The organism is Microvirgula curvata (assembly GCF_054781615.1).
Map to the genome: position 1 here is coordinate 334924 of NZ_BAAGUB010000004.1, position 57671 is coordinate 392594.

The following is a 57671-nucleotide window of genomic DNA, read 5'->3' on the forward strand; positions in this document are numbered from 1 at the left end:
AGACCAGGCCCGGACGGCCGGACAGGTCGATGACCACGCGCGACAGTGCCTCGTCGAGCGGCACGTAGGCGTGACCGTAGCGGCGGATGCCGCGCTTGTCGCCGATCGCCTGCGCGAAGGCCTGGCCCAGCGTGATGCCGATATCCTCGACCGTGTGGTGCGCGTCGATATGCAGGTCGCCGGCCGCCTCGATATCGAGGTCGATCAGCCCGTGGCGCGTGATCTGGTCGAGCATGTGATCGAGGAAGGGCACGCCGGTCCGGAAGCGGCCGACCCCGGTGCCGTCGAGGTCGATCGACACCGTGATCTGGGTTTCAAGGGTATTGCGGGTAACGGTAGCTTGGCGCATGTCAGGCAAACAGTGCATTGAGGACCGCCAGCATGGCGGCATTGTCTTGTGGCGTGCCCACGGTCAGCCGCAGGCAGTTGTCGAGCATCGGGTGGGCGCCGTGCAGATTCTTGATCAGGATGCCGGCTTCCTTCAGCGCTGCATAGGTCGCCGGGGCATCCGGTACGCGGATGGTGATGAAATTCGCCTCGCTCGGATAGACGGTCAGCGCCGGCAGGCGGGCCAGCGCGTCGGACAGCCGGCGGCGTTCGGCGCGCAGCTGCGTTGCCTGCCGGTCCAGCACGTCGAGGTGTTCGAGCGCGAACAGCGCGGCAGTCTGGGTCAGCACGTTGACGTTGTACGGCAGCCGCACCTTGTCGAATTCGGTCAGCCACGCCGGACTGCCGGCCAGGAAGCCCAGTCGCAGCCCGGCCAGGCCGAGCTTGGACAGCGTGCGCATCACCACCACATTGTCGAATTCGCCCAGTCGCGGCAGGAACGAGTCGTCGGCAAAGGCGTGATAGGCCTCGTCGATCACCACCAGGCCCGGGCTGGCCGCGCGGATCACGTCCTCGACCGTGGCACGGTCGAAGCGCGGCCCGGTCGGGTTGTTCGGATAGGACAGGAAGGTCAGCGCCGGACGATGCTCGCGCACGGCGGCCAGTGTGGCGTCCAGGTCGATCTGGAAATCGTCGCGCAGCGGGACGCCGACATATGCCAGCCCGCAGAAGGTGGCGATCATCCGGTACATGACGAAACTCGGCTCGACCGCCAGCAATGTGGCCCCCGGTCTGGCCAGCGTCATCGCCACCAGCTGGATGATTTCGTCCGAGCCGTTGCCCAGCAGCAGATCCATGCCGGCCGGCACGCCGAAGCCGGCGGCGATCCTGGCCTTCAGGCCGGCCGGGGACGGGTCCGGATAGCGATTGATCAGTGCGTCGGCCAGTCTGGTCCCCATCTCGGCACGCAGCGCGTCCGGCAACCGGTACGGATTTTCCATCGCGTCGAGCTTCAGATAGCCCGAGGCATCGTGTACGTGGTAGGCCGCAAGTGCGGCAATTTCAGGGCGAATCAGTGGGGAGGTCATCTCTCAACTCGGGCACGACAACAATTTCGGCAGGCCGGGCAGTCGCCCGGACCTTCATTATGACGCCATCACGGGAAATACCCAGCACTGGATTGCCCGCTGCCGGGCAGCCCCGGCCATCAGTCGTGCAGGCGCATCTCGGCACTGCGTGCGTGGGCGATCAGCCCTTCTCCATGCGCCAGCGGACTGGCGATACGGCCCAGGGTCTGTGCCCCGGCCTCGCTGACGCGGATCAGGCTGGAACGCTTCTGGAAGTCGTACACCCCCAGCGGCGACGCAAACCGCGCGGTGCGCGACGTCGGCAGCACGTGGTTCGGTCCGGCACAGTAGTCACCCAGCGATTCGGACGTGAAACGCCCCATGAAGATCGCGCCGGCATGACGCAGCTGCGGCAGCCACGCTTCCGGATCGGCGACCGACAGTTCCAGGTGCTCGGGCGCGATGCGGTTGGAGATGTCGCACGCCTCGGCCAGGTCGGCGACCTGGATCAGCGCGCCACGGTTGGCCAGGCTGGCGGCAATGATGTCGCGGCGCGGCATGGTCGGCAGCAGGCGCTCGATGCTGGCGCGGACTTCGTCGATAAAGGCCGCGTCCGGACAGAGCAGGATGGCCTGGGCGATCTCGTCGTGCTCGGCCTGGCTGAACAGGTCCATCGCGATCCAGTCGGCCGGCGTGCTGCCGTCACAGATGACCAGGATTTCCGACGGACCGGCCACCATGTCGATGCCGACCACGCCGAACACGCGACGCTTGGCGGCGGCAACATAGGCATTGCCGGGGCCGGTGATCTTGTCGACGGCGGGAATGGTTTCGGTGCCGTGGGCCAGCGCGGCGACAGCCTGGGCCCCGCCGACGGTGAACGCACGGTCGACGCCGGCCAGATAGGCGGCGGCCAGTACCAGGTCGTTGCGTTCGCCACCCGGCGTCGGCACCACCATGATGATTTCGCCGACACCGGCCACCTTGGCCGGCATGGCATTCATCAGCACCGAGCTCGGATAGGCGGCCTTGCCGCCCGGCACGTAGATGCCGACCCGGTCGAGCGCCGTGACCTGCTGGCCGAGCAGCGTGCCGTCGTCCTCGACGTAGCTCCACGAGCTGCTCAACTGGTGCTGGTGGTAGCGTCGTACCCGGTCGGCGGCCTGTTCCAGCGCGATGCGCGTCGCATCGGGGATGCGCCGGAACGCGGTTTCCAGTTCGGTGCGGGTCAGTTCCAGCGCCGTGGCGGACGCCGGGGTGAAACGATCGAAGCGGGCGGTATATTCGACCAGCGCGGCATCGCCACGCACCTTGACGTCTTCGACGATCGCGGCAACGGCGGTGTCGACCGCCGGATCCTGCGCGCTTTCGAAGGCGAGCAACTCGGACAGCGCGGCGTCGAAGCCGGCCTCGGCGGTATTCAGAATGCGGACAGACATGGACTCACACCAACACTAAAGTTCGTTACGGACCGGCGCGCCGGTCCCGGCGGGAACGCTCAGGACAGCGCGACCTTGATGCCCAGCGCCACCAGCACGCCGCCCAGCACGCGGTCGATGCCGCGTTGCAGGCGCGACATCACCCGGATCACGGCCGGATGCTGGATCGCCAGCACCAGCAGTGGCCAGTAAACCACGCCCAGCGCGAAAATGACAAAGCCGATCAGCGCTTTTTCGCCCAGTCCGGTATCCGGGCGGATCAGCTGGGTGAACACGCTGAAGAAGAACAGCGTGGCCTTCGGGTTCAGCAGATTGCACAGGAAGCCCTGCATGAAGGCAGCGCGCAGGCCGATCTGCTCGCGCGGCGCCGTGCCGACACTGGCCAGCCCGGGACCGCCGCGCGAACGCAGCGCCTGGATGCCGATCCAGATCAGGTAGGCTGCGCCGGCGTACTTGAGCAGGTTGAACAGCCACGGCGTGGTGGCAATCACCAGCGCCAGCCCGGCAATACAGTAGCTCATGTGAACCAGGATGCCGACATTGACGCCGGCGACGGTCGCCATGGCCGCCGCACGCGGATAGCGGGCGGCATTCTTCACCACCAGGAAGAAGTCCGGACCCGGACTCATCATCGCCAGCGTGGCGATGACAGTGATGGCCAGCAGGGTTTCCCACATGGTGCCGGCTCCTAGACCGCGACGCTGGACGCGAACGTGTCGAGCAGCGGGCGGATGATGTCGTGTTTGAGCTTCAGCGCGGCCATGTTGACCACCAGCCGCGAGCTGATGTCGACGATCGGTTCCACCGCGACCAGATCATTGGCCTTCAGCGTGTTGCCGGTCGACACCAGGTCGACGATGGCGTCGGCCAGCCCGACCAGCGGCGCCAGCTCCATCGAGCCGTACAGCTTGATGATGTCGACGTGAACGCCCTTCTTGGCGAAGTGGTCGCGGGCGATGCCCGGATACTTGCTGGCGATGCGCAGCCGCGCGCCCTGGCGCACGGCGGCCTCGTAGTCGAAGCCCTTGCGGACCGCGACCATCATCCGGCACTTGGCGATTTCCAGGTCCAGCGGCTGGTACAGGCCGGCGCCGCCGTGTTCGATCAGCACGTCGCGGCCGGCGATGCCGAGATCGGCCGCACCATGCTGGACATAGGTCGGCACGTCGGACGCGCGGACAATGATCAGCCGCACGTCCGGCTGGTTGGTGCCGATGATCAGTTTGCGCGAGGACTCCGGGTCCTCGGACGGAACGATGCCCGCCGCCGCCAGCAGCGGCAGGGTTTCATCGAAAATGCGGCCCTTGGAGAGCGCAATGGTAAGCATGAAGACGACTTTCTGAAGCGGTTCAGTCCAGCAGCGCGCGGCGTTCGCGCTCCAGCTGGGCGATATAGCGTTGCAACTGGTTCTGCAGCGGGTGGTTGAGATGGATGAACATGCAGCCGATACGATGCTGCTCGGCGCCGTTCTTCTGCTGCATGATCAGCCGGTTGCGGATTTCGAGTTCGACCGGCAGCGAGCCCTGCTGACGCAGATCGAGCGAGCAGTCGGAGAACACGGTGCCGATCTCGAAGCCGGGCGCATCGCCCGGCAGCACCAGCGACAGGCCGCCGAGACTGACATCGTAGATCGGCAGCGAGATGCCGCGTTCGCCATCCGGGTTCACGTAGTCGTGCAGGCGGCACAGCAGCGGGCTGGCCAGCGGGGTCTGGATGCGGAAATACTCGCGGCGCTGCAGCTTGATCACTTCGAGCGGCAGGTCGACGACAAAGGCCGGGCGATCTTCCCAGCTGATCAGCCGGGCCGGGCCGGTCACGAACTGGGTCTTGATGCCTTCCGGCGAGCAGACGAACACATTGCGGTCCGACGAGGCAATCTGGCGATTGACGTCATCGCCGGAGCCGATGTCGAACACCAGTTTGCCGGCCTTGGCATCCACCGCCAGCAGCCGGGTCAGCATGAAGGTCTTGCCTCGATTGGAGAACACCGTCACCAGGTTCGACGCGGCAATGACCCGGCGAATGTGATGGACGATCTCCAGCGGCGTGCTCATGGCGAATTTCGCCAGTTCGTCGCTGGGACGAAGCGGTTTGTGGAGCCCGTTGGTATCGCTGGGCTCGGCGGCTGGGGATTCGGCGGAATCGGTCACGTGTTTCTAATCCTGTGTGAATCTTGGGGTCAGGCCTGAAGGATGACGCCTAGCGGTCAGGGCCGATCAGCGCACCGATATCGTGGGCAAACACGTCGGCGCCGCTGCCGTACGGCACATAGACCCGCAGGCGACCGTCCGGATCGTACAAATACGTGCCGGCGCTATGATCGATGGTGTACTCGGCGGCATGATCGCCGGCGACCTTGCGGTAAACCACTTTGAAATCGCCCGCCACCCTGGCGATCGCCTCTGGCGTACCGGTCAGCGCCCGGAAGCGCGGATCGAATGCTCCAGCATAGGCGGCCAGCACATCCGGCGTATCGCGTTCCGGGTCGACGGAAACGAACAGCACCTGGACCTTATCGGCCCGGGCGCCGAGTTTCTTCATCGCATTGGCCAGTTCGGCCATGGTGGTCGGACAGGCATCGGGGCAGTGGGTGTAGCCGAAGAACACGGCGACGACCTTGCCGCGATAGTCCGACAGCCGGACCGGCTTGCCGCTGGTGTTGACCAGGGAGAAGTCGCGCGCATAGTCGATCCCGGTGACATCGGTCGCCGAGAAAGCAGGCGCCGCCGGCTCGGGCGAACAGGCGGCGAGACAGGCAACGAGCATAAGCGCCAGGGCGCGGATCAGGTATTTCATAGCGTCCACGCCAGTGCCCTCCCCGCAACGGGGATCAGGACATTGGCCAAGGCAGGTAGTGGTCCACAAGCAAGGCCGCGAACAAGCCGGAAAGATACCAGATCGAAAAGACAAACGCGCGGCGGGCAGTCGCGTGAGCATAACGACGATGCATGCCAAATGCAATCTGCAGGAAGCGGCCGTTCAGTGCCAGCGCAGCCAGCAGATACAGCCCGCCGGCCATGCCGGTCGCCACCGGCAGCAGTGTCACCGCCGACAGCAGCAGGGTGTACAGCAGCACGGCCAGGGTGGTGAAGCGCTCGCCGTGCGTGACCGGCAGCATCGGCAGGCCGGCACGGGCGTAGTCGTCGCGCCGGTACAGCGCCAGCGCCCAGAAATGCGGCGGCGTCCACACAAAGATGATGGCGAACAGCAGCAGCGCATCCCCGCTGATCTGTCCGGTGGCCGCGACCCAGCCGAGCAGCGGCGGCATCGCTCCGCTGGCGCCGCCGATAACAATATTCTGCGGCGTGGCCGGCTTCAGCCACAGCGTATAGACGATGGCGTAACCGACGAAGGTTGCCAGCGTCAGCCACATGGTCAGCGCATTCACCCGAATCCACAGTATGCCGAGCCCGGTCACCGCCAGCAGCACGGCGAACACCAGCGCCTCGACCGGCGCCAGCCGGCCGCTGGCCAGCGGCCGGCGCTCGGTGCGGCGCATGCGCGCATCGACCGTCCGTTCGACCAGACAGTTGATCGCCGCCGCGCCGGCCGCCGCCAGGGTGATGCCGACCCCGGTGGCGACGAAGGTCACCGCATCCGGCCAGCCCGGCACCGCCAGCAGAAAACCGATCAGTGCGCAGAAAGTGATCAGTTGCACCACGCGCGGCTTGGTCAGCGACAGCAGCGCCGCCGCCTTGTCACGCCACAGCCCGGCAGGACTCAGTACCGATTCACGCATGATGGACTCCAGGCAGCAGATGGGTCGGAAACGGTCTGTGCCGCCGGCTGCCAGACCCGCCAGCCGAGCAGCACCACACCGGCCAGCAGCCAGGCACCGACTGCGTTGTGCGCGACGGCCAGCGGCAGCGGCAATTGCAGCAGGACATTGGCCATGCCGAGCAGCAATTGGGTCAGCAGCAGGACACCGAGCGCCAGCAGGTGCCGGCGCAGGCGGTGTTGCGGCCACAGCCGGACCAGCAGCAGGCCCAGTGACAGCGTCACCACGCCGGCACCGGCGCGGTGCAGCCAGTGGATGGCAGTCAGGTGATCGCTGGACAGCAGCGCGCCGGAGGCGGTTTCGCCCAGCGCGCGCCAGACATGAAAACTGTCGCGGAACAGCATGCCGTCCGGCAGCCATTCGCCGCGGCAGGCCGGAAACTGCACGCCGCAGGCCAGCGCCGCGTAGTTGCTGCTGACCCAGCCGCCAAGCAGCACCTGGCCAACTACCGCCACCAGAACCAGCCCGACCCCCCAGCGCGCCCGCGCCGCCAGCCGGACCGGCGCCAGTCCGCGCTCGCGGGCCAGCAACACGGTCAGCAGCGCCAGCGTGCTCATGCCGCCGATCAGATGCAGCGTCACCACGGCGGGTTTCAGCAGCAGCGTGACCGTCCACATGCCAAGCAGGGCCTGCAGCACCAGCACGGCCGCCAGCGTGGTTTCCAGTGCCGGTGGCGGCAGGCCGGCCCGACGCGCGCGGCGCCAGCCGGCGACCGTCAGCGCCAGAATCGTCAGCCCGAGCAGACCGGCCGCATAGCGGTGGGTCATCTCCTTCCAGGCCTTGCCGGCATCCAGCGGCTGGTCGGGAAAGCGGCTTGCGGCATGATCCAGCTCATGGGCGGCAGCCGGCACCGACAGATGGCCATAGCAGCCGGGCCAGTCCGGGCAGCCAAGCCCGGCGTCGGACAGCCGCACATAGGCGCCGAGCGGCACCACCACCAGCGTCAGCCACCAGGCGATCCACACCAGTTTGCGCATCAGCCCATCCCCCGGTTGACCTTCATCACCTTGCCGATTTCGACCAGGGCGCGGCGTGGCTCGAATCCGGCCGGGTAGCGCAAGACCAGATTGCCGTGCGGGTCGATCAGGTACAGGTCGTCGAGCGGGTGCATCCCGGGCGCCAGCGCGACCAGCACCCCGGCATCCAGCGCCACGGCATGCACATCGTCGGCGTCGACACTGACCGTTGCCCCGGGCGGGTACAGCCAGACCACGTCGAGCCGCGAGGCCGCCTCGCCCTGCGCCACCCGCAAGCGGCGGGCATTGTCCAGCCGCTGACCGCAGTCGGCATCGCACGGCGCCGGCGCCCAGCTGGCCAGCACCCAGTGCCCCGGCGCGATCGCCACCGGCAGCGGCTGCACGATCAGCTGGCCATAGCTGGCGCCGCCGCGCGGCGGCCACCAGTAATAGGCCGCGGTGGCCAGCAGGATCGGCGCGGCGGTCAACAGCAGCAGCAGGATCAGGATGCGACGGGCGCGGCGGCCTCCGGCAGCGGGCGGGCTCATGGGCGTGTCCTTTCCGGGTGACGGACCAGCGCCGCGCAGACCGCCAGTGCGGCAATGGCCAGCAGCGCCCATTGCAGCGCATAGGCGTAATGCCGGTCGGGGGTCATGCCCCGCCCGGCCATCGTATCGAGCGGCTGCAACGGTGGATCGGTCCGGTCGGCGATCAGGCTGAGCGGCGCCAGCCTGACCCGATAGGCCGCCGCCAGCGCGGCCGGCGGCAGCGCCTGCCACACATCGCCGGCGTGATCCGGCCCGTCAAGCACGCGACGCACGCCCGGCCATGCTGCCAGCCGGCCGTCGACCCGGCCCGCGCCGGCCGGCAGTGCATCACGGGCGGCCCGATCGGCAAAACCGCGCACCACCAGTACGCTGCGGCCGTCGGCCAGTTCCAGCAACTCATGCACCCGCCAGCCCGGCTGGCCGTTGCGGGTCACGTTGTCGAGCAGGATCGGCGGCGAGACCACCCGGCCGACCAGGGTCACCCGCCGGCCGATCCAGGCACCGGTATCGGCCGGCAATTCATCCAGCATGACCGGTGCGTGGACCGCGCGCGCCGCCAGCTGCATGTCCGCTGCGGCCTGGCGCTGCCCGCGCTGCCACTGCCAGCCGGCCAGTGCCAGGCAGGCGGCGGCCACCATCATGGCAGCCAGCCACGGCATGGCCCGTCCGCGCCGTCTAGACTGGGAGGCACCGTCCTTCGAATCCGTCGCCATGAGATATGTCGCCATTGCCTTGCTCATCCTCATTGTCCTGAGCCTGGGCCACGCGCTGCGCCGCGTGCTGCGCCAGCCCCCGGGCTCCCGGGGCGCGGTGCGTGCGCTGACGGCACGCATCGCGCTGTCGCTGCTGCTGTTCGGTCTGCTGTGGCTCGGTGCGGCGCTCGGCTGGTGGGCACCGCACGGCCCGGGCCGGTAAAGGGCACGGTCACAGCCAGTAGACGAAGACGAACAGCATCAGCCACACCACATCGACGAAGTGCCAGTACCAGGCCGCCGCCTCGAAGGCGAAATGGTGGTCGGCATCGAAGTGCCCGCGCAGCACCCGCAGCCAGACCACCAGCAGCATGACCGAGCCCAGCAGCACGTGCAGACCGTGAAAGCCGGTCAGCATGTAGAACGTCATGCCGTAGGCGCCGGAGCCGAGGGTCAGGTTCAGGCTGCTGAAGGCGTGGTGGTATTCCCAGGCCTGCAGGCACAGAAAGGTCAGGCCAAGGGCAACCGTCGCGCCGAGCGCCAGCACCAGCCGGCGCCGCTGGCCGGCCAGCATGGCCCAGTGCGCGACGGTCACGGTCGCCCCCGACGACAGCAGGATCAGCGTATTCAGTGCCGGCAGCCCCCATGCTTCCATCGGCGTGTAGTCGCTTGCGGTCAGCGGGCCGGTGCTGGCCGGCCATGCGGCGCGGAAATCCGGCCACAGCCACTGGCCGGTCACCTGGCCGGACAGGTCGGGCAGCGCAATGGCGCGGACATAGAACAGCGCGCCGAAGAAGGCGCCGAAGAACATCACTTCGGAAAAGATGAACCAGCTCATGCCCCAGCGGAACGACTGGTCCACCTGGCCGGAGTAGCGTCCGCCGACCGACTCGCGGATCACGTCGCCAAACCAGCCGACCAGCATCCACACCAGCACCGCCGCACCGGCTGCCAGCAGCCACATCCCGGGGGCGATGCGGTTGACCGCCAGCGCCGCGCCCAGCCCGAGCAGGAACAGCGCCACGGCGCCGACCATCGGCCAGCGACTGGGGGCCGGGACGAAGTAGTCGCCGCTGTCGGGGGTATGTGCCTGCATGTCGTTCTCCTTATCCCGCAATCCATCTGACCGCCAGCACCAGCAGGACGATCAGGCACAGCACCAGCAGCAGCGCGGTCAGGATGATGTCGCGCGGCGAAATCTGCCGGTCGCGCTCGGCCGAGCGGCGGCCACGCACCCCGAAGAAGGCCGCCAGCACGGTGCGCAGCGTCTGCAGCACGGTCATGACCCGCCCTTCCCCGCCACTTCGATCACCCGGTACGACAGCGCCAGTGCGCCGACGCTGTCCGGCACCTGGCGATCGATCACGAACACCACCGGCAGCGTGCGCGACTCGCCGGGCTCCAGCACCATTTCGCGAAAGCAGAAACATTCCAGCTTGTGGAAGTACTGCGCCGCGCTGACCGGCGAATAGGCCGGCAGCGCTTGCGCCCAGATCCGGCGCTGGCTCTGGTTGACGATGCGGTATTCGACATGGGCGAATTCGCCCGGATGCACGTTCAGACTGGGCCGCAGCGGCACCAGCGACAACGGCGACCCCGGCTGCGGATTGGCGTCCAGCGCCACACTGAGGCTGCGGCTCAGGTCGACCTGGGTATTGGCCGGCGCCGCATCCGCCCGCGTCAGCTCATTGAGCCCGAGTGCGGCGCAGATCTCGCGATAGAACGGAATCAGCGCAAAGGCGAAGCCGAACATCAGCACGGCAATCACCAGCAGTTTGTACAGCAGCACGCGGTTGCCGGCCGCACGATCCACCGTCGGGGCCGTCATCCGCCCAGCCCTCCGCTGATGGCCTGGCGCAGCATGACGCCGACAAAGCACGCCAGCGCGAACGCGGCGGCCAGCCAGGCGGTACGGGTCGCCGGTTTCATCGCCGCACCACCCGGCCGTTGAGGTCGAATTCGGCATGGGCGACCTCGGCCGGGTCCGAGAACGAGTGGTACGGCGCCGGGCTCGGCTCGGTCCATTCCAGCGTATCGGCACCCTCCCACGGCCGAGCCGGTGCCGGCGGCCCGTGCCGGATTGTCCACAGCACGTTGTACAGGAAGATCAGCTGGCCGAAGCCGAACAGGAAAGCACCGATGCTGGCGACCTCGTTGAAGCCGGAAAACTGCAGGGCGTAGTCGGGAATCCGCCGTGGCATGCCGGCCAGGCCAAGGAAGTGCATCGGGAAGAAGGTGACGTTGAACCAGACCAGCGACCACCAGAAGTGGAAGCGGCCCATGCGCTCGTTGTACATCCGCCCGCTCCACTTCGGCAGCCAGTAGTAGGTGGCCGAGAACAGGCTGAACAGCGCGCCGGCGACCAGTACGTAATGGAAGTGGGCGACCACGTAGTAGGTATCCTGCAGTTGCACGTCGACCGCCGCCACCGACAGCACCACGCCGGACAGCCCGCCCATGGTGAACAGGCAGACGAAGCCGATGGCGAACAGCATCGGCGTCTCGAAGCTCATCGCGCCCTGCCACATGGTGGCGACCCAGTTGAATACCTTCACCCCGGTCGGCACCGCGATCAGCATGGTCGAGTACATGAAGAACAGTTGCGCGGTCGCCGGCATGCCGGTAGTGAACATGTGGTGCGCCCAGACCATGAACGACAGGATGGCAATGCTGGATGTTGCGTACACCATCGAGTGATAGCCGAACAGCGGCTTGCGGCTGAAGGCCGGAATCACCTGGCTGACGACGCCGAAGGCCGGCAGCGCCATGATGTAGACCTCAGGATGGCCGAAGAACCAGAAAATGTGCTGGTACAGCACCGGATCGCCGCCGCCGGCGGCATTGAAGAAGTGGGTGCCGAAATGGCGGTCGGTCAGCACCATGGTCACCGCGCCGGCCAGCACCGGCATCACCGCGATCAGCAGGTAGGCGGTGATCAGCGAGGTCCAGACGAACATCGGCATTTTCATCAGTGTCATGCCCGGCGCGCGCATGTTCAGGATGGTGGTGATGATGTTGATCGAGCCCATGATCGAGCTGATGCCCATGATGTGGATGGCGAAGATGGTCATGTCCATGCCGACGCCCATCTGCGTCGACAGCGGCGCGTACAGCGTCCAGCCCGCTGCCGCGGCGCCACCCGGCACGGCGAACGACAGCATCAGCAGCAGGGCGGCCGGCGGCAGCAGCCAGAAGCTCCAGTTGTTCATCCGCGCGAAGGCCATGTCCGGGGCGCCGATCAGCAGCGGGATCATCCAGTTCATCAGCCCGGTAAAGGCCGGCATGATGGCGCCGAACACCATGATCAGCCCGTGCAGCGTGGTGAACTGGTTGAACAGCTCCGGCTGCCAGAACTGCAGGCCGGGCCGGAACAGTTCGGCGCGGATCGCCAGCGCCAGCACCCCGCCGGACAGGAACATGATGAAGGCGAAGGTCAGGTACAGCGTGCCGATGTCCTTGTGATTGGTCGCGTACAGCCAGCGCCGCCAGCCCTGCGGATGACCGTGATGGGGGGCGGCGTGCTCATCGTGGGCCAGGCCCGGTTCGACAACCGTCGTCATGTGAAGCCTCCTCAGGCGGTCTTGCCGCCGCGCGCGGCGACGATGTCCTTCGGCTGCACCACGTCACCGGTGTGGTTGCCGAAGGCATTGCGTTCGAAGGTGATGACCGCGGCGAGATCGGTATCGCCGAGCTGCTTGCCCCAGGCCGCCATGGCCGGGTTCTTCCGGCTGCCGTTGAGCACGATATCGATATGGGCGGCCGGCGCGCCGGTGGCGATGGCCGAGCCGGCGATGGACGGGAAGTTGCCGGGGATGCCGTGCCCGTCGGCCTGGTGACAGACGACACAGTTGGCCTGGTAGACCTTCTCGCCGCGCGCTTTCAGGTCGGCCAGCGTCCACACCTTGTCCGGGTCGTCACGCTGCGCGGCCGCCTGTTTCTTCTGCGCGTCCAGCCACACCTGGTAGTCGGCCGGGCTGCGCGCATCGACCACGATCGGCATGAAGCCATGCTCCTTGCCGCACAGCTCGGCGCACTGGCCGCGATAGACGCCGGGACGGTCGATCTTGAACCAGGCATCGCGGACAAACCCCGGGATCGCATCCTGCTTGACCCCGAGAGCCGGTACCCACCACGAATGGATGACGTCATTGGCGGTGATGATCAGCCGGACCTTGCGTCCGACCGGCACCACCATCGGCTGGTCGACTTCGAGCAGGTATTCGGCGTTCCGGGGCACGTTGCGCTCGATCTGCGCGCGCGGCGTCGACAGGTTGCTGACGAAACTCAGCCCGTCATCGACATAGTCGTAACCCCATTTCCACTGGTAGCCGGTCACCTTGACCGTCATGTCGGCGCCGCTGGCGTCTTTCTGGGCAAGGATGGTGCGCGTGGCCGGCAGTGCCATGACGACCAGGATCACGAACGGGATCACGGTCCAGATCACCTCGACCGTGGTGTTTTCGTGAAAGTGCCGCGCCTGATGACCGGCCGCCTTGCGGTGGCGGAAGATCGAATAGAACATCACGGCGAACACCACGACGAAGATCGTCACGCACACCAGCAGCAGCATGGTGTGCAGATCGAAAATGTCGCGGGCAATCCGGGTGACGGGTGCCTGGAGATTCAGCGCCCAGTCCGCGCGCGCCGTCGGCGCGACAACGGCACAGGCCGTTGCGACGGTACGAATCATGGTTTCCCCCCGCAGAAATGGCGGACGGCGTCTTGTCACTCGCTGCGCCGTATCACCTCGGTATATGTAGCAACGATGGCGATGGGCAAGAAAGAAATTCCATTCGCAACAGTATGTTGCGATGCAGCGGGCGCAATAGCCCACCGTATCCGGGTGCGTCGCGCTACACTCGTCCGTCCGATCCTCACGGACATTCATCCATGGCCCAGGGCTATTTCCTTACCGGTACCGACACCGATGTCGGCAAGACCCATGTCGCCGTACAGCTGATCGAACGCTGGCGGCGCGACGGCCGGCGTGTGCTGGCGATGAAACCGGTGGCGTCCGGCTGCGAGCGTGCGGCCGACGGCACGCTGGTCAATGGCGATGTGGAGCGGCTGGTGGCGGCGACCGGCCAGCGCGACCGCGAGCTGATGAATCCCTATCGTTTCGAGCCGGCGATCTCGCCGCATTTCGCCGCCCGCGACGCCGGGGTCGAAATCAGCCTGGCGCGGCTGGTCGAGCATTACCAGTCGCTGGCCCGGCAGGCCGACATCGTGCTGGTGGAAGGGGCCGGCGGCTGGCTGGCGCCGCTGTCCGACCGGCTGGACATCGCCGACCTGGCGGTGGCACTGGATCTGCCGGTCATGCTGGTGGTCGGCATGCGCCTCGGCTGCATCAATCATGCGCGTCTCAGCGCGCAGGCCATTGTCGACCGTGGTCTGCCGCTGGCCGGCTGGATCGCCAACCGCATCGACCCCGACTTGGCGCGCCATGAAGACAATCTGGCCACGCTGAAGGCGAAGATCGCCGCCCCGCTGTTGCTGGAAGTCCCGTACACCGGTCAGTGACGCCGATGAGGCGAACGCTGCTGTCGGGCCTGCTGGCGCTGCCGCTCGGCTATGGCGCCGCCAGCGTGCTGCTCGGCGACTGGCTGTCGTCGCCCGGTCGCCCGCTGGCGAACGGCGCCACAGTACCGGTCTACGCCTGCAGCAATGGGGTGCATGTCGATCTGGTCCTGCCGGTGCGGGACGCCGGCGGCACCGGACCCGATCTGTCCCGGTGGTTCCCGCCGTCCCACTTCCGCGCGGATGTCCGCGCGCTGGGCTGGCTGGGCTTTGGCTGGGGCAGCCGGCGCTTCTATCTCGAAACCCGCGACTGGTCGGACCTGCGCCCCGGCATTGCCCTGTCGGCTGCGCTGGGGCTGGACCGCAGCCTGATGCATGTCGGCTACCGGTCCGATCCGGCCGGGCAGCGCGACTGCCGCGCCGTGCCGCTGTCCCCGGCCGACTACCGTGCGCTGCAGCAGCGCATCCTCGCCCGCTTCGCCGCCCCGCTCACGCCGCTGGCCGGCATGGCCTATGGCGACCACGATGCGTTCTACCCGGCCAATGGCCGCTACAGCCTGCTGCAGACCTGCAATGTGTGGAGCGGCAGCCTGCTGCGCGACGCAGGGGTGAAGATGGGATGGTGGACGCCATTCGCCGGCAACGTACTCGGTCACCTGCGCTGAACGGCGTCCTTGCCGCTCAGGCGGTCAGTTCCAGCAGGGCACGGTAGGCGTTGTCGAACAGCGCCAGTCCCTGCTGCTGCAACGTGTCGCCGACCTGGTCGAGGTCGATGCCGGCAGCGACCAGCGCGGCCAGTTGCGCATCGACCGCATCCAGTCCGGCCGTCAGCGTCGGCGCGGCTTCGCCATGGTCGCGGAAAGCGGCCAGCGTGGCGTCCGGCACGGTATTCACCGTGTCCTTGCCAATCAGGCCTTCCACGTACATCACGTCGGAGTAGGCCGGGTCCTTGGTGCCGGTGCTGGCCCACAGCAGGTATTGCGGGCAGGCGCCATGGGCGCGCAGCGGCGCGAACTCGCTGCCGTGAAACCGTTCCAGATAGCGCTGATAGGCGCTCTTCGCCAGCGCCAGCGCGCTCTTGCCGCGCAGGGCCTCCGGCAGTTGCGGATCGAGCAGACTGTCGACGCGGGACAGGAAGAAGCTGGCGACCGCCTTGACGTGATGCAGCGGCAGGTCGTCGTCCATGCGCGCATTCAGGCCGGCGATATAGGCGTCCCACACCGCCTCGACCTGGCGCAGCGAGAACAGCAGCGTGATGTTGACGTTGATCCCTTCGCGGATCAGCGTGCGGAAGGCGGCGATGCCGGCCGGCGTCGCCGGGATCTTGATCATGGCGTTGGGACGCGCAATCGCACGCCACAGCCGGCGGGCGGCCGCCAGCGTGCCGACCTCGTCATCGGCGAGCAGCGGCGACACTTCCAGGCTCACATAGCCGTCTTCGCCATGGCTGCCGACATAGGCATCACGCAACTGGTCGCACGCCAGCTGGATGTCGGGGATGACCAGGGCTTCGTAACGCTCTTCGGCCGACAGTTTCGGCACCGCCTTCAGGCGGCCGAGATCGGTCTGGTAACGCGGATCGTGGCGAATGGCTTTTTCGAAGATGGCGGGGTTCGAGGTGACGCCGGCAATGCCGTCATCCCGGACCAGGCATTCCAGCGCGCCGGTCTGCAGCAGTTCGCGTGACAGGTTGTCGAGCCAGATGCGCTGGCCCAGCGGGCGTATGGCGGAGAGTCGCTTCATGAGGCTTGTCCGTTCTTGTTCTACAGGATTCAGACAAACATCCTAGCGCGACGGTTCCTTTGCCGCCACGTCCGCGCGCAATCCGCGCGCTATGGCGTGACCGCGTCCGGTTCGGCGACCCGCTCGCGCGGGAACGACACGCTGAAAGTACTGCCTTTTTCCAGCTCGCTGCTGACTTCCAGCCGCGCATGGTGGCGCGCCAGCACATGCTTGACGATGGCCAGGCCAAGACCGGTGCCGCCCGAGTTGCGCGAACGTCCCCGGTCCACCCGGTAGAAGCGTTCGGTCAGTCGCGGCAGGTGTTCGCGGGCGATGCCGATGCCGGAATCGGTCACGCTGAACACGGCGCGGTTGCCGTCGAACTGCCAGCGCAGGGTCACGGCGCCGCCGGCCGGCGTGTAGCGGATGGCATTGGACACCAGGTTGCCGAATGCGCTGTGCAGTTCGTTGACCGAGCCCCACAGCCAGCGGTCGCTCTGCTGCTCCAGCACCACCTCATGCCGGCCCTGCGACAGCCCCTGCGCCTCAACCAGCAGCACGCGCAGCAATTCATCCATGTCGACGCGGTCGGTCTGGGTGCCGCCGCCGTTCTCCAGCCGCGACAGCGTCAGCAGGTCCTCGACCAGGCTCTGCATGCGCCGCGCCTGCTCCATCATCAGCGGCAGGAACTGGCGCAGCACTTCGGGGCTGGGCGACTCCATGTCGACCAGCGTCTCGACAAAGCCGCCAATCACCGTCAGCGGCGTGCGCAGCTCATGCGACACATTGGCGACGAAATCACGGTGCACGGTCTGCACCCGTTCCAGCTGGGTGATGTCGCGCGACAGGATCAGCTTGCGGGTCGAGTCGAACGGCACCAGCTGCACCGACAGCACCCGCTCGGTCGGCTGCGACTGGCGCAGGATCAGCGGCTGGCTGTAGTTCTGTTCGGTCAGGTAGCGATGAAAGCCGGGCTGACGCACCAGGTTGGCGATCTGGTTGCCGACGTCGCCCTTGCGGTCGAGGGCGAAGTGCTCGACCGCCATCGGGTTCAGCCATTCGATACGGTCGTGCTCGTCGAGCACCACCACGCCGTCCGGCATGGCTTCGCCGGCATTGATGAAGCGTTCGAGCACATTCGACAGCTTCTTCTGGTTCATGCTCTGCTGGCGCGCCTGGCGGTACAGCGCGGAGAAGATCTGCTGCCAGCTTCCCAGCCCCTCGGGAATGCGCTCCGGACGCGGATGGCGCATCCACTGGATCAGCAGCGCAACGTGGTACAGATGGAAGACCAGCCACGCCGCCAGACCGACCGCCAGCACGGCGAACAGCGCAGCGGCACCGGCGGTGAACCACGCAGCCAGTGCGAACAGGCACAGGACGCCGGCCCAGGCGGCACTGCGGGTCAGGAATGCCTTCATGCCTGGGCCGAGAAGCGGTAGCCCGTGCCTCGCACGGTCTGCACCAGCGAATCATGGCCGCTGCCTTCCAGCGCGCTGCGCAGGCGGCGGATATGAACGTCGACGGTACGCTCCTCGACGAACACATGGTCGCCCCAGACCTGGTCGAGCAGCTGGGCACGGCTGTGCACGCGTTCCGGGTGGGTCATGAAGAAGTGCAGCAGGCGGAACTCGGTCGGGCCGAGATCGAGCGGCTGGTCGCCGGCATAGACCCGGTGCGTGCCCGGATCGAGCTTGAGCCCGCGCACCTCGACCGCATCGTCGGTCATCTGCGGCGCGCGGCGACGCAGCACGGCCTTGATCCGTGCCTGCAGCTCGCGCGGCGAGAACGGCTTGGTGATGTAATCGTCGGCGCCGGTTTCCAGCCCGGTGATCTTGTCCTGCTCGTCGGAGCGAGCGGTCAGCATGATGATCGGCACGGCGCGGGTCCGCTCGTCGGCGCGCAGTTTCTTCGCAAACTCGATCCCGCTCTGGCCTGGCAGCATCCAGTCGAGCAGCACCAGATCCGGCAGGGCGTTCTTGACCAGTGTCATTGCGGCTTCCGCGCTGGCGGCGCGCAGCACGTGGTGCCCGGACTGGTTCAGATTGAAGGCGATCAGTTCCTGGATCGCCGGCTCGTCTTCGACAAGCAGAATGTTGGCGGGCATGGGGGAAGTCGGGTCCTGGCTGCAAGAATTGTGGCAAGCATAGAAACGGCCTGTTACCGAAACATGACAAGTCACCTACAAAATGCAAATAGCGGAGAGCCGGGCCGCTCAGCCTGCCAGATCGGCCACCCTCGCCTCGGCCTGGTCGTCGCGCAACCGGGCAGCGAAATCTTCCGCCAGCAGCGGGCGGCTGAACCAGAAGCCCTGGATCAGGTCGACGCCGGCCGCCTGCAGGAAGGCGAACTGCCCTTCGGTCTCCACCCCTTCGGCCACCAGGCGCAGGTTCAGGTGCTTGCCCAGCGAAATCACGGCGCGCACGATGGCGGCGTCCGAATCGTCGTTCTCCAGGTCGCGCACGAAGCTCTGGTCGATTTTCAGCAGGTCGACCGGGAAGCGCTTCAGATAGCTGAGGCTGGAGTAGCCGGTGCCGAAGTCGTCGATCGACAGCTGTACCCCGAGCTGTTTGAGCTCGGACAGCGTGGCGATCACCTGCCGCACATCGTGCATGACGATGCTCTCGGTCACTTCCAGTTCCAGCCATTGCGGCGCCAGACCGGTCTCGACCAGCGCATCGGCCACCTGGGCGACGAAGTTCGGCTGCTGGAACTGCCGGCCGGACAGGTTGACCGCAACCGTGATCGGCTCCAGCCCCTGCCGCTGCCAGACAACGGCCTGCCGGCAGGCTTCGCGGATCGCCCAGTCGCCGATCTGCACGATCAGCCCGCTTTCCTCGGCGATCGGGATGAAACGTCCCGGCGAGATCATGCCGTATTCGGGATGCTGCCAGCGCATCAGCGCCTCGGCACCGACGATGCGGCCGCTGATGGCATCCACCTGCGGCTGGTAGTGCAAACACAGCTCGCCGCGCAGATGGGCCGTGCGCAGCTGCACTTCCAGCTCCAGCCGCTCGGCGGCGCGGTCGTTCATGTCGCTGCTGTAGAACTGGAAGGTATTGCGTCCGCGCCCCTTGGCCTGGTACATCGCCGCGTCGGCGTTGCGGATCAGGTGATCGGCCTCGATGCCGTCACGCGGATACAGGCTGATGCCGATCGACGGCGTGGTCGACAGTTCACGTTCGCCGACCCGGAACGGCACCGACATCGCGGTGACGATGCACGAGGCCACCTCGCCGGCGCCCTGCTCGGTGGCACCGGGCAGGATGATCAGGAATTCGTCGCCGCCCAGGCGCGCCAGCGTATCGTCCGGGCCAATGAATTCGTCCAGCCGGCCGGCTACCGCCTTCAGCACTTCGTCGCCGACGGCATGGCCTAGCGAATCGTTGATGTTCTTGAAGTTGTCCAGGTCGATGAACAGCACGCCGATCGGCCGCTCCTGGACTTCGGCCTCGTCAATCGCATGCGACAGGTGCTGGTACAGCGCATAGCGGTTGGCCAGCCCGGTCAGCGCATCGAAGCGCGCGTAATACTCGATGCGCGCCTCGTTGAGTTTCTGCGCGGTCACGTCGTTGATGGTGCCGATCAGCCGCTGCGGCCGACCCAGCACATCAGGGTCGACAAACTGGCCGCGAGCCTGCACCCAGCGCGTTTCGCCGTTGCGCACATTGACCCGGTGCGTGCTTTCCACCCGTTCCGGCGGCACCCGCTGCCAGCCGGTGAATTCGGCTTCGACCCGGGCGCGATCCTCTTCATGCAGATGGGCAAACCAGGCTTCGAGCGGCAGTTCCAAGTGGCTTGAGTGCAGGCCGAAGCGGCGCAGCACCGAGCCGGTCAGCACGATTTTGCCGCTGGACAGGTCCATTTCGTACAGCGCGGTATCGGACGCTTCCAGCGCCAGCCGCAACCGGGCCTCGCTGGCGGCCAGCGCGGCCTCGGTCCGGCGCCGCGCGCTGATGTCGCGCGCCTGCAGGCACATGACGGTCTCGCCGGTCTCGCGCACCAGCACGCTGCTGGTCACTTCCGCCGCGACTTCGGTGCCGTCCGCCAGCCGCAGCGTGCATTCGAACAGTTCGCTTTGCCGGTCCAGTCCGCGCAGGTACAGCGCACGCCAGCGATCCGGCTCCAGCTGCGGCATCAGGCTGCCGATGCGCCGTCCAATCAGGATCTCGTCGTTCCGTGCCAGGCAGCGGGTTGCCTCGCGATTGGCGTAACTGACCGTGCCGTCGGCAAACACCCACAGCACCAGCTCGGCGCTGTTGTCGACCGAGTTCTGTGTCAGTCGCAGTCGCCGCTCGCTGCGCTCCAGCCGCTTCAGCTGCGCGAGCAGTACCAGCAGCAGGGCAGTCAGGCCGGCCATGGTCAGGGCCAGCAGCAGGCCCTTGGACAGCATCTCCGCCCACCAGCCGGCCAGCGCCCGGGACTTGCTGCGGCTGACGCTGACCACCAGCGGCAGTTTCTCCAGTGGCGCAATGGCGACCAGCCGGGTGTCGCCGTCCAGCACCGATTCGAACAGCCCGCCCTCGCGGCGATCGCGGATCAGCCCCGAGACGATGCGGGCGCGCTGTGGCGATGTTGTCTGCGCAAGGCTCTGTTCCGGAAACGAAATCAGCCGGGTACCGTCCTGCTGCAGCAGATCGATCGCGGTATCGTCGTCAATGCCCAGCGTGCGGTAGAACGCCTGAAAAAAACCGGGATCGATCCCCGCCATCACCACGCCATGCAGGCGACCGCCACTTTCGATCGGCGCCGCCATCGGCACGAACTGATGCTGGTTGATGCGGTTGGCGACCGGCCGGCCGAACAGAAACGCCTGCGCCGGGTTGCGACGCAGCGACTCGAAGACTTCGCGCCCGCGAATGTCCAGCTGGTGCACCGGGTAGACCATCGAGGTGGCGACCACGTCGCCGTGACGATCGGCCACGGTCAGGAAATTGGATTGCGGATCGAGCATCAGCGCATCGCGCAGCACGTCGTGCAGCGCCGCCTCGTTGCGCTTTGCCAGCAGGGCCTGCACTTCCTCGGAACGGGTCAGGGACATCAGTTGCCCGGTCGAGGCGCGGAAGACTTGCGAGAAATGGGCAGCCAGCACCCGGGACAGGGAACCAAGCTGGCTGCGTTCGGCTTCCAGCGCATTGCGGTAGCCGTGCCAGCCGGTAATCAGCAGCCCGGAAGTCACCAGCAGCACAAGCAGGCAGAAACCGATCACCAGGATCCGGCGCAGCCGGTCGATCGGATACAGGCTCAACGGCAGGTGGGAAGGGATGCGTTCAGCCATGGTGCGCGGGGGACTGAGTGCGGTCGGGCATGCGCAGCCGCCCCAGGGCCGGATGGCAGCGCAAACAGGGAGAACCGGTGAGCGAAGGACGACGCCCGTCAGGCCGCAGCCCCCGTGCTCGGGATGGCCGGCCCTGCTGTACGCTCCACTCCCTGCCTTCCCGCCCCAAAGTCACGCTCCCGTTATGCTATTCGTAATAATAAAGGCGGGTCGATTATGCCTTGTGTGAAACAAAAGCACACCGTTGGCACAAAATTATCTTTCAGCCGCTTCGGCAGGGGTCAAATCTACACCAGACAGGCCGTGAACTGCAGCACAAATCACAGTTTCAGGCGGTGGCGACAAGCACTGGCTCCTTGAGTAACGACCCATGCCGGGCAGAGTATTCAGACAAATCATATTGATAGCGGGCACCGGCTTCCCGACTAAGTACATGAGCATAAAAAATCGCCCCGAACCGAAAATTCCGGCACGGGGCGATTTTTTGGCTTTTTTGCTTACTTGCGTCGTTGCGGCGGCAGGTCGGTACACACGCCCAGCGCCACCTCGGCCGCCATGCCGACCGATTCGCCCATGGTCGGGTGCGGATGGATGGTCTTGCCGATATCCTCGGCATCGCAGCCCATTTCAATCGCCAGGCAGATTTCACCGATCATGTCGCCGGCATGCGGTCCGACAATGGCACCACCGACGATATGGCCGCTGTCGGCATCAAAAATCAGCTTGGTGAAGCCTTCGTCGCGGCCATTGGCGATCGCGCGGCCGCTGGCGGCCCACGGGAACACGCCCTTGCTGATCTTGCGACCGGCTTTTCTGGCCTCATCCTCGGTCACGCCGACCCAGGCGACTTCCGGATCGGTGTAGGCGACGCCCGGAATCACGCGGGCATCAAAATACGCCTTGTGGCCGGCGCAGTTTTCCGCCGCCACATGCCCCTCGTGTACCCCCTTGTGCGCCAGCATCGGCTGGCCGACCACGTCGCCGATGGCGTAGATGTTGGCCACATTGGTTCGCTGCTGCTGGTCGACCGGGATGAAGCCACGCTCGTTGACCAGCACGCCGGCGTTTTCCGCACCGATCAGCTTGCCGTTCGGCGCGCGGCCGGCGGCAACCAGTACCAGGTCGTAGCATTGCGGGCCGGCCGGGGCCTTTTCGCCCTCGAACGTGACCCAGATGCCGTCTTCCTTCGCCTCGACCGCCGTGGTGCGGGTGTTCAGCATGATGTTGTCGAAGCGGTGGCTGTTCCACTTTTCCCACACCTTGACCAGATCGCGATCCGCGCCCTGCATCAGGCCGTCCATCATCTCGACCACGTCGAGACGCGCACCCAGCGTCGAGTACACCGTGCCCATTTCCAGGCCAATGATGCCGCCACCGATAATCAGCATGCGTTTCGGCACCGAACGCAGCGCCAGCGCGCCGGTCGAATCGACAATGCGCGGGTCCTCGGGAATGAATGGCAGCTTCACCACCCGGCTGCCGACGGCAATGATCGCCTGCTTGAAGCGGATCACCTTGCGTTCGCCGGTCTGTTCGCGGCCTTCGCCCAGGGTCACGCTGACCTCGAGATGGTTCGCATCGAGGAAGCGGCCTTCGCCGCGCACGATATCGACCTTGCGCGCGCGGGCCATGCCGGCCAGGCCACCGGTCAGCTTGCCGATGACCTTGTCCTTGTAGGCGCGCAGCACGTCGACGTCGACTTCCGGCTTGCCGAACTTGATGCCGTGACTTTCCAGGTGGGCCACTTCGTCGATCACCGCCGCGTTGTGCAGCAGTGCCTTGGACGGAATGCAGCCGACGTTCAGGCACACGCCACCCAGCGTCGAATAACGCTCGACGATCACGGTCTTCTGACCCAGGTCGGCACTGCGGAACGCAGCCGAGTAGCCACCGGGCCCGCCACCAAGCACCAGCACATCGCACTCGATGTCGGCATTGCCGGCAAAGGCGCCTGCGGCGGCGGGTGCGGCCACCGGGGCAACTGGCGCAGCAGCAGGAGTGGCAGCAGCCGGTGCGGCGGCTACGGCAGCGGCCGATCCGGCCTCCAGCAGCACGATCACGTCACCTTCGCCGACCTTGTCGCCGACCTTGATCCGGACTTCCGTCACCACGCCGGCAGCTTCTGCCGGTACGTCCATGGTCGCCTTGTCCGTTTCCAGCGTGACCAGCGTGTCATCCTTCTCCACCCGGTCGCCCACTTTCACGGACACTTCGATCACATCCACGCCCGCATGCCCGCCGATGTCGGGAATCTTCAGTTCGATTTGGCTCATAGGTTTTCCCGGGCATGGACGAGGGCGTTGCCGCCGCCCATGCCTGAATTCTGTTTGTGGGTCTGCGGCATGCCGCCACCAGGACGGCATGCCGTTTCCGGCGTCACAGCATCAGGCGGCGGATATCACCCAGCACCTGGCTCAGGTAGCTGGTGAAACGCGCAGCGGCCGCGCCGTCGATCACGCGGTGATCGTAGGACAGGCTCAGCGGCAGCATCAGCCGCGGCGCGAATTCCTTGCCGTTCCACACCGGCTTGATCGCCGACTTGGACACGCCGAGGATGGCGACTTCCGGGGCATTGATGATCGGCGTGAACGCCGTGCCGCCAATGCCGCCCAGGCTGGAAATCGAGAAGCAGCCGCCCTGCATGTCGCCCGGCAGCAGCTTGCCGTCGCGGGCCTTTTTCGCCAGTACGCCGGTTTCCTGCGCAATCTCGATCAGGCTCTTCCGGTCAGCGTCCTTGACCACCGGCACCACCAGACCATTGGGCGTGTCGGCGGCAAAGCCGATATTCACGTATTGCTTCAGCACCAGGTTGTCGCCGTCCAGCGACGCATTGAAGGCCGGGAATTTCTGCAGCGCCTTGACCGCGGCCTTGATCAGGAAGGCCAGCGGCGTCAGCTTGACCCCGTCCGCCTTCAGCTCTTCGCCCATCTGCTTGCGGAAGGCTTCCATGTCGGTGATGTCGGCCTCGTCGAACTGGGTCACATGCGGAATCATTACCCAGTTGCGCGACAGGTTGGCGCCGGAAATTTTCTTGATCCGCGACAGCGGTTCGCTGGTCACCGGACCGAACCTGGCGAAATCGACCTTCGGCCACGGCAGCAGGTCGAGGCCCGAGCCGTTGACCGGCGCAGCGGCGACGGCCGCGGCCGGGTTCTGCAGCACGCCCTTGACGAAGGTCTTGACGTCGCTTTCGGTAATGCGGTTCTTGCGGCCGGTGCCGGAGACCTTCGACAGGTCGACACCCAGCTCGCGCGCCAGGCGGCGGACCGACGGTCCGGCATGGGCGCTGACAAAGGCGACCTGATCGACCGGAGCGACCGCACGCGGCGCTGCCGCCACGACCGGGCTGGCAGCCGGCGCGGTCACGACAGCGGCCGGTGCCGCCACCGGTGCCGCCACCGGGGCCGGGGCGGCGGCCGGCGAGGCGGCAGCCTGGCCTTCAGCCTCGATAACGACAATGGCGGCGCCCTCGCCGACCTTGTCGCCGACCCTGACCTTCACTTCCACCACCAGACCGGCAGCGGTAGCCGGCACGTCCATGGTCGCCTTGTCGGTTTCCAGCGTGATCAGCGTGTCGTCGACAGCAATCCGGTCACCGGCCTTGACCGCAACGTCGATCACGTCGACGCCGTCATGGCCGCCGATATCCGGCACGGTCAGCGTTTGCCGGCCACCTGCTGCTGCGGGAGCGGCAGGTGCGGCCGCCACCGGAGCCGGGGCAACAGCGACCGGGGCAGCTGCAGGGGTGGCAGCAGCCGGGGCAGCGACCGGCGCCGCAGCGGCCGATTCAGCCTCCAGCAGCACGATCACGTCACCTTCGCCGACCTTGTCGCCGACCTTGACCCGTACTTCCTTCACCACGCCGGCGGCTTCTGCCGGTACGTCCATGGTCGCCTTGTCCGTTTCCAGCGTGACCAGCGTGTCGTCCTTCTCCACCCGGTCGCCCACTTTCACGGACACTTCGATCACATCCACGCCCGCATGCCCGCCGATGTCGGGAATCTTCAGTTCGATTTGTTGGCTCATGTCTTGTCCTTGGCCAGACGCGAGGCGGCGAATCCGCCCGCCCCGCGCCCGAGGGGCCCCGCCGGCTGGCGGGGGCCCGGTTCATCCCTTACCCGCTTATACCGTCCACGGGGCCGGCTTGTCGGCCTGGATACCGTATCTGGTGATGGCTTCCTCGACCCGCGCGACATCGATCCGGCCTTCGTCGGCCAGCGCCTTCAGTGCCGCCACGGCGACCTGGTAGCGGTCGACTTCGAAGAAGCGGCGCAGGTTGGCGCGGCTGTCCGAACGGCCGAAGCCGTCGGTGCCCAGCACGGTGTAGCGTCCCGGCACGAATTCGCGGATCTGGTCGGCGTAGGCGCGGATGTAGTCGGTTGCAGCCACGCACGGGCCCTGACGTCCGCCCAGTTGCGTTTCCACGAACGACTGGCGAGCGGTCGCGACCGGATGCAGGCGGTTGTAGCGCTCGGTTTCGCGGCCATCGCGGGCCAGCAGGTTGAACGAGGTCACGCTCCAGATATCGGCGCTGACGCCGAAATCGTCGCGCAGCAGCTCGGCACCGGCGATGACTTCGTTGAGGATGGTGCCCGAGCCCATCAGCTGGACCTTGAGTTCGCTGTCGGCACCGGCCTTCAGCAGGTACATGCCCTTGAGGATGCCGTCGATCGCCGCATCGCCTTCCGGCAGCGCCGGGTGGGTGTAGTTCTCGTTCATCAGGGTGATGTAGTAGTACACATCTTCCTGTTCGACATACATGCGCTTGAGGCCATCCTGCAGGATCACGGCCAGTTCGTAGGCGTAGGTCGGGTCATAGGACACGCAGTTCGGGATCAGCCCGGCCTGGATGTGGCTGTGGCCGTCCTCGTGCTGCAGACCTTCACCATTCAGCGTGGTCCGGCCGGCGGTGCCGCCGAGCATGAAGCCGCGGGCGCGCAGGTCGCCGGCCGCCCAGGCCAGGTCGCCGACGCGCTGGAAGCCGAACATCGAGTAATAGATGTAGAACGGCACCATCGGGATGCCATGGTTCGCATACGAGGTGGCGGCAGCGATCCACGACGACATCGCGCCGGGTTCGTTGATGCCTTCCTGCAGCATCTGGCCGTCCTTGGACTCCTTGTAGAACATCAGCTGGTCGGCATCCTGCGGCACGTAGTTCTGGCCCTGGCTGGACCAGATGCCGTACTGGCGGAACATGCCTTCCATGCCGAAGGTACGCGACTCGTCAGGCACGATCGGCACGATCTGCTTGCCGATGTTCTTGTCCTTCAGCAGCACGCCAAGCATGCGCACGAAGGCCATGGTGGTCGAGAATTCGCGGCTTTCACTGCTCTTCAGCAGCGCGTCGAACACGTGCAGGCCCGGAATCGCCATCGGTGCCTTGACCGGCAGACGCGACGGCAGGTAGCCGCCGAGCGCGCCGCGACGGCTGCGCATGTACTGCATTTCCGGGCTGTCGTCGGCCGGCTTGTAGTACGGAACTTCGTGTTCGAGCTGCTCGTCGGTCACCGGAATGCCGAAGCGGTCGCGGAAGCGGCGGATGGAGTCGATATCCATCTTCTTTGCCTGGTGGGCGATGTTCTGCGCCTCGCCGGAACGACCCATCGCGTAGCCCTTGATGGTCTTGGCCAGAATCACGGTCGGGCGACCGCGCGCATTGGTGGTCGCTTCGTGGTAGGCCGCATAGACCTTGTGCGGGTCATGGCCGCCACGGTTCAGCGCCCAGATCTCGTCGTCGGACATGTTGGCGACCATTTCGCGCAGCTCCGGATACTTGCCGAAGAAATGTTCGCGAACATAGGCACCGTCCCTGGACTTGAAGGTCTGGTAGTCGCCGTCGACGCACTCGTCCATGCGCTTCTTCAGCAGGCCATGGGTGTCCATCGCCAGCAGCGGGTCCCAGCGGCTGCCCCAGACAACCTTCAGCACGTTCCAGCCGGCGCCGCGGAAGTCGCCTTCCAGTTCCTGGATGATCTTGCCGTTGCCGCGCACCGGGCCGTCCAGACGCTGCAGGTTGCAGTTGACCACGAAGATCAGGTTGTCGAGGCCTTCGCGTGCGGCCAGCGCGATCGCGCCCAGGCTTTCCGGCTCGTCCATTTCGCCATCGCCACAGAATACCCAGACCCGGCGTCCCGGCGTACGCGCCAGCCCGCGGCTTTCCAGATACTTCAGGAAGCGGGCCTGGTAGATGGCCATCAGCGGGCCCAGGCCCATCGACACGGTCGGGAACTGCCAGAAGTCCGGCATCAGCCACGGATGCGGATACGACGACAGGCCATGACCGTCCACTTCCTGACGGAAGTTGTCCAGCGCATCGGCGGACAGGCGGCCCTCGATAAAGGCGCGCGCATAGATACCCGGCGCGGAGTGCCCCTGCACATAGATCAGATCGCCGTCCTGCTCTTCGTTCGGCGCACGCCAGAAGTGGTTGAAGCCCACGTCGTACAGCGTCGCGGCTGACTGGTAGCTGGCGATGTGGCCGCCCAGCTCGAGATCCTTCTTGCCGGCGCGCAGCACCAGCGCCATCGCGTTCCAGCGGATGATCGAGCGGATGCGGTGTTCGAGTTCGTGATTGCCGGGCGACTTCACTTCCTTGCCGACCGGAATGGTATTCCGGTAGGCCGTCGTCGCGTCGAACGGCAGGTGCGCGCCCTGGCGGCGCACACGTTCAACCATTTGTTCCAGCAGGTAATGGGCGCGCTCGGCGCCGTCGCTGGCAAGCACCGATTGCAGTGCTTCCAGCCATTCCTGGGTTTCCTGCGGGTCGATGTCGTTGTGCAGGGGTTCGGTCATGTCTCATCCACCTCAAACGAGTTATCCGGCTGGCGTCAGTCTTCCGCCGGAAAGCGAAATCGCGTGTTGCGCGAATTTGTAATGATTGGAAACGAACAGCTTATGTCGTTTTTTGTACACCGGATTGTGTCGCAAGTCGGTTTTTTTTGCAGCCGTTTTCGTTCACGTCAACCAGTCACGTCGACGGCAACGACACCCGTCATGTTGCGCTGCAGCGCGGCAAAACCGAACATTTCAGCAAATAATTGCCAGTACAACAGCATTTTTCACTGCCCCGGAGCCCGCTGCCTCCGCTTTTGACCCTTTGGCGCGGCAATGTTGCTTTGCGAAAGAAATTGTCACCGCATCCGCAAATGCAGCGTGTTCGCCACACAATCGTCACTATAACCGGATTGTCGAACACGCCAAGGGGGTCGGCAGCAAAACGCCGCGACGGAAGCGCGGCGCTGGAGGCGGAAGCGGCTGGATCCAGTCAGGCGGACTGTCGTGCCCACGACGGATCCTGTCTGTCGGGCATGCACCGACGCCACGGTGACCGTCGGTGCCCACCTGACATCAGCAGTCTTAACGGCGTTCGTTCTTTTCTTCCTTGACGATGGGCGTCAGTTCGTCGACGCGGGCGTCGATACGCGAACGGACGTAGAAATCATCGCCCCTGGCATCGCGGGCGAAACGGTACTGCTCCAGCGCCGCACGATAATTGCCCTCGTAATAGAACTGCTGGCCGAGTGCGAAGTGGTAGCGCATCACGTCGCGGTCCGCGTAGATGCGCGCCAGCCGCTGCCACAGCACGGCGCTGTCCGGGCGGCGGGTGACTTCACGTTCGGCCAGGTCGCGGGCCGGATCGAGCCGCTTGCCGGCGATCAGGCTGTCGATCTCGCCATAGGCCAGCGCCGGCGCATCCGGGAAGCGCGCCCGGCCGTCATGGTAGAGCCGTGCCGCCACATCGTAATTGCGCGCCGCCAGTTCGATGGCCGCTTCCTGGCCGATCAGCCACGGATTCGGCTGGCCGGCCAGCGCGGCCGCCCGCCGGTTCGCGTCCCGCGCGCCGGCAATGTCGTTCTGTGCCAGCAGGGCAGCGGACAGCCCGTACCACTGGGCCATTTCGCTGACATAGCGGCGATCGCGGATCGCATCGCGGTAGAAGCGTGCCGCCGCCAGCGGTTCCATCACCGCAACACGGGACTTCTCCCGCGCCAGCAGGAATTCGACCGAGTCGGCCGGCATCCGTGCCGGCTGGCTGGCCGCACGATTCTCGGCGTCGGACACCCGTTCGGAGGTCACCGGGTGGGTACGCAGGAAAGCCAGCGCATTGTTGTCGTTGATGCGGTTGGTCTTTTGCAGCCGCTCGAAGAAACTGCCCATCGCCCGGGAATCGAAACCGGCCTTGCCCAGCGTCTGGATGCCGACACGGTCGGCCTCGCGCTCGAAGTCGCGGCTGAACGACAGCTGGTTCTGGATCGCCAGACCCGGACCGGCAGTCGCGGCGGCAATCGCCGCGTTGGCGCCACCACCGGCGCTGGCGGCCAGCACGGCGGCCAGCATGCCGCCAAGCGCCATCAGGTTGCCCAGCCCGCGCTGCTCCATCTGCCGCGCGATATGGTGCTGGGTCACGTGCGCCATTTCGTGCGCCATGACCGAGGCCAGTTCGCTTTCGTTCTGTGCCGCGACGATCAGCCCGGTATGGATGCCGATATAGCCGCCGGGCATGGCGAAGGCGTTGATCTGGTTGTCGTCGATGGCGAACAGCCGGTAATGCTGGGCCGGGTCGGGGCTGGAATTGGCCAGCCGCACCGACATCCGCCTCAGGTAGTCATCCAGCTCGGCATCGCCAAGCAGGGCATTGTTCTCGCGCAGCCAGCGGAAGCCGTCGCGGCCGGCGCGCGCTTCGTCGCTGCTGGTAAAACCGGCTTGCGCCGAATCCCCCAGATCGGGCAGCAGGATCTGGGCCGGGACAGTCGGGCTGACCAGCAGGCAAGCCAGCAGGAGGGCGGACGATGTTCTCATGCGGTCAATCATAGCCGCCAAACCGGTCATCAGTCTTGCCGCGAAGACGACTTTCGCCACGGCAGCCGCGTCCAATCTGGGTACACTCGGGGTCATTCCCGTTTCCGATCCGCCTGCGCATGAACGGCTTCTCCTCTTCCTTCCCGCCCGCACCGGAGCGTGCCACCGACGATGCCGGACAGCCGCGCTGCGGTCGTTACGCCGGTCTGATCGCCGATACCGGCTGGTCGGCACTGGCCCTGTCCCCGTTCGCCCGTCTGAGCAGGCGGCTGCGGCACAAGCGCTGGCAATACGCCGGCATCAGCCATCCGCGCTTCTTCGTCGGCATGGCGGTCGTCGACGCCGGCTGGATCGCTTCCGGCTTCTGCTACGTGTTCGACCGCAGCAGCCGGCGCATGGTCGCCGCCTGCGCCAGCGACGGTCTGCCCGGCCTGCACGCACATGTGGCGGATACGCCACTCGGCGACGCGCACTATGCGCGCGGGGCGGTCCGGCTGGGTTTCGTCCGCCATCCCGACCGGCTGGAACTGGCGGTCAGCGCCGACGGGCTGCGCCTGGCCGCCCACCTGCCGACGGCCCCCCTGCCACCGGTACTGTCGGTGATCGCCGTGCCGCAGGGCGGGATCGCGCATGTCACGCACAAGACCGGCGGACTGGCACTCAGCGGCTTTGTCGACGCCGGTGGCGAACGCTATTCGCTCGACGGTGCCGTGGCATCGCTCGATCACTCCAGCGGGCTGCTGGCCCGTCATACCCGCTGGCGCTGGGCCAGCGCCTTTGACGGCCGCCTCGGCCTGAATCTGCAGCAGGGCTATCTGGGCGAGGCGGAAAACGCGCTGTGGATGGATGGCCGGCTGATACCGGTCGGCCCGGTCAGCATCGAGCATGGCACCGACCCGCTCGAACCATGGCGCATCCGCGACCGCGACGGGCTGGTCGATCTGCATTTCAGCCCGGAAGGCGCCCGCCATGAGGACCGCAATCTGGTGCTGGCATCGACCCGCTACGTCCAGCCGGTCGGCACGTTCAGCGGCAGCCTGCGCGCCGGTCCCGACGGCGCCGTGTCAGTCATCCGCGGCCTGGCCGGCGTGACCGAGGACCATGATGTCCGCTGGTAAGCCGGCCAGGCCGGCCGGCATCGGCCTGTACGGCGGCACCTTCGACCCGATCCACAGCGCCCATCTGCGGCTGGCGTGCGCGCTGCGCGACGAGCTGGCGCTGGACAGCGTGCGCCTGATCCCGTCCGGGGTGCCGCCGCACCGCCCGCCACCGCATGCGTCCGCCGTCCATCGGCTGGCCATGGCCCGGCTGGCAGTGGCCGACGAGCCGGGGCTCGATATCGATGCCCGCGAGCTGGCGCCCGGCGCCAGCGGCTATACCGTCGATACGCTGGCGGCGCTGCGCCGCGAAGTCGGGCCGTCGCGGCCCCTGTGGTGGCTGATCGGCGCCGACCAGCTGGCCGGCCTCGATCGCTGGCATCGCTGGCAGGACTTGCTGACGCTGGCCAACCTGGCGGTCGCCGCCCGTCCGGGCTTCGGGACCCTGCCGCTGCCACCTGCCGTGGACGCCTTGTGGCAGTCGCGCCAAGCGACTGATTTTGCAAATTTTCCTGCCGCGGGTAGAATCCGCGCCCTGACTTTATCGCCGGTCGACGTATCGGCCACCGCCATCCGCGCCGACCTGGCTGCGGGCGGGGACGGGTTGGGGGCGTTGCCGCCCGCCGTCCTGGGCTACATCCGCCGACACCGGCTCTACCGAATTGAAAGTATCTAGATGAATCAAACCGCAACCGCTTACCCCAGTTCCGACGCCATCGCCGCCCTCGCCGTCGAGGCGCTGGAAGATGTGAAGGGCAAGGAAATCGTCAACCTCGACACCCGCGAGCTGACGTCGCTGTTCAACCGCCTGGTGGTCTGCACCGGCGACTCGAACCGCCAGGTCAAGGCGCTGGCCAACAGCGTGCATGTGAAGCTGAAGGAAAACGGCGTCGACATCGTCGGCACCGAAGGCGAACTGAGCGGCGAATGGGTGCTGGTCGATGCCGGTGACGTGGTCATCCACGTCATGCTGCCGGCCGTGCGCGACTACTACGACCTCGAAGCGCTGTGGGGCGGCCAGAAGCCGGTGTTCACGCCGATCCCGGGCAAGGACTGGAAAGCGGTCTGAGTCCCGTCACGCCGCAACAGTCATGAAGATCACACTGCTCGCCGTCGGCACCAAGATGCCGCGCTGGGTCGACGACGCCTACGCCGACTACGCGAAACGCCTGCCGCGCGAGGTCACGCTCGAACTGCGCGAGATCAAGCCGGAGAAGCGCGGGTCCGGCGTCACGGCAGAAAAGGGCATCGCCGCCGAGCATGCGCGCATCGTCGCCGCGCTGCCGCCGCGCGCAAAGCTGGTGCTGCTCGACGAGCGCGGCAAGGCCTGGACCACGATGCAGCTGGCCGACGGTCTCAAGGGCTGGCTCGGCGACGGCCAGGATATCGCCATCGTGGTCGGCGGTGCCGACGGCACGTCGGACGAACTGAAGGCGCGCGCCGATCTGCTGCTGCAGCTGTCGGCCATGACGCTGCCGCACGGTATGGTACGCGTGCTGCTGGCCGAGCAGATTTACCGCGCGGTCAGCATCCTGAACGGCCACCCGTACCACCGCGAGTAGCCTCCCGGCGCGTCTCAGCGCTTGAACAGCCCCGACAGCGCACCCAGTCCCTGCGACAGCAGGTCGCCGCTGCCGGCCTCGACTTCGCCGTTCGGTGTCAGCGTATCGACCACCTGTGGCAGATACTGCGCCACCAGATCGGATGCCTGCTGCGGATCGACACCGAAGCGCGCCGCCAGGGCACTGACCTGTTCGCTGCCGAGTATCTGCTGAATCTGCTCGGCACTGACCGGTGCATTGTCACCGGTACCGATCCAGCTGCCGACCACGTCCGACAGCCCGCCCTGCTGAAACTTTTCCACCAGTCCCCCCAGGCCACCCTGCTGCTGGATCAGTTCGGAGATGCCGGCCAGTGCATTGCCGCCCTCACCCTGCGGCCCGCCCAGCAGCCCGCCGGCCGACTGCAACAATCCATCCAGAAGTCCCATGGTTTTTCCTTTCCCGGTTTTCATGCACGCGGCACGCGGGCCGCTCCGCTCCCAGTGTAGAAGCTATTGGCACAATGCGCCGCCCGCTGACGCCGGGACGGTCAGTCGCTATACTCGCAGCCGATCGCAATCCCTGACTGCGGCGCGCCGGATTTCCCGCCGGTTGCGCTGCCTGGCGCCCCCCGGCGCCGCCATCGGGCGTCCGTCTGTTTCACGGATGCATTCCGGAATCGTCCCCGCCTGTCGGCTACGATGAATTCCGCCACCAGCCCATCACCTCCTCCATGCTCGAACGATACTTTTCGCTCGTGGCGAACGGCACGACCGTGCGCCGCGAAATCCTGGCCGGCCTGACTACCTTCCTGACCATGTCGGCCATCCTGTTCGTCAATCCCGACATCCTGTCGCAGGCCGGCATCGACCATGGCGCCGCCTTTGTCGCCACCTGCCTGGCCGCTGCCGTCGGCTCGCTGATCATGGGCCTGCTGGCCAATTACCCGATCGGCCAGGCGCCGGGCATGGGCATCAATGCCTTCTTCACCTTCGGCCTGGTCAAGGGCATGGGTCTGCCATGGCAGGTCGCGCTCGGCTGCGTGTTCGTATCCGGCTGCCTGTTCGTGCTGGTCAGCGGCCTGCGCATCCGCGAATGGTTCGTCAACGCGTTCCCGCGCAGCCTCAAGCATTCGATCGCTGCCGGCGTCGGCCTGTTCGTGGCCCTGCTCGGCCTGTCCACGGCCGGCATCGTGGTCGGCAACCCGGATACCCTGGTCGCCATCGGCAAGGTCGGTTCGCCGCAGGCGCTGCTGGCGATGGGCGGTTTCGTGCTGATGGTCGTGCTCGACAAGCTCGGCGTGCGCGGCGCGATCCTGATCGGCATCCTCGCGGTGACGGCGGTCTCGGTGGCACTGGGACTGACACCGTACGGCGGCGTGTTTTCCGCCCCGCCGTCACTGGCGCCAACCTGGCTGCAGGCCGATATCGGCGGCGCGCTGCAGAGCGCCACGCTGGGCATCGTGCTGAGCCTGTTCCTGATGGACCTGTTCGAGACCTCGGGCACGCTGATCGCCATCGGCGAGCGCGGCGGCTTTCTCGACCGCGACGGCAAGCTGCCACGCCTCAAGCAGGCCATGCTGGCCGACAGCACCGCCATCACCATCGGCGCCCTGCTCGGCACCTCCAGCACCACGTCCTACCTGGAAAGCACGACCGGCATCGCCGCCGGCGGCCGCACCGGCCTGACCGCGGTCGTTATCGGCCTGCTGTTCCTGCTGTCGCTGTGGTTCGCGCCGCTGGCGGCCATGATCCCGGCCCACGCCACCGCACCGGCGCTGCTGTTCGTCGCCGTGCTGATGCTGCGCAGCCTGACCCATATCGACTGGGACGACATGAGCGAATCGGCCCCGGCCATCGCCTGCGTCACCACCATGGCCTATACCTTCTCGATCTCCGACGGCATTGCCTTCGGCGTGATCGGCTATGTGCTGATCAAGACCCTGTCCGGCCAGTGGCGCCAGGTCAGCCTGCCGATTGCCGCCGTGGCCGCGCTGTTCGTGCTGCGCTTCTGCATTGAATGAGGACACCGCCAATGAAAACCGCCCTGCGTGGTGCCATGCTGACCTTCCGCGACGATCCGTTCACGCACGCGCTGTCCGACTGTGCGGTCTACGAGCCCGACGCCGTCATCGTCATGGCCAACGGACTGATCGATGCCGTCGGCCCGGCCGCCGACATCCTGCCGACCCTGTCCGCCGACGTGCCGGTCACGGTCTGGCGCGACTGCGTGCTGCTGCCGGGCTTTATCGACAGCCACGTCCACTATCCGCAGACCGAGATGATCGGCGCCCATGGCGAGCAGCTGATCGACTGGCTGAACAACTACACCTTCGTGGCCGAGCAGGGCTTCAGTGACAAGACGCATGCCGCCGAAGTCGCAGAGGTTTTCCTGCGCGAGCAGCACCGCAACGGCGTCACCGCATCGACGGTGTTCTGCACCGTGCATCCGCAGTCGGTCGACGCCCTGTTCGAGGCCGCCGCCCGGGTCAACATGCGCATCATGGCCGGCAAGGTATGCATGGACCGCCACGCGCCGGCAGCGCTGCTCGACACGCCGCAGCGCGCGTATGACGAGTCGAAGGCACTGATCGGGAAATGGCACGGCAGGGGTCGCGCCGAATACGTGATCACGCCACGCTTTGCCCCGACCTCGACCCCGGAGCAGCTCGACGCGCTCGGCAGCCTGGCGCAGGACTTCCCGACCACGCTGATCCAGTCGCATCTGGCGGAGAACATCGACGAGCTGGCCTGGGTCCGCGCGCTGTTTCCGTCCTGCACCCACTACACCGACGTCTACCAGCGCTACGGCCTGCTGCGGCCGCGCGCGCTGTACGGCCACGGCATCCACCTGTCGGAAGCCGAGCTGGACATCCTGTCCGCGACCGGCAGCGCCATCGTGCACTGCCCGACCTCGAACTTCTTCCTCGGTTCCGGCTGTTTCGACCTGCGCCGCGCCCGGGACGCCCGCCGCCCGGTCGCGGTCGGCCTCGGCACCGACCTCGGCGCCGGCACCAGCTTCTCGATCCTGCAGACGCTGAACGAGGCGTATAAGGCCGCCCAGTTCCACGGTTTTCCGCTGTCGGCCGCCCAGGCCATCTACCTGGCCACGCGCGGCAATGCCCGCGCACTGGGCCTGGACGACCGTATCGGCGCGATTGAGGCCGGCATGGAAGCGGATATCGCCGTGCTTGACCTGATGTCCACCCCGCTGATCGCCTACCGCATGAAATACGCGCGCGACTGGCAGGATGCCCTGTTCATCCAGATGACGCTCGGTGACGATCGCGCCATTGCCGCAACCTATATCGCCGGTCAGCAGGTGCATTGCCGGAACGGGTAATACGTATGCTTTCCGGCCCGTTTTTTATCACGATCCGGCAAAGTGCCTTTCAAATAGTGCGCAGCAAAAACGGGATTTAAACGGAAAAGTAAAAAAGCTTGCACCGCATGGTTATTTCTCATCGCCGCCCCAATAAAAACCGGCAACGACATTCCATCCATCCTCATAAAAAAACAGAAAAACTCCCGACAAGAAAACGTATTGCTTTCCTTATCGCCGATTTGCAAACCGTATAGCCTCGCAGCCTTGTTTTCATGATGAAACGGAATCTGCGATGCAGCGATTATATGGTTATCTTTCGGGATTAACTGCCAGGCAAATCCAGTACCGCGCCAGAAAGCGAAAAACCGGACCTGTGCACTGCCCGCGGCATTTGCCGTCCGGGCTTGGCCGGACAGGCGGCATCGTGGCGCTGTCGGCCCTCATTGCCGGCATCCCGGCGGCCAATGCGGCCCCCGCCGACATCACATGGGATGACCGGGCCGATAACTGCGAGGCGGCGGCCCCGGCATCCGGCCCCTGCCACACCGCGCTCCGTTTCTCCGGTATCCACACCGCCAGGCTGGGTCTAGCCGGACTCGGGCCGGCCGGACTGGCCGCGCTGCTTGGCAGCAAGAAGGGGGACAAGCCGTCGGCACCGGCAGGCAATCACATCGCGCCTGACGCCGCCCTGCCGCCCCGCTCCACACCGGCTGGCCAGCCGGGCGGAAACCCGGCCAGTCCCGATACCGGCAATCCTCCCCTGTCCGCGCCGGCAGACCGGCAGATCGGAGCCCCCGTCAATCCCGGCACCGGCAGCCCCCCCGTCCTTCCCCTGCCGAGCGCCATCAGGCAGAACCCGTACCGGCCAATCAGCCTGATCCGTTCGGCCACGCTGCACATTCCCGACCAGGGCGCATTCATCAACACCGGGACGCTGAGCGACACCACCCTGGCCGCTCATGGTCCCCTGCATAACGGGCCCAGCGGCCGCATCGCACTGCATCCGCTGGCGGACAGCCACTTTCATCACACCCTGCGCAACCATGGCACGATCGATCTGGAAGCCGCACTGACCGGTGCCGGCAGCGGCCGGCTGATCAATGCGCACAGCGGCGTCATCAGGCTGAGCGGCAAGGGCACGATCCGCGCCACGGCACGCAGCCTGTTCATCAACGACGGCACCGTCACCGCCCGTCATGCCATCGGCCAGCGCAGCGAGCGCTTCATCCTGATGATGAGTGCAGAGGGTGGCGGGCCCGCCCGGCCGGGACTGAATACCGGCACCCTGATCGCCCGTGGCGGCTACGGTGCCGTCACGTTCAAGGCCAGCGACTACCAGAAGCGGACGTTCATCAACCGTGGCAACATCGATTTCACCGCCGAGAACGGCGCCACGCGCGCACTGCACATCCCTGAATTCAACAATTTCAACACGCTGATCAACGACCGCGGCGGCATCATCACCGTCCGCGGCAACCATGCGGTCGCCATGGGCAGCAACGGCATGGCAAGCCACCTGGTAAACCGGGGCACCATCAATCTCGGAGTCAGGGATACGGCCGACTTCGGCATGGCCGCGATGGAGGCGGGCGCCTGGGGCAAGCCCGACGGCCGGCACCCGGCCGTCATCATGCGCTCGACCCTGCTCAACGACACCGAGGGGGTCATCAATGTCTTCGCCAGGCACTCGTTCGCTTTCCGGATCCACCGGCCTGACGGCAACCTGCCATCGGCTGCCATCCTGATCAATCGCGGCAAGGTCCATCTGCTCTGCGGCAACAGCAGTTGTGCAAACAGCGAGCGCCGCATTGTCGTCAGCCCCCATGCCACCCAGACTTACCGGTTCACGCTGCCGGACACGTCCGGTCTCGATGCGCCGGACCCCGCCGGGCCGACCGGAACCGGCCATGTCCATCTGGGTGTGGACGGAAAGGCCGGCGGAATATTCGTCAATACCGGCCGGCTCGATCCTTTGCACCTGACTTCGTCCGGCCATGTGCACAACACCGACAGCGGCGAGCTGAAGCTGGACAGCGCGCAGATCCGGAACACGCTGTGGAACGACGGGCAGATCCGCACGGAAGCCCGCCTGGAGACCCTGGATGGCGGCCGTTTCGTCAACCGGCATGGCGGGCAGATGCTGCTGACCGGCAACGGCTCCCTGTATGCGTCATCCGACAGCGCCTTCGTCAACCTGGGCCGTATCCTGGCGGAGCGGGCCGGGCCTGCCGCGGCCGGTACCGCACTGCTGGTTCTGAGCGGCAGCGGGGACAACAATGGCAGCCGGACAAAATCCAACGTCGGCAGCATGATCACCCGTGGCGGCTACACGGCAGTCAGGGCCGAAGCCGGCAACAAGCGGCAGATGTTCATCAACCGCGGCAGCATCGACTTCACCGCCGAGCACGGCGCCACCAGCGCGCTGTCCGTCACGGCCTCGACCGGCAACGACCATGACCTGATCACAGACCTGGTCAACGACAAGACAGGCGTCATCACCGTGCGCGGCGACAATGCCGTCGCCATGAGCAGCGACACCACCTCGCAGCTGATCAACCGCGGCATCATCAACCTTGGGGAGCCCGGCTCACGCCATGTCGGCATGGTCGCCATGGCGCAGCGGGGCTGGCAGGGCTCGCGGCCCCGGTCGGCCCCCTCGCTGCTGGTCAACGAGCAGGGAGGCATCATCAATGTCCACGCCAGACAATCGCATGCATTCAGCATTGACGGGAACAATGCCTTGCTGGTCAACCGCGGCATGGTCAGCCTCTCCTGCGGCGACCAGAGTTGCCAGACATACCGGGACGCCTCTACCCGTGACCAGGACATCAGCCTGAATACAGCCGGCCTGCAGTTTCGCAGCGAAGCCAGCGTTCCGGCTGACGACGAATCGGATCACCGCGGCAACGACAGCCCGCACTATGACCACAACGGCCTGCCTGTCGCCGCCCCGGCCGCCGCTCATGCACAGTCGCTGGCCGGCTACGTGATCGGCACCCGGCCGGACGGCGGCGCCGGTACGCTGGACGGCGGACATCTCGATGCCAGCGGCGTGACCGTCGACACCGGGTTCGCCACCGGCAGCAGCCTCAGGCACGCCACCTTCAGCAAGGTACTGCGCGGCAAGCGCATCGACGGCATCGAACGGATCACCTCGCGCAATGCCGCCTGGCGGGCACAGGCCTACCGTGACGCCGATGGCGATATCGGCATCACCCTGATCAAAAACGACTACCGCGATCTGGTCCCCGATGCGGCACTGCATCCGGTCGCTGCGGCGCTGGAACGGGGCTACGACGGCAGCGCGCTGTTCCACAGCCTGGAACTGGGCTCGGCAACTGATATCGGTCACGCGCTGCGCCAGTTGTCCGGCGCCGGCATCGCCTCCTCACTGCAGCCGCTGCGCACACTGGAACAGCGCTTCGCCCGCTTCAGCGATGACATGCCCGGCAACCGGGCCGGCTTCGGCTTCCGCCTGGTCGGCAGCCGGCATGGCCAGCCCGAAGCCAGGCTTGGCAGCTCGACCTATGACCTCGTCGCCCTGCGCCAGCGCTTTGAACTCGGTCACGACGCCCGGCTGACCGCCCGCTACGGCTTTGCCAGCGTCAAATCCGGACCGGCCACCCATGCCGGTCTCGACGGACGCAGCCAGCTGTTCGGCCTGCACTATGCGCAGCCGCTGGGTCGTGCACAACTGGAAGGAGAGTTCCGATACACGCAGCATCAGGCAGGGACCCGACGCACGTTGCGCTATGGCGATGTCAACCTGCGCCCGCGCGCCGACCAGCGTCGAGACCAGTTCAGCAGCCAGTTCAGCCTCGCCATGCCGCACACACTGGCATCCGGCCTGACCCTGGAACCGCTGCTTGGCCTGAAACTGCGCCACCAGCGTGATGCCGCGCTGACCGAGCGCGATGCCGGCGCCTACGCGCTGCGCCTGTCGGCGGCACGCGACAGCGCCGTGGACGGCGTACTCGGGCTGCGCGTCCGCTACGATGCCGTCGCCTCCCGCAGGGGCTGGCGGGCAGACGCCGAACTGCTGGGTCGCCCGACGCTGTACCGGCAGGCCGGCATCCGCCAGGCCGGCTTCGCCAGCGTCCCGGCCGCCGGCCGCTTCGAGCTGCCGGCGAGCGGCAACCACCGCCTGGGCTACGACGGCAAGCTCGGCCTCAGCCACCATGGCAAGGACAGCCACTTTGAAATCAGCGCCTTTGCCAGCCGCGAGAATGGCGCCGGAGACCGGCGAATCATGGCCAATTATCGCCATGGTTTCTGAATTGTCACCGCCTGCTTCTGTCTCGCCTCTTCTCTGGCAGGAAGCAGGTTTTTCTTATTCAAGCAGACAAAACGTATATCTAACTACGCAAATACTTGCCCAATTCAACGAACCGCGGATTTTTCCAGAAATAATACGGATAGTTCCCATTTGCAAACCAGCCTTGTGTCACTGCCTCGCCCGATCCGGTTCATATAGCGTCATGACTCGATTCCTGGAAGCTCATGCAAGGATGACTCATCATGTTATATATTTATCAGCGCCTTTTCTTGTTAAGCCAACGCCAATACCTGCTCAGGCAGCGCTTGCTTGAACCGGGCTTGAGTGGCACATGCCGACGTTTGCTGGCAGCCTTCTTCCGGGCCGGCGGCTCGGTGGCGGTCGCCGGCGCCATGGCGGCGCCGGCGGCGGCCGGCAACTCACCGCCGTATACGCTGGAACTGATCAACGCCAGCGATGCCGGCACGCCCGGCAAGGAAATCCGTGCCGATGACGCCCGGATTGTCAGTGACCACCCGATCAGCGCGGCACAGGGGGCCACCGCCCTCCATATCATCGGTCAGCGGGCCGATGTGCAGCGGGTCCGCAAGACATTGAATGTCAATGGCAGCCAGTCGGTCGGCATCAAGGTGAAAGGCCACCGTGCCCGGCTGTCGCTTGATGGCGGTGGCCGGATCGTCAACGGTGCGACCGGCATCGCCATTGACGGCAACCAGGCGCAGGTCCGCCTGTCCCGCCCGTTCAATGTCGGCGGACCCCTGTCCACCGGTGTCAGGATCGTCGGATACTCGGCCCGTGCCCTCGGCGAGGGCTTCGGCACGGTACTCGACCGGGCAACCGCCTTCCACATCATCGGCGACCGGGCCCGGGTCGAACTGTACGACCCGGCGCTGGACCAGGCCGCCGCCCCGCAGGAACCGGGCGGCATCATTCCTTACCAGCTTCCGGTTTCCGCCACCACCGGCCCGGCGTCAGGCCAGACATCGGGCCAGGCCAGACCGGCCGGCAGCGTGACGGCTGGCGCCACCGGCATCCGGATCTCCGGCATCCGTTCCATGGTCCGTCTGCACGACTCGTCGACCATTGACGGTGCGGATTCGTACGGTGTCGTGCTGGAAAGCCCGAGAGGCGAGGTCTATCGCGATGGCGGCAGCATGCGGATCTCCGGCGGGGGAACCGGCATCGCCGCCCGGGGCGCCTTCAGCCAGGTCTCGCTTCAGGCCGGCACCACCGCCGTGACCGGGAACGGCTCAACCGGCATCATGATCAGCGCCGGCAACACCCGGCTCGACACCCGGACCAACAGCCTGCTGACCGTCGACCAGGACGCGGTGGGCATCCGCATTGCCGGTTCCCGGGCCCAGGCCAGCCTGGGCGGCCGGATTACCGTCGGCCCGGGCGCCACGGCACTGCAGGCAATAGGCCAGGTCAGCCCGGACGGCATCCCCGAAGAAGGGGCCATGGCCATCAACGGCCATGCCGCCACCATCACCGCCCGCGGGCTTGGCGCCAGCGGCATGGCCGCCAGCGGACAGGACAACACTTCCCTTCCACACCTGATCAACCGGGGTCTGATCGATATCGATCCGCTGCATCTGGAAGCCGGCAAACCGGCGCCAGCCCCGGAGGCCCTGGCCATACCCGTGCATGAGCTGGGCTTCGGCCTGTCGGTCAGCGCCCCTCTCGGCGGCCAGCGCACCACCCGGGCCAATGCCACCAATGAGGGAACCATCACCGTTCACAATGCCGGCGTCGGCATGGTGGCCTCGTTCCCGGGCGCCATCGTGACCAACCAGGGCATCATCAATCTGGAAGCGGACGCATCATCCCGGTCAACCAGTGGCCGGCACTACGGGATGGTCGCCCTCAATGGCGCCACGGCACTGAACGACACCCAGGGTGTGATCAATGTCAATGCAGATGGCGCCCAGGCCTTCCATGCCGACAGCAGCAGCATTCTGATCAACCGGGGCGCGGTCAACCTCAACGGTGTTCCGATGCCGGAAGCCCGGTTACCGCACCAGCCGGATGTCACGCCGACCGGCTCCGACGATCAGCAATTCGTGGTTTCGGCACCGCTTGATCTGGGAGGTCGCAAGCTGAGCGTGGGAGGCCAGGGCAGAGGGGCAAGCCAGTCTCCGACCGGAACGCCGCTGGCCAAGGGATCGAACCGGATGCTGATCACCAGCACCTTGAGCAACGGCACCCTTTTCATCCACGGGGACGGTACGCTGACCAATGATGGCAGCGCCAGGGACGTCACGCTGGTGGCGCTCGGCACCATGCGCAACGCGCTCGGCGCGACCCTGACCCTGAGCAGTAACAAGTCGAGCATGGTTCATGCCGACATGGTCAACAGCGGCACGCTGACCCTGAGTCAGCCACTCAAGGTCACCGGCACGCTGACCAACCGGCCAGACGGCAGCATTCACCTGAGCGGTGCCGGCGCCCTGCGCTACGGTCAGGGCGGCACCGTCGTCAACCACGGTAACGTCATCGCGGAAAAAGCCGGCACGGGCAAGAGCCGGCACGCGATCTATGTTGCCAGCCCGGGAGGCGGGCTGGCCACCAACACCGGCAAGCTGGTGGCGCGCGACGGCTACGGCATCATGACTTCGGCCGGCCCGATGGGACCGGCACCACGCGGTAACGTCCCTTCCGCATCCGGCACGCGTGACCCGGCACGCAGCCTGTTCATCAACCGCGGCAGCATCGATTTCACCGCCACCGGCCGTACCCGCAGCGCACTGCGGGTCCACCAGCATACCGGTCACGACCTCCTCAACGACGAGGGCGGGGAAATCACCGTTCGCGGCGACAAGGCGATGGCGATGCACAGCAACAGCGATTCACAGCTGGTCAACCGCGGCATCATCAATCTGGGCGAAAAGGGAACGACCGATACCGGCATGGCCGCCATGGTCCTGAGCAAGCGCAATACTTCCGGCGCCATCGTCAACGACGACAGCGGCGTCATCAATGTCCACGCCAGCCGCTCTCATGCGTTCCAGATCGCCGGCACCGGCAGCATCCTGATCAATCGAGGCAAGGTCAACCTGCTGTGCCCGGATAAAAGTTGCGGCGTATTCAGGAATACCAGTACCCGCGGCCGTGACGTCAGCGGCACGGAGGCTGACACCGGTTTCGTTTTCAACCCCCTTTTCAGTCAGCAGAAGGACAAGCCTGAACCTCAGGCACTCCGTGCCACACGCTCGCTGGCCGGCTACGTGATCGGCACCCGGCCCGACGGCGGCGCCGGCACGCTGGACGGCGCACATCTCGATGCCAGCGCGGTCAGCATCGACACCACCTTCGCCACCGGCACGGCTTCGCGCCAGGCCCGCTTCGACAAGGTGCTGCGCGGCAGCCGCATCGACGGTATCGAGCATATCCGCTCACGTTCCGCCGCCTGGCATGCCCAGGCCTATCGTGACGGCGACGGCGATGTCGGCGTGATGATGACCAAGAACGACTACCGCCAGCTGGTGCCCGACGCCGCACTGCAGCCGATCGCCGCGGCGATGGAACAGGGCTATGACGGCAGTCCGCTGTTCCGCAGCCTCGAACTGGCCTCGGTTGCCGATATCGGTCATGCGCTGCGCCAGTTGTCCGGCGCCGGCATTGCCGCCTCGCTGCAGCCGCTGCGCACACTGGAACAGCGCTTCACCCGCTTCAGCGATGACATGCCCGGCAACCGGGCCGGCTTCGGCTTCCGCCTGGTCGGCAGCCGGCATGGCCAGCCCGAAGCCAGGCTTGGCAGCTCGACCTATGACCTGGTCGCCCTGCGCCAGCGCTTTGAACTCGGCCACGACGCCCGGCTGACCGCCCGCTACGGCTTTGCCAGCGTCAAATCCGGATCGACAACGAATGCCGGCCTCAATGGCCGCAGCCAGCTGTTCGGCCTGCACTATGCGCAGCCGCTGGGTCGTGCACAACTGGAAGGAGAGTTCCGATACACGCAGCATCAGGCAGGGACCCGACGCACGCTGCGCTATGGCGATGTCAACCTGCAACCGCGTGCAGACCAGCGTCGTGACCAGTTCAGCAGCCAGTTCAGCCTCGCCATGCCGCACACGCTGGCGTCCGGCCTGACCCTGGAACCGCTGCTTGGCCTGAAATTGCGCCACCAGCGTGATGCGGCACTGACCGAACGGGATGCCGGCACCTACGCGCTGCGACTCTCGGCGGCACGCGACAGCGCCGTGGACGGCGTGCTCGGACTGCGCGTCCGTTACGACGCCATCAACTTCCGCAACGGCCGCGGCTGGCGGGCAGACGCCGAACTGCTGGGTCGCCCGACGCTGTACCGGCAGGCCGGCATCCGCCAGGCCGGCTTCGCCAGCGTCCCGGCCGCCGGCCGCTTCGAGCTGCCGGCGAGCGGCAACCACCGCCTGGGCTACGACGGCAAGCTCGGCCTCAGCCACCACGGCAGGGACAGCCGTTTCGAGGTCAGCGCCTTTGCCAGCCGTGACAACGGCGCCAGTGACGTCGGCCTGTCGACGAGCTACCGCTACGCCTTCTAGACTTTTCCTGCGTACCGACCCCCGTCGCGGCTTGCCGCTGCGGGGGTTTTCTGTTTCCAGGCGGCAAGGGCATGGTTCCGACCGGTTTGCGCTGGCCGCACCGCTCTGCAACACTGCGCCCCATGACGACCCTCCGCGCCCGCCCCCTTCTCCTCGCCTTGTGCCTGCTGTGCGCGCTGCCGGCACAGGCCGGTGCGCAACGCGAGGAACGCATGGCGGCGGGTGTCGCCAGTGCGATGCGTGACGGGCTGAACGAGCGCACGCTGCCGCGCATGGAGTTCGTCAATGCGGAAGAGGGCCGTGACTGGCTGTTCGAGATGTCGCGCCGGCTGGAGGCGCGGCTGCCGGATCGCCAGTGGCGCGAACGCCTGCTGGTCTCCATCCACTACGAAGCCACCCGCGTCGGTCTCGACCCGCAACTGGTGCTGGGCCTGATCCAGGTCGAAAGCGGGTTCAAAAGCCAGGCGCAGTCAGGCGTCGGCGCGCGCGGGCTGATGCAGGTCATGCCGTTCTGGCTGGGCGCGATCGGTTCGCCCGGACATGACCTGTTCGAGTACCGTACCAATCTGCGCTATGGCTGCGTGATCCTGCGCCACTATCTCGATATCGAGCGCGGCAATCTGTTCCGGGCGCTGGGACGCTACAACGGCAGCCTCGGCCAGTCAGGCTACCCGAATGCCGTGCAGGCGGCATGGAAGCAATGGCAGTGGAACTGGTCGCCGACGCTGCGCGCGGCGGCCACCGAGCGGCCGGCGCGAACCGACCGGCTGCATCAGGGCATCAGCAACGAATGATGCGGGTGCCGGCCAGGCGATCCTGCAGGAAGCGGCGGTCACGGTCGAACAGGCTCCACAGCAGCGGTACACAGGCCCATGCCGTGACCGCAATGGCGATCCAGCGTTGCGACGGATTGAAGTGCGCCCAGCTCCAGGCCGGCAGTACCGGCGCATAGAACAGCGCGGTCACCACAAAGCGCACCACGGCCTGCGACCAGCGCAGGCGCCCGCCGTCGCGCGCATCGGTCAGGCGCAGCTTCCAGGTTTTCATTGCCAGCGTCTGTCCGCTGCGAATCCAGCAGTAGGCAAAGTAGCCGAACACCACGGTCAGCAGGTAGACCTGATACAGCAGGTCGAGCCAGGGCAGCTTGCCGTAGAAGGAAAACAGCGGCTGGAATACGCCTCCCGCCACCACCACCAGGGCGGCCAGCAGGATAAAGTCGTAGCACAGGCTGCCGAGTCGGCGCAGCTGGCCGGCGGGCAGGAAGTCGGCGGTATCGGTCACGTAGTCAGTGCCCTCTGGCGAAAAACGCCATTCTAGAGGGTGGGCGGCTTGCGGTCATCGGCTCAGCGCGCCGACGGAGCATCCGGTGTTTCGATCCCGGCCGCCGGCTCGCGCCCTTCGCGAACCCGCTCGCGCTCGGCCAGTTCCGCCAGTGCGGCGTCCCGCGCCGCCGGCGGCAGGGACTCGATCCGGTCGAACGTCCGGCGTGCTGCCTGCCGGTCCGGCATTTCCATCAGTGCCCAGTCGTACAGGTGCAATTGCACATTGGTCTGCTCGGCCGGCGTCAGCGACGCCCAGTGACCGACCAGGGCCAGAAACTCCTGTTTCTTGCGCGGGTTGTAGCGATTCCACTCCGGCTGCAGCGGCGCCAGCACGCTCTGCTCCTGCTCGGTCAGTTGCGACCACGGCGGGTTGACCGGTCGCCCGGAGGGCGAACAGGCGACCAGCGCCAGCGTCAGGCACAGCATCCACACCCTGCTCATCGTCCCTCCCCGTCCGGCACGAACGCGGCCGGCGGCAGCTCATTGGCCAGCAAGCGCAGATCGCGTGCGGCATCCTGGCGATTGCCGAAGCGCATCTGCACCCCGACGGCAACGCAGACCAGCAGCAGCGTCACGCCCAGTCCCCAGGCTACCCGGCGCAGCAGCAAGGCATGCCGCAGCCGCCAGCAGCGCCAGGTGGCGGACGGGGTCAGGATCGGCGCGGCCCCTGCCGGGGCCGGGGCCGGCACCGCGTGCAGCCGGGTGATGCCGGTGGTGATCAGCGCGACCGGATCGTCGATATCGTGTCCCTGCTGGCGCATCAGCACCAGCAGGTGCGCCCGGGCCTGCGCGGCGCGGGCGGCCACGGCGCGCGGCAACGCGCCCAGCGCTCGTGCCGCGTCGTTCACCGGCAAGCGGTACAGGTCGACGGCGAACAGGGCGTCGCGCTCCGCAGCGGGCAGCACGCGCAAGGCGCGCTGCCAGGTCGCTTCCAGATCCAGCCTGGCATCCGGTTCCAGCGGCTCGGCCTGACGCGCCAGTTGCCGGCCAAGCCGGCTCATCTCCCGCACCCAGGCCAGCGGCAGCAGACCGGCATCCAGCGCCGGCCCGTAGCACGCCAGCCGTGCCATCAACGCCGCGACCCCGTCCGAGGCCTGCCCAACCTCGCCCGAGCAGGCGAGAAAGTAGCGTTCGGCAATCGGCACGAGCGGGGAAACGAGAAATTCTCGGGAAGGACCGGACATTTTTCCAGTACAGAATGACGAGGGAAAACCGTGATGCAGCCTAACAGATTATTGCCACATCCGGCGCTTGCGCAGCACGCAATACGGCTAACGCACCGTTATGTGGCATGGACGACTCCGTGCCGGTGCCATGGTCACGCAGAAGGAGGATTCTCCAGCAAAATCCGGGCTGTGGCTGTTTTTTTGCAAAGCACAAATCCGCTTGACCGCCCTTTGTCATATCAGCTAACTTCGATTGCCACCCGTAATGATGAAACTGGCATCAAGAGGCTATCAAATGGAAATCTCCGGCGCCGAAATCGTCGCGCGCTGTCTGCAGGAAGAAGGGGTCGAATACGTCTTCGGCTACCCGGGCGGGGCAGTGCTGGAAATCTACGACGCAATCTTCAGACAGGACAAGTTCAAGCACGTACTGGTACGTCATGAACAAGCTGCCGTACACGCTGCCGATGGGTATTCCCGCTCCAGCCAGAAAGTGGGCGTTGCCCTGGTGACCTCCGGTCCCGGTGCGACCAATGCCGTGACCGGCATTGCCACGGCCTACCTCGACTCGATCCCGCTGGTTGTCATCTCCGGCCAGGTCGCGACACCTGCCATCGGGCTGGATGCGTTCCAGGAAGTCGACATGGTCGGTATCACCCGGCCGTGCGTGAAACACAACTTCCTGGTCAAGGACATCAACGACCTTGCGGAAACCTTCAAGAAGGCCTTCCACATCGCCCAGACCGGTCGTCCCGGCCCGGTGGTCATCGATATCCCGAAGGACGTCACCCAGGCACGCATCGAATTCAACTACCCTGACTCGGTTCACATCCGCAGCTATCAGCCGGCCGGCCGCGGCCACCCCGGCCAGATCCGCAAGGCGGCGCAGCTGATTCAGGAAGCCAAGCGGCCGTTCATCTATGTCGGCGGCGGCGCGATCCTGGCCAATGCCTGTCCCGAGGTCACCGAGCTGGCACGCCTGCTCAATGCCCCGGTGACCAACACGCTGATGGGTCTCGGCGCCTACCCGGCCACCGACCGCCAGTTTGTCGGCATGCTCGGCATGCACGGCACCTACGAAGCCAATCTGGCGATGCAGAACTGCGACGTGCTGATCGCGATCGGCGCCCGCTTTGATGACCGCGTGGTGTCGGTGCCGGAAAAGTTCACCGCCGTGCCCAAGCGCATCATCCATATCGACATCGATCCGAGCTCGATCGCCAAGCGCGTGAAGGTCGACATCCCGATCGTCGGGCATGTGCGCGATGTCGTCACCGAGCTGATGGCGCAGATCCGCCATGAAAACCTGCTGCCCGATCCGGCCGCCGTGTCCGCATGGTGGGAACAGATCGAAGCCTGGCGCGAGCCGCAGTGTCTGCGCTACCGCCAGGACAGCGAGATCATCCAGCCGCAGTTCGTGGTGGAAAAGCTGTATGAAGTGACCGGTGGCCAGGCCATCGTCGCGTCCGACGTCGGCCAGCACCAGATGTTCGCCGCGCAGTACTACAAGTTCGACCGTCCGCGGCAGTGGCTGAACTCCGGTGGTCTGGGCACGATGGGCTTCGGCCTGCCGGCCGCCATGGGTGCGCAGCTTGCCAACCCGGACGCCGTCGTCGCCTGCATCACCGGCGAAGGCTCGATCCAGATGAACATCCAGGAACTGTCGACCTGCAAGCAGTACCACACGCCGGTCAAGGTCATCAGCCTGAACAACCGCTACCTCGGCATGGTCCGCCAGTGGCAGGAGTTCTACTACGGCAACCGCTATTCCGAGTCGTACATGGATTCGCTGCCCGACTTCGTCAAGATCGCCGAGGCCTACGGCCATGTCGGCTTCAAGATCGAAAGCCCGGCCGACGTCGAGCCGGTGCTGCGCGAAGCCTTCGGCCAGAAGCTGAAGAACCGCCTGGTCTTCCTCGACTTCCGCACCGATCCGACCGCCAACGTGTTTCCGATGGTCGGCAACGGCAAGGGGCTGGACGAGATGGACCTGCCGCCGCACATGTCCGATCTGCCTTCGGCGTCGGACCGCGACTACACCAACTTGTGCTAACGGACGGGGGAGAAAATACCATGCGTCACATCCTGTCCATTCTGCTCGAAAACGAAGCCGGCGCGCTGTCGCGCGTCGTCGGGCTGTTTTCCGCCCGCGCCTACAATATCGACTCGCTGACCGTGTCCACCACCGAGGACTCGACGCTCAGCCGCATGACCATCGTCACGCACGGATCCGATGACGTGATTGAACAGATCACCAAGCAGCTCAACAAGCTGATCGAGGTGGTCAAGGTCATCGACCTCAACGAGTCCGAGCATATCGAGCGCGAACTGATGCTGATCAAGGTTCGCGCCGCAGGCAAGGATCGCGAGGAAATGAAGCGGATGGCGGACATCTTCCGCGGCCGCATCATCGACGTGACCGAAAAAAGCTATACCATCGAGCTGACCGGCACGAGCGACAAGCTCAACGCGTTCATCGAGGCCATCGACCGTGCGGTCATCCTCGAAACGGTCCGCACCGGCGCCTCCGGCGTCGGCCGTGGCGAGCGCATCCTGAAAATTTGAGAAACCCCGGCAACACCCGCTGAAACTGGCGGCACTGACTGGCCGCCGCGCCGCATGCGACGCGGCCCGTTTCACGCAGCATGGAGAGAAATACAGTGAAGGTTTACTACGACAAAGACGCCGACCTCAGCCTGATCAAGGGCAAGAAGGTCGCCATCATCGGTTACGGTTCGCAAGGTCACGCCCACGCGCAAAACCTGAAGGATTCCGGCGTAGACGTCGTCGTTGGCCTGCGCAAGAACGGCGCATCGTGGAAGAAGGCCGAAACGGCCGGCCACAAGGTCAAGGAAGTCGCCGAGGCGGTCAAGAAGGCCGACGTGGTCATGATCCTGCTGCCGGACGAATCGCAGCCCGAGGTGTACGCCAGCGACATCGAGCCGAACCTGAAGAAGGGCGCGGCCCTGGCCTTCGCCCACGGCTTCAACGTCCATTACAACCAGATCGTGCCGCGCGACGACGTCGACGTGATCATGATTGCGCCGAAGGGCCCGGGCCACACCGTGCGCTCCGAATACCTGAAGGGCGGCGGCGTGCCGAGCCTGATCGCCGTGTACCAGGACAAGTCGGGCAAGGCCCGCGACGTGGCGCTGTCGTATGCTGCGGCCAACGGCGGCACCAAGGGCGGCGTGATCGAAACCAACTTCCGCGAAGAAACCGAAACCGACCTGTTCGGCGAACAGGCCGTGCTGTGCGGTGGTGCGGTCGAGCTGGTCAAGGCCGGTTTCGAAACGCTGACCGAAGCCGGTTACGCGCCGGAAATGGCCTACTTCGAGTGTCTGCACGAGCTGAAGCTGATCGTCGACCTGATGTACGAAGGCGGCATCGCCAACATGAACTACTCGATCTCGAACAACGCCGAGTACGGCGAGTACGTGACCGGCCCGGAAGTCGTGACCGAAGCGACCAAGGACGCGATGCGCAATGCACTCAAGCGCATCCAGTCCGGCGAATACGCGAAGATGTTCATCCTCGAAGGCAAGACCAACTACCCGAGCATGACCGCCCGCCGTCGCCTGACCGCCGCTCATCCGATCGAACAGGTCGGCAGCCAGCTGCGCGCGATGATGCCGTGGATCGCCAAGAACAAGCTGGTCGACCAGAGCAAGAACTGACCGGACTGCACGCCCCCGTTATCGCGGGGCGTCAGGCTGTTCCCGAACCCTTCGCCATTGGCGAAGGGTTTTTCATTGGCGGGCGGCCCGGCCATAATGGCGGCATGCCGGCCGCCGCTTGCGCGGCCCCCGCCCCCACTGGAGCCGAACCATGAAATCACGCGCCGCCGTTGCCTTTGCTGCAGGCAAACCCCTGGAAATCGTCGAGATCGACGTCGAAGATCCGCGCGCCGGCGAAGTGCTGGTCCGCATCACCCATACCGGTGTCTGCCACACCGATGCCTTCACCCTCAGCGGCGACGACCCGGAAGGCATCTTCCCGGCCGTGCTCGGCCATGAAGGCGGCGGCATCGTGGTCAAGGTCGGCGACGGCGTCACCAGCGTCCGGGAAGGCGATCACGTCATTCCGCTGTACACGGCCGAATGCGGCAAGTGCAAGTTCTGCCTGTCCGGCAAGACCAATCTGTGCCAGGCCGTACGCGCCACCCAGGGCAAGGGCCTGATGCCGGACGGCAGCACCCGCTTCTCGTACAACGGCCAGCCGATCTACCACTACATGGGCTGCAGCACCTTCAGCGAGTACACCGTGGTGCCGGAAATCTCGCTGGCCGTGGTCAATCCGGAAGCGCCGCTGGAAAAGGTCTGCCTGCTCGGCTGCGGCGTCACCACCGGCATCGGCGCGGTGCACAATACCGCCAGGGTCAAGGCCGGCGATACCGTGGCCATATTCGGTCTCGGCGGCATCGGTCTGGCCGCCATCCAGGGCGCGGTGCAGGCCAGAGCCGGCCGCATCATCGCCATCGACACCAACCCGGACAAGTTCGCGCTGGCGCGCAGCATGGGTGCCACCGACTGCATCAACCCGAAGGATCATGCGCGGCCAATCCAGGACGTCATCGTCGAGATGACCGACGGCGGCGTCGATTTCAGCTTCGAGTGCATCGGCAATGTCGACGTGATGCGCGCGGCACTGGAGTGCTGCCACAAGGGCTGGGGCGAAAGCATCATCATCGGCGTGGCCGGCGCGGGCCAGGAGATCCGCACCCGCCCGTTCCAGCTGGTCACCGGCCGGGTCTGGCGCGGTTCGGCCTTCGGCGGCGTCAAGGGTCGCAGCCAGCTGCCGGGCATGGTGGAACAGGCGATGCACGGCGAGATCGACCTCGATCCGTTCATTACCCACACCCTGCCGCTGGAACGCATCAACGAAGCTTTCGACCTGATGCATGAAGGCAAATCGATCCGCACGGTCATTCACTTCCAGGGCAGTTGACATGGAGCGCATAGCACGCAACGCCTGCTTCGGCGGCTGGCAGGACGTCTACCGCCATACCTCGGCCGTGCTCGGCTGCCCGATGCATGTCGCGGTCTACCTGCCGCCGCAGGCGCAGCAGCGACCGGTGCCGGTGCTGTACTGGCTGTCCGGCCTGACCTGCACCGAGCAGAACTTCATCACCAAGGCCGGCGCACAGCGCTACGCAGCCGAGCATGGCATCATGCTGGTCGCGCCGGATACCAGCCCGCGCGGCGACGGGGTCGCCGACGATCCCGCTTACGACCTCGGCCAGGGTGCCGGCTTTTACGTCAATGCCACCCGCGCGCCCTGGGCGGCGCACTACCGGATGTATGACTATGTGCGCGACGAATTGCCGGCACTGATCGAAGCCTGCCTGCCCGCCGGCAGCCAGCGCGCCATCGCCGGTCATTCGATGGGTGGCCATGGCGCGCTGGTGCTGGCACTGAGAAACCCCGGTCGTTACCGCAGCGTCTCGGCCTTCGCGCCTATCGTCGCTCCCGGCCAGGTGCCGTGGGGAGAAAAGGCGTTTTCCGCCTATCTGGGCGATGATCGCGAACTGTGGCAGCAATATGACAGCTGCAAACTGCTGGCTTCTGCAACGGAAAGACTGCCGCTGCTGGTCGATCAGGGCGAAGCAGACGATTTTCTCGCCACCCAGCTGCAACCGGAACGACTGCGGGCCGCGGCCGCGGCAGCCGGCCACCCGCTGACGCTGCGGCGGCATCCCGGTTATGACCACAGCTATTATTTCATCGCCAGTTTTATCGGCGACCACATTGCCCACCATGCACGGGCGCTGTTCGCAGCGGACTGATCGACGGCAAATCCGCCCTGGCTGGTTCCCGGCCGCACATCGGCAGGAAAAATCCGACTGGGAAAACTTCATCCATGTGCCATAAATGACATACGCGACGGCGCGCGGGGTGCGCGCTGTCCGAAACATTCATACCGGGCCGCGCATGAAGCCATCCCTCCTCGTTCCGTCCTGTATCGCCGCTGCCGTCTCGCTGGCCTGGGCTCCCGCCGCCTTCGCTGCCGTGGACAATGCAGAAGTCCAGCGCCTGACCCAGGAACTCAATCTGCTCAAGCAGCGCTACGCCGCGCAGCAACGCACACTTGATCAGCTCGAAACCCGCATCAAGGCGCTGGCCGCCGCCTCCGGCGCCCCGCCGGCCACGGCAGCAGCCGGAAGCAGTGCCGGTGCCGCCGCAACGGCGGGGGGCGACTTCGCGGCAGCCGGCGGTGCGGCCGGCAGCGGGGCGGCAATCGGCACGGTCCAGCAGGCTGCCGCACAGGATATCCCGCCGCAGAAGAGCGTCGAGGACATCTACCAGAACGCCAGCGGCTTCCTGACCGGCAGCCGCTTCTCGCTGGAAGCCGGGCTCACTTATTCGCACTACGATTCGCGCCAGTTGAACGTCAGCGGCTTCTATGCGCTCGACTCGATCCTGCTCGGCAGCATCAATCTCGACCGCATCAAGAGCAACACCTTCACCTTTGACCTGACCGGGCGCATGTCGCTTGGTGACCGCTGGCAGTTCGATGCCAATATCCCGTTCCTGTACCGCTACAGCGATTACATCACCCAGACCGGCACCGCCGTCCCGATCGAAGCCAACGTCTCGTCCGGCCCGGCCATCGGCGATGCCAGTTTTGGCCTGGCGTACAAGCTGGTGAAAGAAGACGAGAACTGGCCGGACATCGTCGGCAGCCTGCGCGTGCGGGCACCGACCGGACGCGAGCCATACGGCATCAAGCTGGTCACGCGCGACCAGAGCGGCAACCAGGTGCTGGCCACCCCGAACGAGCTGCCGACCGGCAACGGCGTATGGGCGGTCACTGCCGGCATGTCCTTCGTCAAGACGGTCGATCCGGTCGTGCTGTTCGCCAACCTCGGCTACACCTACAACATCCGCCGCCACTTCGACGATATCAGCCAGCAGGTCGGTCAGACGCTGCCCGGCCACGTCAAGCTCGGCGACAGCATCCAGCTCGGCATGGGCATGGCCTTTGCGCTCAACGACCGCATGAGCCTCGGCATGTCGTACTCGTCGTCGATTGCCCGGAAGACCCGTATCCAGTACGACGGGCAGAGCGAACAGGATGTGCTGAACAGCGACACCCACGCCGCCGCGTTCAACTTCGGTCTGACCTGGGTGGTGAACAAGAACCTGTCGGTGGTGCCGAACCTGGCAATCGGGCTGACGCCGGATTCGCCGGATTACTCGCTGAGCCTCCGCTTCCCGTACAACTTCTGAACGCGGAAATGAAAAAGAGCCCCGGAACAAAAGGGGGTTTCCGGGGGCAAGGAGCAGGCCAGTGCATGATTATTGTTGTCTGGTCCGTGTCCCCGCACAGGCGGAAAAGACGGTCACAGTCAAAACGGGGCGCAGGTGTCGCCCTACTGGATGCCGCGCATCAGGTTGACCAGCGGCACGGTGCTGGAGCGCAGCGACGCGGCGTCGATGTTCACGGTCAGCCGGGCCAGATTGGTCACCTGATTGTGGCTGCTGATGACAGCCGTCTGCTGGCTCAGGTTGCCGTTGCCGATGCCCTGCTGCGCCGTCCCCTGCCCGGCGACCGCCATGCTCAGCGACAGACGGCCGCTCTGCAATGCCGCCAGCACATTGCCGGCCTGCAGCGTGGTGGTACCGCTGGCCGACAGGGTGCCGACCTGGGTCATGCCGGCAGTCAGCCCCGGCGCCGTGGTGCCGGCCGGCCCCACTTCCACGCCGATGCCATTGCCGACCCGGTTGCCGTCGCCGGCAATCTGTATTCCCTGCGACACCCCCTTTACCGTCGACAGGTCGGTCTGCACCACGGTACCGGTCCCTGCCGCCGCTGCCGCCCCGCCCTTGTTCCCGGACTGATAGACGGTGATGGTCGGCAAAAAGCCGTTGCCCTGCGACGCGGCAAACTTCACTGCAGCCGACTGGGTGTCGCCGGCCTGCGTTTGCCAGCTGGTGACCATTTCCAGACCGAAGCTGACGATCTGACCGGGTGCCACATACTTGCCGCGCATATTGGCCAGCATGTCGTTGCCGACCTCGGTAATGCGCAATGGCTCGGCCGCCAGCGCCGGGGCCGACAACCCCAGCCCCGCCAGACAGCCCATCCAGACAATCCGTTTCATGGTTGTCCCCCGTGACCGTGCCAGGCACGATCAGAAAAAATCGCTTTGCGTGAAGCCGAACTCCATCAGGTCGGCATCCCGTATCGGCCGGAACTCGTTCACCATCCGGCTGCGCCGCAACGGGTCCGGCGGCGTCAGCAGCACGTTGTTGCGGTTGTAGTTCGGCCCGATGACGGCCAGCAGCACACCATTCCAGCCTTCGCCGAATTCCTTCAGCGACACGCGACGATTGCCCAGCACCGGATCGGCCATGAACACCACGTCGCGGGTGGCCCGCTGCACGATGACAAAATGCTTGTAGCCGCGATAGTCGACCAGCGAGATGGTCGGTACGCGGATGGTCGGCAGGTCTTCCAGCTTCATCTGGTAACCGCGCCCGCGCAGGCCGATCGCCTCGACCAGCGTCTTCATGTCCAGCATCGAGAAACCCTGGGTCCGGACCAGTTCGGGGTCGGACACCCCCATCATGGCCTCGATCAGGTCGCCTTCATCGATATGCAGCCCATAGGCGTAACGCAGCAGCGTGGCCAGTGCGGCTGCGCCACAGCTGTAGTCGGTCTGCTGTTGCACCACATTGCGAAACCTGGCTGCCTTCAGGCTCCAGACCGGTTTCGACAGTGACACGGTACTGGAGACATCGACCCGCATCGGCGCGCTGTCCGGCGCGGCCGCCAGGGCAGGCCCCGACACCAGCAGCGCCAGCACGCCCGTCCGCATCCATTTGCGTGTCATGACATTCTCCGTTGCGCGGGAACAGCGGCCACTGCGGTCACGCTGCCTGCGCACCATTCGGCTGCAACATGGGCGCGAACCCGAAAGTCCGCGCCCCGTCCTCCCCTGCCGCTTTCCTTACTTGCCGGAAGCCGCTGCGATAACCAGCGAGTTGGCTTGCTGGTTGCCGATGCCCGAAGCGATGTTCACACCCACGTTGCCGGTGTTGTTCATCAGCGAGTTGCCGACGGCTGCAGTCAGATCGCAAGCCTGATCGGTAAAGGACTTGTTGTGGTCAAGCTGCTGGCTGGTCGAAGCGGTCGCGGAAGCCAGGATGGCACCCTTGGCATTGGCGATCGACGTGCTGTTGCCTTGCTGGTTGCCCTGACCGGCCGCCACGTTCACACCCACGACGCCGGTGTTGCCGTTGACCGAGTGCCAGACCGCGGCCGTCAGCTTGTCGCCATGGCCGATCGACCAGTTGTTCAGCTGGCCATCCTGCTCGGCCTGGCTGCTGGCAATGGCTGCCGCGCCCTTGCTGCTGGTCCCGCCATTGCCGCAATCGCCACCGCGGCAGCTGTCCGACGACACCGAGACGCCACCGGTCACGAAGGACAGGTCGGCAATGGCCAGCGCATTCGATTGCTGGTTGCCATCACCGGCACCGACGTTCAGGCCGACATTGCCGAGGTTGCCGGTCACGCTGTGATCGACGGAGGCGGACGCATTGGAGCCCAGCTCGCCGTCATTGCGATAGCTGACCTGGCGGGTGTTGGTCGCCGCATCGGCCTTGGCCGTGATGTTCAGCGTGCCGCCACCGTTGATCTTGATGTCAGTGCTGACCTTTTCGACATTGCTCTTGTCGGATTCCTGGGCGAACTTGCCGGTCGTGGTCTTGCTGGCAGTCGAGGTATTGCTCACCGTCGACGAGGTGCTCTTGGTGTCGGTGAACTTGGTGCCGCCGTCTTCCCCGCCTCCCGGAGGGTTGTAACCGCCACCAGCCAGGGCCGAGGAGGCTGCGAACGCGCCGGCCACTGCCAGCAGAACCAGTTTGATCTGGGTTTTCATGATGAGTTTCTCCTTGCTTGATTGAATGCGCGTTTGCCCGCGCCGGCATCATGGAGTCGAGAACTGCCCGTCCCCGTGAATTCCTTACTGCCACTGCCTCACTGCCAGACCATCAGGGCGCATGTACCGCCAGGGCGATGCCATTGCCTGCCTGATTGCCGTTTCCCGCGACCTGGTTCACCTGAACCACGCCACTGAGATTCTGAAAACTTGCCGCATCCATCGTGGCCTGCCGCTTGCCGCCGGCCACCTCGTTCCCGCTGCCACCACTGTCCGGCGCGGCGGAGGTCAGACCGGCCAGCCGGCTGTCGTCGACCGCACCGACATGGCTGGCCGTGGTCGTCGCACTGGCATTCGGTCCGGTCGCCAGCGCAAACTGGTTGAGCGTCTGGTTGAAACCCCCGCTGACCTGA

At 66.0% G+C, this 57671-nt stretch carries 49 protein-coding genes and 1 pseudogene (2 of these 50 only partly in view); 18 read left to right on the forward strand and 32 right to left on the reverse strand.

Annotation, left to right across the window (positions count from 1 at the left end; translation table 11 throughout):
- From hisB to ACYVG8_RS03820, 11 genes are all read right to left on the reverse strand, one after another.
- On the reverse strand, positions 1–349 hold the 5' portion of the coding sequence (gene hisB, locus ACYVG8_RS03770) for an imidazoleglycerol-phosphate dehydratase HisB (protein ID WP_028499411.1). The gene continues 245 nt to the left of window position 1, outside the view; only the first 349 of its 594 coding nucleotides appear in the window; the start codon lies at positions 347–349; its stop codon lies beyond the left edge, outside the window.
- 1 nt (position 350) lies between these two features.
- On the reverse strand, positions 351–1415 hold the full coding sequence (gene hisC / locus ACYVG8_RS03775) for a histidinol-phosphate transaminase (RefSeq protein ID WP_107889078.1): 1065 nt from the start codon (positions 1413–1415) through the stop codon (positions 351–353).
- A 119-nt stretch (positions 1416–1534) separates the two neighbouring features.
- Positions 1535–2833, reverse strand: coding sequence for a histidinol dehydrogenase (hisD, locus tag ACYVG8_RS03780; protein ID WP_028499413.1), 1299 nt, complete (start codon positions 2831–2833; stop codon positions 1535–1537).
- Between the two features lie 59 nt (positions 2834–2892).
- Positions 2893–3510 carry a LysE family transporter gene (locus tag ACYVG8_RS03785; RefSeq protein WP_028499414.1) on the reverse strand — a complete coding sequence of 206 codons (618 nt, stop codon included), beginning with the start codon at positions 3508–3510 and terminating at the stop codon, positions 2893–2895.
- A gap of 11 nt (positions 3511–3521) precedes the next feature.
- Positions 3522–4160: an ATP phosphoribosyltransferase gene (hisG, locus tag ACYVG8_RS03790; RefSeq protein ID WP_028499415.1), complete on the reverse strand. Its 639-nt coding sequence runs from the start codon at positions 4158–4160 to the stop codon at positions 3522–3524.
- Positions 4161–4182: 22 nt separating this feature from the next.
- Entirely contained in the window at positions 4183–4983 is an 801-nt protein-coding gene (locus ACYVG8_RS03795) for a flagellar brake protein (RefSeq protein ID WP_028499416.1), read from the reverse strand.
- 49 nt (positions 4984–5032) lie between these two features.
- The gene (locus ACYVG8_RS03800; RefSeq protein WP_028499417.1) at positions 5033–5629 is read right to left on the reverse strand and encodes an SCO family protein; all 597 of its coding nucleotides are present in this window, start codon (positions 5627–5629) and stop codon (positions 5033–5035) included.
- Between the two features lie 34 nt (positions 5630–5663).
- Positions 5664–6572, reverse strand: a complete 909-nt coding sequence (gene cyoE, locus ACYVG8_RS03805; RefSeq protein ID WP_051528888.1) for a heme o synthase — start codon at positions 6570–6572, stop codon at positions 5664–5666.
- Positions 6554–7588, reverse strand: coding sequence for a COX15/CtaA family protein (locus ACYVG8_RS03810; protein ID WP_460745038.1), 1035 nt, complete (start codon positions 7586–7588; stop codon positions 6554–6556). The genes cyoE and ACYVG8_RS03810 overlap by 19 nt, the downstream gene beginning before the upstream one ends.
- Positions 7588–8115 carry a hypothetical protein gene (locus ACYVG8_RS03815; protein ID WP_028499419.1) on the reverse strand — a complete coding sequence of 176 codons (528 nt, stop codon included), beginning with the start codon at positions 8113–8115 and terminating at the stop codon, positions 7588–7590. The genes ACYVG8_RS03810 and ACYVG8_RS03815 overlap by 1 nt, the downstream gene beginning before the upstream one ends.
- Complete coding sequence (locus ACYVG8_RS03820) at positions 8112–8774, reverse strand: SURF1 family protein (RefSeq protein ID WP_028499420.1); 663 nt, start codon at positions 8772–8774, stop codon at positions 8112–8114. The genes ACYVG8_RS03815 and ACYVG8_RS03820 overlap by 4 nt, the downstream gene beginning before the upstream one ends.
- Positions 8775–8826: 52 nt before the next feature.
- Here ACYVG8_RS03820 and ACYVG8_RS03825 point away from each other — a divergent pair, with 52 nt between their 5' ends.
- Positions 8827–9030: a DUF2909 domain-containing protein gene (locus tag ACYVG8_RS03825; protein ID WP_028499421.1), complete on the forward strand. Its 204-nt coding sequence runs from the start codon at positions 8827–8829 to the stop codon at positions 9028–9030.
- 9 nt (positions 9031–9039) lie between these two features.
- Here ACYVG8_RS03825 and ACYVG8_RS03830 read toward each other — a convergent pair whose 3' ends face one another.
- The 5 genes from ACYVG8_RS03830 to coxB form a co-directional block, all read right to left on the reverse strand.
- Entirely contained in the window at positions 9040–9903 is an 864-nt protein-coding gene (locus ACYVG8_RS03830) for a cytochrome c oxidase subunit 3 (protein ID WP_028499422.1), read from the reverse strand.
- A 10-nt stretch (positions 9904–9913) separates the two neighbouring features.
- Entirely contained in the window at positions 9914–10090 is a 177-nt protein-coding gene (locus ACYVG8_RS03835) for a DUF2970 domain-containing protein (RefSeq protein WP_084300092.1), read from the reverse strand.
- Positions 10087–10635: a cytochrome c oxidase assembly protein gene (locus ACYVG8_RS03840; protein WP_028499423.1), complete on the reverse strand. Its 549-nt coding sequence runs from the start codon at positions 10633–10635 to the stop codon at positions 10087–10089. The genes ACYVG8_RS03835 and ACYVG8_RS03840 overlap by 4 nt, the downstream gene beginning before the upstream one ends.
- Positions 10636–10732: 97 nt before the next feature.
- Positions 10733–12367 carry a cytochrome c oxidase subunit I gene (ctaD, locus tag ACYVG8_RS03845; RefSeq protein ID WP_315385140.1) on the reverse strand — a complete coding sequence of 545 codons (1635 nt, stop codon included), beginning with the start codon at positions 12365–12367 and terminating at the stop codon, positions 10733–10735.
- 11 nt (positions 12368–12378) lie between these two features.
- Positions 12379–13497, reverse strand: coding sequence for a cytochrome c oxidase subunit II (gene coxB, locus ACYVG8_RS03850; RefSeq protein WP_028499425.1), 1119 nt, complete (start codon positions 13495–13497; stop codon positions 12379–12381).
- Positions 13498–13697: 200 nt separating this feature from the next.
- Here coxB and bioD point away from each other — a divergent pair, with 200 nt between their 5' ends.
- Positions 13698–14327: a dethiobiotin synthase gene (gene bioD / locus ACYVG8_RS03855; protein ID WP_460745039.1), complete on the forward strand. Its 630-nt coding sequence runs from the start codon at positions 13698–13700 to the stop codon at positions 14325–14327.
- Positions 14328–14332: 5 nt separating this feature from the next.
- The gene (locus ACYVG8_RS03860; protein WP_028499427.1) at positions 14333–14989 is read left to right on the forward strand and encodes a TIGR02117 family protein; all 657 of its coding nucleotides are present in this window, start codon (positions 14333–14335) and stop codon (positions 14987–14989) included.
- 16 nt (positions 14990–15005) lie between these two features.
- On the opposite strand, the gene tal is transcribed toward ACYVG8_RS03860, so the two are convergent.
- The 8 genes from tal to ACYVG8_RS03900 form a co-directional block, all read right to left on the reverse strand.
- Positions 15006–16067 carry a transaldolase gene (gene tal, locus ACYVG8_RS03865; protein WP_460745041.1) on the reverse strand — a complete coding sequence of 354 codons (1062 nt, stop codon included), beginning with the start codon at positions 16065–16067 and terminating at the stop codon, positions 15006–15008.
- An 89-nt stretch (positions 16068–16156) separates the two neighbouring features.
- Positions 16157–17467, reverse strand: a complete 1311-nt coding sequence (gene phoR, locus ACYVG8_RS03870) for a phosphate regulon sensor histidine kinase PhoR (protein ID WP_107889074.1) — start codon at positions 17465–17467, stop codon at positions 16157–16159.
- Positions 17464–18153, reverse strand: coding sequence for a phosphate regulon transcriptional regulator PhoB (gene phoB / locus ACYVG8_RS03875; protein WP_028499430.1), 690 nt, complete (start codon positions 18151–18153; stop codon positions 17464–17466). The genes phoR and phoB overlap by 4 nt, the downstream gene beginning before the upstream one ends.
- A gap of 108 nt (positions 18154–18261) precedes the next feature.
- Positions 18262–21324 (reverse strand): bifunctional diguanylate cyclase/phosphodiesterase, encoded by a 3063-nt coding sequence (locus ACYVG8_RS03880; RefSeq protein WP_084300094.1) that lies wholly within the window; start codon positions 21322–21324, stop codon positions 18262–18264.
- A 497-nt stretch (positions 21325–21821) separates the two neighbouring features.
- Positions 21822–23597 (reverse strand): dihydrolipoyl dehydrogenase, encoded by a 1776-nt coding sequence (gene lpdA, locus ACYVG8_RS03885; RefSeq protein ID WP_460745043.1) that lies wholly within the window; start codon positions 23595–23597, stop codon positions 21822–21824.
- 103 nt (positions 23598–23700) lie between these two features.
- Positions 23701–25350, reverse strand: coding sequence for a dihydrolipoyllysine-residue acetyltransferase (aceF, locus tag ACYVG8_RS03890; protein WP_460745044.1), 1650 nt, complete (start codon positions 25348–25350; stop codon positions 23701–23703).
- A 96-nt stretch (positions 25351–25446) separates the two neighbouring features.
- Positions 25447–28119 (reverse strand): pyruvate dehydrogenase (acetyl-transferring), homodimeric type, encoded by a 2673-nt coding sequence (gene aceE / locus ACYVG8_RS03895; protein ID WP_028499433.1) that lies wholly within the window; start codon positions 28117–28119, stop codon positions 25447–25449.
- 564 nt (positions 28120–28683) lie between these two features.
- Positions 28684–30126, reverse strand: a complete 1443-nt coding sequence (locus ACYVG8_RS03900; protein WP_107890303.1) for a beta-barrel assembly-enhancing protease — start codon at positions 30124–30126, stop codon at positions 28684–28686.
- A gap of 119 nt (positions 30127–30245) precedes the next feature.
- Here ACYVG8_RS03900 and ACYVG8_RS03905 point away from each other — a divergent pair, with 119 nt between their 5' ends.
- The 4 genes from ACYVG8_RS03905 to rlmH are packed head-to-tail and all read left to right on the forward strand — an operon-like array spanning position 30246 to position 32785.
- Positions 30246–31244 carry a DUF2804 domain-containing protein gene (locus tag ACYVG8_RS03905; protein WP_036386065.1) on the forward strand — a complete coding sequence of 333 codons (999 nt, stop codon included), beginning with the start codon at positions 30246–30248 and terminating at the stop codon, positions 31242–31244.
- Positions 31228–31899, forward strand: coding sequence for a nicotinate-nucleotide adenylyltransferase (gene nadD / locus ACYVG8_RS03910; RefSeq protein WP_234413012.1), 672 nt, complete (start codon positions 31228–31230; stop codon positions 31897–31899). Before ACYVG8_RS03905 ends, nadD begins: the two co-directional genes overlap by 17 nt.
- Positions 31900–32292, forward strand: a complete 393-nt coding sequence (gene rsfS / locus ACYVG8_RS03915; protein ID WP_036386070.1) for a ribosome silencing factor — start codon at positions 31900–31902, stop codon at positions 32290–32292. It abuts the gene before it with no gap.
- 22 nt (positions 32293–32314) lie between these two features.
- Positions 32315–32785, forward strand: coding sequence for a 23S rRNA (pseudouridine(1915)-N(3))-methyltransferase RlmH (rlmH, locus tag ACYVG8_RS03920; protein WP_028499438.1), 471 nt, complete (start codon positions 32315–32317; stop codon positions 32783–32785).
- 14 nt (positions 32786–32799) lie between these two features.
- Here the strand turns inward: rlmH and ACYVG8_RS03925 are convergent.
- Positions 32800–33240, reverse strand: a pseudogene (locus ACYVG8_RS03925) (YidB family protein); the annotation flags it as partial.
- A 257-nt stretch (positions 33241–33497) separates the two neighbouring features.
- On the opposite strand from ACYVG8_RS03925, the gene ACYVG8_RS03930 reads away from it, so the two are divergent.
- The 5 genes from ACYVG8_RS03930 (at position 33498) to ACYVG8_RS03950 (ending at position 45681) form a co-directional block, all read left to right on the forward strand.
- Positions 33498–34787, forward strand: a complete 1290-nt coding sequence (locus ACYVG8_RS03930; RefSeq protein ID WP_107889071.1) for an NCS2 family permease — start codon at positions 33498–33500, stop codon at positions 34785–34787.
- Positions 34788–34798: 11 nt separating this feature from the next.
- Entirely contained in the window at positions 34799–36106 is a 1308-nt protein-coding gene (gene guaD / locus ACYVG8_RS03935; RefSeq protein ID WP_107889070.1) for a guanine deaminase, read from the forward strand.
- A 406-nt stretch (positions 36107–36512) separates the two neighbouring features.
- Entirely contained in the window at positions 36513–40364 is a 3852-nt protein-coding gene (locus tag ACYVG8_RS03940; RefSeq protein WP_460745045.1) for an autotransporter outer membrane beta-barrel domain-containing protein, read from the forward strand.
- Between the two features lie 320 nt (positions 40365–40684).
- Complete coding sequence (locus ACYVG8_RS03945) at positions 40685–44887, forward strand: autotransporter outer membrane beta-barrel domain-containing protein (RefSeq protein WP_460745046.1); 4203 nt, start codon at positions 40685–40687, stop codon at positions 44885–44887.
- Positions 44888–45009: 122 nt separating this feature from the next.
- Complete coding sequence (locus tag ACYVG8_RS03950) at positions 45010–45681, forward strand: transglycosylase SLT domain-containing protein (protein WP_156952530.1); 672 nt, start codon at positions 45010–45012, stop codon at positions 45679–45681.
- Here ACYVG8_RS03950 and ACYVG8_RS03955 read toward each other — a convergent pair.
- The 3 genes from ACYVG8_RS03955 to ACYVG8_RS03965 form a co-directional block, all read right to left on the reverse strand.
- Positions 45668–46168 (reverse strand): RDD family protein, encoded by a 501-nt coding sequence (locus ACYVG8_RS03955; RefSeq protein WP_028499443.1) that lies wholly within the window; start codon positions 46166–46168, stop codon positions 45668–45670. The two genes, ACYVG8_RS03950 and ACYVG8_RS03955, sit on opposite strands and share 14 nt — an antisense overlap.
- A gap of 62 nt (positions 46169–46230) precedes the next feature.
- Positions 46231–46650 (reverse strand): DUF3106 domain-containing protein, encoded by a 420-nt coding sequence (locus ACYVG8_RS03960; protein ID WP_107889066.1) that lies wholly within the window; start codon positions 46648–46650, stop codon positions 46231–46233.
- Positions 46647–47393 carry a hypothetical protein gene (locus tag ACYVG8_RS03965; RefSeq protein ID WP_460745047.1) on the reverse strand — a complete coding sequence of 249 codons (747 nt, stop codon included), beginning with the start codon at positions 47391–47393 and terminating at the stop codon, positions 46647–46649. The genes ACYVG8_RS03960 and ACYVG8_RS03965 overlap by 4 nt, the downstream gene beginning before the upstream one ends.
- Before the next feature lie 277 nt (positions 47394–47670).
- On the opposite strand from ACYVG8_RS03965, the gene ilvB reads away from it, so the two are divergent.
- From ilvB to ACYVG8_RS03995, 6 genes are all read left to right on the forward strand, one after another.
- The gene (gene ilvB / locus ACYVG8_RS03970) at positions 47671–49428 is read left to right on the forward strand and encodes a biosynthetic-type acetolactate synthase large subunit (RefSeq protein ID WP_028499446.1); all 1758 of its coding nucleotides are present in this window, start codon (positions 47671–47673) and stop codon (positions 49426–49428) included.
- A 20-nt stretch (positions 49429–49448) separates the two neighbouring features.
- The gene (gene ilvN / locus ACYVG8_RS03975) at positions 49449–49940 is read left to right on the forward strand and encodes an acetolactate synthase small subunit (protein ID WP_028499447.1); all 492 of its coding nucleotides are present in this window, start codon (positions 49449–49451) and stop codon (positions 49938–49940) included.
- Positions 49941–50035: 95 nt separating this feature from the next.
- Positions 50036–51052 carry a ketol-acid reductoisomerase gene (gene ilvC / locus ACYVG8_RS03980; RefSeq protein ID WP_028499448.1) on the forward strand — a complete coding sequence of 339 codons (1017 nt, stop codon included), beginning with the start codon at positions 50036–50038 and terminating at the stop codon, positions 51050–51052.
- A gap of 151 nt (positions 51053–51203) precedes the next feature.
- Entirely contained in the window at positions 51204–52322 is a 1119-nt protein-coding gene (locus ACYVG8_RS03985; RefSeq protein WP_107889065.1) for an S-(hydroxymethyl)glutathione dehydrogenase/class III alcohol dehydrogenase, read from the forward strand.
- Between the two features lies 1 nt (position 52323).
- Entirely contained in the window at positions 52324–53160 is an 837-nt protein-coding gene (gene fghA / locus ACYVG8_RS03990; RefSeq protein ID WP_460745048.1) for an S-formylglutathione hydrolase, read from the forward strand.
- A 145-nt stretch (positions 53161–53305) separates the two neighbouring features.
- Entirely contained in the window at positions 53306–54604 is a 1299-nt protein-coding gene (locus ACYVG8_RS03995; RefSeq protein WP_028499451.1) for a transporter family protein, read from the forward strand.
- Between the two features lie 143 nt (positions 54605–54747).
- Here ACYVG8_RS03995 and ACYVG8_RS04000 read toward each other — a convergent pair whose 3' ends face one another.
- The 4 genes from ACYVG8_RS04000 to ACYVG8_RS04015 all read right to left on the reverse strand — a co-directional run.
- Positions 54748–55479, reverse strand: coding sequence for a hypothetical protein (locus ACYVG8_RS04000; protein WP_146745121.1), 732 nt, complete (start codon positions 55477–55479; stop codon positions 54748–54750).
- A gap of 30 nt (positions 55480–55509) precedes the next feature.
- Complete coding sequence (locus ACYVG8_RS04005; RefSeq protein ID WP_199489859.1) at positions 55510–56211, reverse strand: C39 family peptidase; 702 nt, start codon at positions 56209–56211, stop codon at positions 55510–55512.
- Between the two features lie 117 nt (positions 56212–56328).
- Entirely contained in the window at positions 56329–57258 is a 930-nt protein-coding gene (locus ACYVG8_RS04010; RefSeq protein WP_036386083.1) for a hypothetical protein, read from the reverse strand.
- A gap of 112 nt (positions 57259–57370) precedes the next feature.
- A protein-coding gene (locus ACYVG8_RS04015) for a hypothetical protein (RefSeq protein WP_028499454.1) crosses the window boundary here: on the reverse strand, positions 57371–57671 show its end. It continues 317 nt past the right edge of the window; only the last 301 of its 618 coding nucleotides appear in the window; the start codon falls outside the window, past its right edge — the gene reads right to left on this strand; it ends in the stop codon at positions 57371–57373.

Excerpts from the sequence above, each read along its gene's own strand:
- hisC (WP_107889078.1), bottom strand. The coding sequence starts at position 1,415 with ATGACCTCCCCACTGATTCGCCCTGAAATTGCCGCACTTGCGGCCTAC.
- hisD (WP_028499413.1), bottom strand. The coding sequence starts at position 2,833 with ATGTCTGTCCGCATTCTGAATACCGCCGAGGCCGGCTTCGACGCCGCG.
- ACYVG8_RS03785 (WP_028499414.1), bottom strand. The coding sequence starts at position 3,510 with ATGTGGGAAACCCTGCTGGCCATCACTGTCATCGCCACGCTGGCGATG.
- hisG (WP_028499415.1), bottom strand. The coding sequence starts at position 4,160 with ATGCTTACCATTGCGCTCTCCAAGGGCCGCATTTTCGATGAAACCCTG.
- ACYVG8_RS03800 (WP_028499417.1), bottom strand. The coding sequence starts at position 5,629 with ATGAAATACCTGATCCGCGCCCTGGCGCTTATGCTCGTTGCCTGTCTC.
- cyoE (WP_051528888.1), bottom strand. The coding sequence starts at position 6,572 with ATGCGTGAATCGGTACTGAGTCCTGCCGGGCTGTGGCGTGACAAGGCG.
- ACYVG8_RS03810 (WP_460745038.1), bottom strand. The coding sequence starts at position 7,588 with ATGCGCAAACTGGTGTGGATCGCCTGGTGGCTGACGCTGGTGGTGGTG.
- ACYVG8_RS03815 (WP_028499419.1), bottom strand. The coding sequence starts at position 8,115 with ATGAGCCCGCCCGCTGCCGGAGGCCGCCGCGCCCGTCGCATCCTGATC.
- ACYVG8_RS03820 (WP_028499420.1), bottom strand. The coding sequence starts at position 8,774 with ATGCCGTGGCTGGCTGCCATGATGGTGGCCGCCGCCTGCCTGGCACTG.
- ACYVG8_RS03825 (WP_028499421.1), top strand. The coding sequence starts at position 8,827 with ATGAGATATGTCGCCATTGCCTTGCTCATCCTCATTGTCCTGAGCCTG.
- ACYVG8_RS03830 (WP_028499422.1), bottom strand. The coding sequence starts at position 9,903 with ATGCAGGCACATACCCCCGACAGCGGCGACTACTTCGTCCCGGCCCCC.
- ACYVG8_RS03835 (WP_084300092.1), bottom strand. The coding sequence starts at position 10,090 with ATGACCGTGCTGCAGACGCTGCGCACCGTGCTGGCGGCCTTCTTCGGG.
- ACYVG8_RS03840 (WP_028499423.1), bottom strand. The coding sequence starts at position 10,635 with ATGACGGCCCCGACGGTGGATCGTGCGGCCGGCAACCGCGTGCTGCTG.
- ctaD (WP_315385140.1), bottom strand. The coding sequence starts at position 12,367 with ATGACGACGGTTGTCGAACCGGGCCTGGCCCACGATGAGCACGCCGCC.
- coxB (WP_028499425.1), bottom strand. The coding sequence starts at position 13,497 with ATGATTCGTACCGTCGCAACGGCCTGTGCCGTTGTCGCGCCGACGGCG.
- bioD (WP_460745039.1), top strand. The coding sequence starts at position 13,698 with ATGGCCCAGGGCTATTTCCTTACCGGTACCGACACCGATGTCGGCAAG.
- ACYVG8_RS03860 (WP_028499427.1), top strand. The coding sequence starts at position 14,333 with ATGAGGCGAACGCTGCTGTCGGGCCTGCTGGCGCTGCCGCTCGGCTAT.
- tal (WP_460745041.1), bottom strand. The coding sequence starts at position 16,067 with ATGAAGCGACTCTCCGCCATACGCCCGCTGGGCCAGCGCATCTGGCTC.
- phoR (WP_107889074.1), bottom strand. The coding sequence starts at position 17,467 with ATGAAGGCATTCCTGACCCGCAGTGCCGCCTGGGCCGGCGTCCTGTGC.
- phoB (WP_028499430.1), bottom strand. The coding sequence starts at position 18,153 with ATGCCCGCCAACATTCTGCTTGTCGAAGACGAGCCGGCGATCCAGGAA.
- ACYVG8_RS03880 (WP_084300094.1), bottom strand. The coding sequence starts at position 21,324 with ATGGCTGAACGCATCCCTTCCCACCTGCCGTTGAGCCTGTATCCGATC.
- lpdA (WP_460745043.1), bottom strand. The coding sequence starts at position 23,597 with ATGAGCCAAATCGAACTGAAGATTCCCGACATCGGCGGGCATGCGGGC.
- aceF (WP_460745044.1), bottom strand. The coding sequence starts at position 25,350 with ATGAGCCAACAAATCGAACTGAAGATTCCCGACATCGGCGGGCATGCG.
- aceE (WP_028499433.1), bottom strand. The coding sequence starts at position 28,119 with ATGACCGAACCCCTGCACAACGACATCGACCCGCAGGAAACCCAGGAA.
- ACYVG8_RS03900 (WP_107890303.1), bottom strand. The coding sequence starts at position 30,126 with ATGAGAACATCGTCCGCCCTCCTGCTGGCTTGCCTGCTGGTCAGCCCG.
- ACYVG8_RS03905 (WP_036386065.1), top strand. The coding sequence starts at position 30,246 with ATGAACGGCTTCTCCTCTTCCTTCCCGCCCGCACCGGAGCGTGCCACC.
- nadD (WP_234413012.1), top strand. The coding sequence starts at position 31,228 with ATGATGTCCGCTGGTAAGCCGGCCAGGCCGGCCGGCATCGGCCTGTAC.
- rsfS (WP_036386070.1), top strand. The coding sequence starts at position 31,900 with ATGAATCAAACCGCAACCGCTTACCCCAGTTCCGACGCCATCGCCGCC.
- rlmH (WP_028499438.1), top strand. The coding sequence starts at position 32,315 with ATGAAGATCACACTGCTCGCCGTCGGCACCAAGATGCCGCGCTGGGTC.
- ACYVG8_RS03930 (WP_107889071.1), top strand. The coding sequence starts at position 33,498 with ATGCTCGAACGATACTTTTCGCTCGTGGCGAACGGCACGACCGTGCGC.
- guaD (WP_107889070.1), top strand. The coding sequence starts at position 34,799 with ATGAAAACCGCCCTGCGTGGTGCCATGCTGACCTTCCGCGACGATCCG.
- ACYVG8_RS03950 (WP_156952530.1), top strand. The coding sequence starts at position 45,010 with ATGACGACCCTCCGCGCCCGCCCCCTTCTCCTCGCCTTGTGCCTGCTG.
- ACYVG8_RS03960 (WP_107889066.1), bottom strand. The coding sequence starts at position 46,650 with ATGAGCAGGGTGTGGATGCTGTGCCTGACGCTGGCGCTGGTCGCCTGT.
- ACYVG8_RS03965 (WP_460745047.1), bottom strand. The coding sequence starts at position 47,393 with ATGTCCGGTCCTTCCCGAGAATTTCTCGTTTCCCCGCTCGTGCCGATT.
- ilvB (WP_028499446.1), top strand. The coding sequence starts at position 47,671 with ATGGAAATCTCCGGCGCCGAAATCGTCGCGCGCTGTCTGCAGGAAGAA.
- ilvN (WP_028499447.1), top strand. The coding sequence starts at position 49,449 with ATGCGTCACATCCTGTCCATTCTGCTCGAAAACGAAGCCGGCGCGCTG.
- ACYVG8_RS03985 (WP_107889065.1), top strand. The coding sequence starts at position 51,204 with ATGAAATCACGCGCCGCCGTTGCCTTTGCTGCAGGCAAACCCCTGGAA.
- fghA (WP_460745048.1), top strand. The coding sequence starts at position 52,324 with ATGGAGCGCATAGCACGCAACGCCTGCTTCGGCGGCTGGCAGGACGTC.
- ACYVG8_RS03995 (WP_028499451.1), top strand. The coding sequence starts at position 53,306 with ATGAAGCCATCCCTCCTCGTTCCGTCCTGTATCGCCGCTGCCGTCTCG.
- ACYVG8_RS04000 (WP_146745121.1), bottom strand. The coding sequence starts at position 55,479 with ATGAAACGGATTGTCTGGATGGGCTGTCTGGCGGGGCTGGGGTTGTCG.
- ACYVG8_RS04005 (WP_199489859.1), bottom strand. The coding sequence starts at position 56,211 with ATGACACGCAAATGGATGCGGACGGGCGTGCTGGCGCTGCTGGTGTCG.
- ACYVG8_RS04010 (WP_036386083.1), bottom strand. The coding sequence starts at position 57,258 with ATGAAAACCCAGATCAAACTGGTTCTGCTGGCAGTGGCCGGCGCGTTC.